The sequence below is a fragment of the Sphingobacterium sp. UBA5996 genome, from assembly GCF_002429765.1.
Classification (GTDB): domain Bacteria; phylum Bacteroidota; class Bacteroidia; order Sphingobacteriales; family Sphingobacteriaceae; genus Sphingobacterium.
On record NZ_DJAS01000023.1, the window covers coordinates 115,344 to 173,014 of the forward strand.

A 57,671-nucleotide genomic window follows, 5' to 3' on the forward strand; every position below is an offset into this window, starting at 1 on the left:
AATGTATCGCGAAAGAAATAATGAATCCAGCTCAAAAGAGATCCAATATCACCGGCCATCAGATCGACCACTGCTGTGCGCTCTTGCGGCAACGACCGTTTGCTGGACTGAAAGGCACCAAGGTGGGCTGAGAGAGACCATGTTGCCATTTCTGTCAGTTGCCAACTGCCGTTCAGGATTTGATCCACATACCGTCCTTTTCCCTCAGCAAGTTCTGCTAGCAGCAGATTGGTCAACGCGGTGCAATTTTCATTCAGTGGTTTTTCCATTATACTGCGGTTGCCTGAGCGCTCGTATTCAAGATAGTCGGTTGCTTTGACTACCTGCCATTGATAGGACAGAGCCTCGTTCCCCTTTTTTATGATGCGGTCTCTAAAAGGAGCCGTCAGCTTATTCCAGGCTACCCGATCGGAATAAGACGGATAGGGCACCCATGATTTGTCATTCCCTATATTGGCTTTCAGGTGCTCTAGCTTAAAAGCTCCTGTCAATAGGTTCAGATCTTTTCCTTGTAGCGTTTGGAAAAACACGCTGAAAAGAGAGCATAATAGAATGAAATGAATTTTCATGATTACAAGTCTTAATTTGGTGGTATTAGCGGCCAGTAGATTTTAGTTTTAATTGGATTTGAAAAAATGAATTTCTATAGCGTGAATTTACAGTATTACCAAACATCCTCAATAACATTTTCCCGAAATCGTTTTCGTGTGCGCTGTCCTGAACAGGCAGTGCTTAGGATGTCTTTACGTTGTGGCCGATGAAAGCAATGGAAAGACCAAATGTAAAATGAACTGGATCTTTTGCTGACAATGAGCTGGATGATAGCTTCTGATCTCGGCCAATTGACCGAATTTTAAGTATTTTTCACTATAACGTAGTTATTAACAAAAAGTCTGTTCATTATAAGTAAATTAACAAGCTTATTAACATTTTTTTTGTATTGCCTTCCATAACGTTGACTACCTTGGTAAAATAAGATAGAATAAATGTTTTTAACAAAAAGGCCATTCTATATGAGTGTATTAACATGTTTATTAACAATTATTAGGATGTTTTTTTACAACGTTCATTGCAGATTAGATCCAAGTAAAAGTTTCCCGATAAATTAACATTTTGATAATCTACGGGGGCTATCTTTGTCAAGTGAACACTACCGAAGCCAAATTTGATAACCACCATGTGCTGCGCTTTAAAGAAGGTGACCCCATGGCCTTTGCCTATTTCTTTGAGCAGTATTGGGAGGGGCTATACATCGTCGCTTATCGGCATCTTCAAGAGGAGGCTCAGGCTAAAGATCTTGTGCAGGAAGTTTTTATTCATATTTGGGAAAAACGATTGCTCATCAATAGTGAATACGATTCCATAAAATTCTATCTCCATAAAGCACTCAAAAACAAAATTCTAAATTACTACGCTACTGAACGTGTTCGAAAACAAGCATTGGAAAAATCCATGGAGAAAATGGATATATTTTCCAATTTAGACAGTCACGCTTTTGCTAGGTATCAAGCCTTGGAAGCAATTGTGGATGATTCGATTGAAAAACTACCTAAATTGATGAAGGCCGTTTACTTGATGCGGGCTGACAATTATTCAATCACTCAAATTGCCGTTGAGCTCAATCTCGCAGAACAGACTGTTAAAAACTATCTGTCGGAAGCCAAAAAGATCATGCGCCGTGAATTAACGCGAAGATTTGCAGACCACGATCCTATATTTTTATTGCTTATCGGTAGTTGTTTTCTTCATCATTATTTAATATAAACAACATATTTAATTAAAGTACTTTCGATGTTCTGACCTGTATTAGTATAAAATTATTGCAGGTGGATTTAGAACGCTTTAAACTTATCATAACGGATTACCTTGGCGGAAAGTTGACCGACCAGGAGAAGCAACATGTGGACGACTGGTATGAGTCCATCTCAAATGAAGACAGTAAGCCCTTTGCTGATGATAGTCACAGGGATAGGATCAAACGTGAATTATTGCTGCGTATGGAGGGAGTTGCTCCATCGCTCAAGGCCAAAAAGAAGACGGTCAGAAAATTCACCTGGCTATCTTCAGCAGCGGCGGCTTTGATACTGTTTAGCTGCAGCCTGCTATTGCTACAGCGTAACCCAGGGATCCTATCTCGAAAAGAAGTAGAAACAGCTGCATTGCTTACTGAAAAGGGGACAAGGGCAGGAGAATTGAGAGAAATTCAGCTACCAGATGGAACATCTATCTTTTTAAACGGAAATACACGTATCCGCTACGACCGTAAAAGCTTTGCGTCAAATAGAACATTGTTGTTAGATCAGGGGGAAGCATTCTTTCGGGTCAGAAGGGATACTTTGCATCCATTTAAGATCGAAACCGGCGGCGTTTCTGTTGCCGTTCTTGGAACATCGTTCAATGTCAATAAATCAATGTATACCAAACATGTCACTATAGAGGTTAAAACCGGGCGTGTGCGTGTTTCAAGTGAAAAAAATGGGGAAAACCATATTCTTACGCGCGGTAAGGCCATCAGGTATAGCCTTACTAAAAATCATTTTGAAACTTTCGATAAAGATCCGGCATTGATCAATCTTTGGACACAGGGCAGCATAGTCGTGAATGACGTTGGCTTTGAGGAGCTTAAAGAGTTGATATATCGTCGATTTGGAGCTGTTCTACTTACCGACAATCTGAATACCGATTCATTCAACTATTCGCTGATGATACCTCAAGTACAATCATTGGATCAGGTGCTGACTATCGTTTGCAATATTCATCAAATCAAATTTAGGAGGGAGAAAAATGAAATAATCTTGTACAAATAAGCTGTAAGGAGCAGATCAGCATACGTTATCTGCTCAAGAAAAGTGCTCATCTGGCAAACCGCTAAATCAACCAGTGAGCACCTGAATATTCTTGTTTAAAACAATCATACAAATATATGTATAAAATAATTAAGCTTACCGGCCTTGCCACCAAGCTTGCGCTTTGCTCCTTGGTGTCTTGTGCTGTAGTCGACAGCCAGGCCAGGGTACTGGATAGGGGCAGCGCCGCACATTGGGATACGATCAATATCCATCTCTTGAATGGTAATGCCGCTCAGGCGATAGCACAGCTTTCAAAAGAAACAGGTCAAGCCATTGGCTATGATAGAAAAATGCTACAGCTAGAGCGAATTTCAATTGCACAAAAGACATTTCAGCATGCGAGTTTCGAGGAAGTTCTTGCGTATATCCTGAAAGGAACAAACATTCAATCAAAAAGAGTGTTAGGAGGTGTCGTACTTGTTAAAAATGGGAATAAACAAGAGCTGTATGACTTGAAGTTACAGTTGGTCGATCGCACCAAACAGCCAATTCGCGGAGCCTCTGTGCGTATCCCGCTCACGGGAGAAAGTGCTTTGTCTAATGCAGATGGTGAAGTAACCATCAAATTGGCTGCGGGCGTGTACAATGTACTGATATCCCACATTGGCTATGAACTGAAAGAATTGACTGGTCTGAAGCTCGATGCCGGTGCAGCAGCTGTACGTCAAGTGATCTTAAATGAAGATGACAACGAGCTGGATGAGGTCGTTGTGACGGCGTTGGGCATCAAACGTCAGGACCGCTCATTGGGTTATTCCGTTGGTAAAATCAAAGGTGAGGACATCAATCGCGTCAATAACGATAATTTTTTGGTTGGTATGGCAGGTAAAGTGCCCGGCGTATCGATTAGCGCGACAGGGCCCACTGGCTCAAGCGTGAATATGGTGATTCGTGGAGCGTCATCGCTGAGTACAGACAACCAGCCGCTGTTTGTAGTGGATGGTGTACCCTTGATGAACAGTTTAAATAATATCGGTCAGATCGGTGATGATAATAAAGTCGATTATGGTAATGCAATTGCCAATATCAATCCCGAAGATATCGACAATATTTCTATCTTGAAAGGACCTAGCGCAGCCGCGCTTTACGGCTCACGCGCAGGGAATGGCGTGGTGCTGATCACCACCAAAAGTGGCAAAAATGCAGAGAAGATGACAATTGCCGTTACAAGTAATACGGTATTTGATATTCCTTATAAATTTATTGAATTGCATAACAAATTTGCTAGTGGTACTTTACCGTGGAGACCCGGTGATCTACTAGGTAATTTGGTGATCGAGGAAGAATCGAGTGTAATGGTTGGACCAGCGCTGGATAAGGGCTATAAAGCTGTGCAATGGAATAGCCCCCTTGATGAAAATGGAAAGCCGATCCCGACCGAATTAAAAGCATACCCAGATAATATCAAAAACTTTGTTCAAACAGGGATTACGAGTACCAACGGGATTTCCTTGAGCAACAGAAGTGAAAAACTGGATTATCGTTTCTCTTATTCCAATATGGCCAATAAAGGAATTATCCCCAATTCGGACCTGTTCAGAAATACCTTGAATGTTAATTCAACCATGCGCCTTCGCAACAGCCTGACATTGGGACTAGCATTGGATGCCAGTAGAAATAACGCCAACAATAGGCCCGCAGGAAACCGAGGAACCAATCCGATGCAAGCGGCCTATGAAGTTGCTCCACATATCAATATACTAGACTTGCAGGATTATTGGCTGCCGGGACAGGAACAGATTCAACAGCGCTCGCAGTCTATCGGTAACCATAACAATCCCTATTTTCTTGCTTATGGGGTGAACAATGCATTTACGAGAGACCGGATCTTTGGCAACCTGAGGTTGGATTGGGCTATCAAAAAAGACTGGACTGCAATGCTTCGGTATGCAACAGATATTTATTGGGAAAATAGGGAGACGAAAATCCCTTACAGTTACACCAACGAACCGAGAGGGGCATACGGTATTGTCAATTTAATGAATATGGAGCAGAATATCGACTTTCTGACAACTTACACCAAAAAATTGGATGCTTTTCAGGTTACAGGCTCATTGGGTGGAAATCTGCGCTATAACCGAGGAAAATCGGTGCAAAACACGTCAAAAAATGGCGCTGGACTCATCACACCGGGGCTCTATACATTGGCTAATATCAGTCCACTCAATCTGGATTTTTACAGCACAATTTCTGAAAGAGCCATAAACAGTGTTTATGGACTGATCAATCTAAGTTATCGGGATATGGTTTACCTCGATGTAACCGGGCGCAACGACTGGTCTAGTACCTTACCTGTGAACAATCGGTCCTATTTCTATCCTTCGGCCTCCTTGAGTGTACTGGCCAACCAAGTGTTTTCTTTACCGAAAACAATCAATTTAGCAAAATTGAGAGCAGGTATTGCACGTGTTGGAAATGACACGTATCCCTACAATCTTTCCAACGTCTTGAGCAACCCTGGTAGCTGGGGTGACGTATTACGGCTAACACGTTCGGGTTCACTTCTGGTTCCCAATCTGAAGCCCGAAATTGCAACATCTTACGAGTTTGGCCTGGATCTGGGTATGTGGAATAATCGACTCAAGTTTGAGGGAACCTATTACAAACTGGAAAACAAAAACCAAATTATTTCGACAACGCTTCCGGGTTCAAGCGGCTTCAACTCCAAAAATATCAATGCCGGTTTGTTGAGTAGCCGAGGTATTGAACTGGCAGTATCTGGACGGCCTATTGCCAAGGAAAATTGGACATGGGATATTGGTGTCAATTGGCACCGCAATCGTACTCGTATCGACAAACTCTCTGAAGGAGTAGAATTTTATACGTTTTGGACCGACGGCCGCGGTGGCGCACGTGCCTACGTGGGGGAAGAGATCGGGGATCTATACGATTCTAAGTTAGTGACTGTGGAGGATCAGTCATCACCTTATTATGGTTTTCCTATTCTTAATAAAAATGGTTCGTGGCAGGCGGTAAGGATAAACAATAGCCGCAATAAAATCGGGAATTTCAATCCAGATTTCACCATGGGTCTGCAGTCAAGTCTTCGCTATAAAAAATGGACGATGAATATCGCCGCAGATATGCGTTTTGGAGGAAAGTTCATGTCCCAGACCTATCGCTATTTCGAATCTAACTTGACGACGCAACGCTTTCTTGACCAGATGATCAATCCTAATGGAATGACCGGCGAAACGTTACGGAACTACTTGGTTGATAATGATCTTGTCCGTGTGCAAGGAAACCGCTATCCCATTGTTGGTGGACCTGGTGAAGAGTATGGCGGTTATCCTATCAGCGTAGGAGGCCTAGTTGGAAATTTTGGGGTGTTTAATCCCGGTGTTATCGCGCAATATGATACGAAAGGCAATGTAACAGGGTATACAGAAAATCTAGGCGCCGAGGGAACAAAATATATCGCTTATTCGGACAATTATCCTTGGGATTTTATGAACGCTGCAACATTTGATGCCTCTTTTATTAAGCTTCGGGAACTGTCCTTTAGCTATGATTTATCGGGAAAATGGCTGAAACGTGTTGGGATCGAAAATGGTAGTGTTGGCGTTTATACCCGTAACCTGATTTTATGGACTAAAGCGAAAGTGGGTATAGATCCGGAAATGGCCTTTCAGCCGGAAACTGGTATTGGATTCAAGCAGGGGATTGAACGCTATAACGTTACCCCTTGGTCCATGCCTATTGGATTTAAAGTAAATGTGACATTTTAATACACGACATAAATGAAAAATCAGTTGAAGCGCTTTACCATGGCGTTAGTGGGCCTTGGAATCGTATGGAATATTTCAGCTTGTAAAGATCTGACCGAACTTAATATTAATCCGAATGGGGTAAGTGAAGAGGATGCAAATCCCAATCTTTTATTGCCAACAATATTAACAGGGGCGGCAAAGAAATATAATGAACTAAGTTTCTCAGATCTTGGCGGAGTGATGCAGCATACGCAATTAGATGCCTGGTTCAATTCACATAATGATTATGAATGGACTGGGGGAATTTTGAGCTGGGATGCTTATTATGGCTTTTTACGGGACAATGAGCTTATGCGCAGACGAGCGGAGAAATTAGGACTGGATTTCCATAAAGGAGTTTCGTTGGTGATGCGCGCCTATTTATTTGGACTGGTGAGTGATCTTTGGGGGGATGCGCCTTATACCGACGCGTTAAAGGCGGAACTCGGAGATGCAGTATATAATTTTCCGAAATATGACGGCCAGGAAGTTATTTACAGCGGTATAATCGACGAATTGTTACAGGCTAATGAAATCCTATCGCGGCCTGATGCCTCTTATGAGGTGCTAGCCAATGCGGATGTGTATTTTGGAGGTAAGGCTTCTAAATGGCGGCGATTTGCCAACTCGTTAGCTTTGCGGTATTACATGCGTCTTTCGGAAAAGTCTCCGGCTTTTGCCAAACAGGGTATTGAAAGTATGCTTGCCAATACAGACAAATTTCCATTAATTACTAGTTCGACGGATGATGTACTCATGGATTTTGTTGGAAATAATGCGAATGATTCCTGGCCTTCCAATACGTTGTATGATGCCAGCGGCAGTAATTTTAGACGAATGAAAATGTGTGCAACATTGGTCGATCGACTACAGGAGCTTGGCGACCCTCGTCTAATGGTTTGGGCAAGAAAAATTGATATCCCCATTGAGATCCGCAGTAGTGAACCCTCAGGGACAGATAAGATCGTCAACGGTGTTCGTATTGTGTCGCCTGACATAGTCAAAGGGGTACCTGTTGATACAGACAAAGAATATGTTGGATTGCCGCCAAGTGTTTCTAAAAATCCCTCGGCTTACAACCTTAATCCGACGCCGGGGCAGACTTCAATCAATCCACATGTTTCTTACCTAAATGATAGCTATCGCTCGGCAAAAGGAGGTTTATTGAAGGCGAGACTACTTTCGGCTTCAGAAGTAAATTTCATTTTAGCGGAGGCCGCCTGGAAAGGATGGAAGATGCCTGAGGCAGCTAAAACCTATTATGAGCGTGCCATTCAAGAATCTTTGACCAGTTGGGGTAAGGCAACAGAATATTCCAATTATATCCGTCAGAAAGGGGTAATTTTTGAAAATAGCCAAGCGCAAATTATTGAACAAAAATGGATCGCAAGCTGGTCTACTGCCGCACAATCGTGGTTTGATTATAGAAGGACGGGATATCCTGCACTCAAAGCAGGGCCCGCAGCTATTCGTACACAACTTCCTGTGCGTGTGCCTTATATGCAAACCGAAATGAGTGTGAATCAAAAAAATGCAGAAGAGGCCTTAAAGCGTATTGAAAAGACAGCATATTCACAGGCAGATAATGAAAATAGTGCATGGTCAAAAACTTGGTTACTACAAGGAACTAATAAGCCATGGTAAGTACTGATCGTAAAATGGAAAGTCAGTAAAACAAGCGGTTCAATCGCTTATAAAATCAATATAAAAATGAAAATAAAACATATTCTACTTGTCATCGGCGTTTGCTGTACTTTATTTGAAGCAAAAAGCCAGACCGCCAACGCGTATAAACAGCCAGACCGGATTACATTGACCTGGTCCGATGATCCCAGCCACACGCAGTCTGTTTCGTGGCGTGTCAATGCCGATAAGACTAAAATTATTGGTCAGGTTGTTGAAGAACAGCGTAATCCTGAACTTGAAGCAAAAGCGATTTCAGTACAGGGAATAGGAGTGTCTCTCGAGCAAGGGCAACAAGCCGATACCTATGGACAGGTAACCTTCCGTGACCTGAAACCCGGAACCGTCTATGCCTATCGGGTAGGAGATGGCACCATTTGGAGTTCCTGGAATCAATTCAGAACTGCGGAGAATTCTGGCGCCTTTTCGTTTATCTATTTGGGCGATGCGCAGAATGACCTACGGTCACGATGGGCACGTGCCATCCGTCGTGCTTTTCAACAGGAAGCGAATGCTCGCTTTATTGTTCATGCCGGCGACCTGATCAATCGCTCGAATGCCGACGAAGAGTGGGCAGAATGGCATGAGGCCGCAGGATTTATACATCAGCTAATTCCGGCTATCCCAACACCTGGGAATCACGAGTACCGCCGCGACTCGCTTGGCAAACTGGTATTGGATCCGCATTGGAAAGTACAGTTCAACTTGCCTAAGAATGGCCCTGAGAACATGCAGGATGCTGTTTATTATTTGGATTATCAGGATCTGCGAATCATTTCCCTAAATTCTCAATTGATAATGCTAGACTCCACCGCAGCAGCAGTGCAGGAAAAATGGCTGGAGAATGTGTTGTCATCATCACCAAAAAAATGGAACATTGTTGTCATGCACCATCCCGTATACTCTACGGCTAAAAATCGTGACAATACCATCTTGAGAGAACGCTTTAAACCTATTTTTGAGAAATATGGAGTGGATTTGGTCCTTCAGGGACATGATCATACCTATGCACGTGGAGGGCTTGGTAAAAAGCGTCCTATTTACGTTTTATCCGTCGCCGGACCGAAAATGTATGCGTCAGATTCCGAACGCTGGATGGATCGCGCAACCTCACAGACGCAACTATATCAGGTCATTAAACTGAACAACAATAAGCTGTATTTTTCAAGCTACATGCTGAATGGTCAGCTGTTTGATTCTTTTGAAATGACAAAAAAATAGAAGTTTTGAAAAAAGAGCTATATAGCAATGAAAAAGATTTTATTTTCTGCTATCTTACTGAGTATGATAGTGAGTTTGACAACAGCGGTATATGGTCAGTCGGCTGATTTGATTAAAAAGTTAAATCAACAAAGTGTTCACATTGCAGCGCACCGGGGCGCTCATTTGAAACAGCCAGAAAACTCAATTGCTGCGATTGAAGAGGCCATTCGACAAGGAGCTTCCGTCGTAGAGGTCGATGTACGGGCCAGCAAAGACGGTGTACTGGTGCTGATGCATGATAAAACAGTGAACCGTACGACAACGGGACAAGGAGAGGTCGCCAAACATACCTATGCTGAGCTTCAAAAGCTCCACTTACGCACCCAGGCCCATGGAGGAGAATCGGAACATGTGATTCCGACCTTATCAGAAGCTTTGCGTGTAGCAAAGGGTAAAATCCTTGTTGATCTGGATTTTAAGGAGGATCGGAAAGAATTTGTGAAGACAACTTATACGCTTATTGAACAGGAGGGGATGGAAGACCAAGTACTGTTTTTCCTTTACGATTACAAAGACATGCCGAAGACTTACAAACTCAATCCCACGATTACGCTGTTCCCCAGAGCACGTAGCATAGCTGACCTAGCGGCTATACTCAAGATGAAATTAACGACGGTTGTCCATCTTGATGAGTCGTTTATAGAAACCGAAGAACTCGACCAGCTGCGCAAACAGGGTATTTATTTTTGGATGAATAGTTTGGGGGAATATGACGATCAAGCGGCAAAGAGTGGAAGCATGGCTTATCGGTCTTTCTTGGAAAAATATCCGTTTGTGCGTCTCATTCAGACCGACCAGCCAGGTCTGTGGCGTGAAGTGCTCTAAGGGGAATCAAAATTTAACTTGATTATTGATGCTAAATCGTTAATTTAGTGTTTTGGAAACCGGTTGCATAGCCTAGTGATGTGCTAATCCGGGCCATGATAAAGCATAGAAATAGAAAAATAACAATCCACTTATGAAAGTCCGTATATTACTTTTGGCCGCAATGGGAACATTGCTCTGTCCACAACTTCAAGCCCAACAATTTCCGTATAAAAACCGTACTTTACCTACCGAAAAGAGGGTAAGTGATCTATTGGGAAGAATGACTGTGGAGGAGAAGGTCGGGCAGTTGAGTAAATTACTTGGCTGGGAAATGTATACGAAAGATGGAAAGCAGGTAACGATTAGCAATAAACTACGGAAAGCAGCAAAAGAGCAGCATATTGGGTTATTGTGGGCGACATTGCGAGCCGATCCTTGGACACAGAAAACCTTATTGAATGGTTTGAGCCCGGTAGAAGCTGCGCGTGCTACAAATGCGATCCAACGTTATATGGTGGATAGTACACGACTGGGGATTCCGTTATTATTGTCTGAGGAGGCGCCACACGGACATATGGCCATTGGTGCAACCGTTTTCCCTACTGCTATTGGGCAAGCGAGTACCTGGAATCCACAGTTGATTCAGGATATGGCATCGACGATTGCTAAGGAGACCTATGCAGTGGGCGGTAAAAACGGATACGGTCCTGTGCTTGATTTAGCGCGAGATCCCCGTTGGTCACGTACGGAAGAAACTTATGGTGAGGATCCCTACCTAATTGGACAAATGGGAACTGCAATGATCCGTGGTTTTCAGGGCGAGAAGTTAGGGCAACGCGATAAAATAATAGGTACATTAAAGCATTTTGTCGCCTACGCTGCTCCAGATGGAGGACACAATGGCGAGTCCGTATCATTTGGCGAGCGTAGCCTCAGGCAATATTTCCTTCCGCCTTTTGAGCGTGCTGTAAAGTCAGGCGCTGGGTCGGTCATGACTGCATATAACAGTATTGACGGTATTCCTTGTTCAGCCAATCCTTGGTTGTTAAAAGACGTTCTACGTAAAGACTGGGGATTTACCGGTTTTGTTGTGTCGGATTTATTGAGCATATCGGGTCTCAACGGCGGTCACGCTACTGCTGCTACTGGCGAAGATGCTGCTTCGCAAAGTATTCATGCGGGATTGGATGTTGATTTAAGCGGGACTGGCTATGGTTCAAATTTGCTTAAGGCTGTGCGGCAAGGGCTTGTTGAATCTGCTGTTCTCGATACGGCAGTTGCCCGTGTATTGCGGATGAAGTTCAATCTTGGCCTTTTTGATCAACCTTATGTGGATGAGAAATTAGTTGCTCAAAAAGTCGCTACACCACAGCATAAAATGCTTGCGAGGCAAGTAGCCCGCGAGTCGATTGTTTTGCTAAAAAATGATCAGCAACTTCTACCGTTGAGTAAATCGTTGAATCGAATAGCCGTTATAGGTCCTAATGCTGACAATGCTTATAATCAGTTGGGCGATTATACCGCGCCACAGGCCGACGGTAAAATTCAGACCCTCTTAATGGGAATCCGGTCTGCAGTTGGTAAAAGTACCAAAATTGATTATGTTAAAGGCTGTGCAATACGGGATACAAGTCATTCGGATATCGCTGGAGCCGTAGCAGCTGCTAAAGAGGCTGATGCGGTGATTTTAGTTTTAGGAGGTTCAAGCGCACGTGATTTTAAAACCTCCTATCAGGCAACCGGAGCAGCCAATGTGGACCCCAATACCGTGAGTGATATGGAGAGTGGAGAGGGCTTTGACCGCGTTTCGCTAGATATGATGGGCGATCAGATCAAGTTGATGCAGGCAATACAGGCAACAGGAAAACCCGTTGTACTTGTAACAATTATGGGGAGACCGTTAAACCTGAATTGGGCAGCAGAGCATGTGCCTGCGATAGTGAATGCTTGGTATCCAGGACAGGAAGGAGGCTTGGCTATTGCAGATGTCTTGTTTGGCGACTACAATCCCGCAGGAAGATTACCGATTTCAGTACCTCGGTCTGTTGGGCAGCTACCAGTACATTACAATCATACAAAACCGAAACATCACGACTATGTAGAAATGTCGGCCAGTCCATTATATCCGTTTGGCTATGGATTGAGCTACAGCAGTTTTGAGTACTCTAATTTACAGATTTCTTTGAATGAGTCTGCGCATGATTTTACATGTACGGTGTCGTTTGATATTGCTAATACGGGAAAATTGGCTGGCGATGAAGTTGCTCAGTTATATGTGGTGGATGAGGTGAGTTCGGTTGTGACGCCAGTCATGCAATTGAAGCGTTTTGAGCGTCGAAATATTACAGCAGGGAAGAAAGAGAGCTATTCTTTTCAATTGACCAAAGAAGATCTGAAACTCTGGAATGCAAGCAACGAATGGAAGACAGAAAAAGGTAAGTTTAAACTCTTGGTTGGTGCATCTTCGAATGATATACGACTTAAAGGAGAAACGGTTTTAACAAAGGATTATTAAATTCGAAACACGAAATATGACATGGGGCGGTCCAATTTTTTTGGACCGCCCCATTTTTTTTTAATGTTGGTCGTTGAAACTACCTACTGTGTCATTTCAAACTCCTGTACTATTTCGAATATCCGATCTACAGCGATTTAGATTAAATGTTAGACAGTCTCTTTTTGCTGTATCGATAGCTTGGCTTCCTGGTCGGATCTACTGCTGCTGTTTCTGATCAAGAAAGTTACCTCAGTACAATATGCTTAATATTTTTCCTGTTCCACGTATACGTAATATGGATTAGACCATTGGCGTCCTGAATGATTGTTGGATAAGAATACTCGTCGTTCTTTACCCCATCTTCGAGGGTTAAGACATCTTTCCACAGTAAACCATCCTTCGATATGGCGACATGGAGTTTTGTGCGTCCTTCCCACCAGTCGTTGCCAGCGATTGACGGGTTGAAGACGATCATAAAGAGGCCATTTTTCAGACGAATAGCATCAGTGGCTGAATTTGGATTGAGTAAATTGGTTGCTTCCCAAGGGCTCCATGTAAGGCCCTGATCTCTTGAAAAAGCCGCCATTACCTTATTTTCTTTACTTCGACAGAGCACCTGAATACGGCCATCGGCATGTTGGATGATACTGGGTTGAATCACCTGGACACTTGTATCAGGGCGAATCGGACTGACGGACCACGAGCGGCCATGATCCCGGCTAATTTCGACGTGTGCTTTCCAAATTTCTTCCTTGGATTCCGTGCTGGAAGGGGAGAGAAGCAGACCGTTATTCAAGGTGATAGGCTTGTTTTTGATAGGTCCTAATATACCTTCAGGCAATTGTTGCGCCTCCGACCAGCTAGTACCCTTATCTAGCGAATGTTTAACGTACCCCTTCCATTCTCTCGGGTTGGGCCCTATTTTATAATATAAAGAGAGGGTGTCGCTGTGTGGGTATTGATAGAAGACCGGGTTCCATGTTGGAAAGCGGGTATCGCCAAAGATGCCGTCTGCAATCTGTACAGGAGGCTGCCATTGCCCATGGTGATATAGGGAGCTCCAGATAACCACGTCGGTGTTAGATTCGTGTGTGCCGCCAAACCAGGCTGCCAATAAACTGTCTTTTCCGATGACTTGAATGGTGGATGCATGGCATTGCTTGAATGGAACCTCACCTGCCTGGAAAATTTGTTCTGAACGGAGAATTTGTGGTTTGTAGGTGGCGCAAGAAGATAGGAGCAGCGCGAATAGTGTCGAAAGTACGGTGATTTTTTTCATTGGAATTGAAGGTTTAAAAACCTGACTCGTTGGTTTAAGTATCATTTTCTTTTGCCTGTGCAGAAGCTTTTGGGGTTCAAAATGTACAGGCGGTCACTCCTAACTGGTGACTTTATAAAATGTTAAAATTGCGCTGCTTTTAATGCAGCGCAATTTTATTCTATTTGCTTTGCAATTGGATTGCGGTAGCATAGTTAAATCGTGTGCCGGGGCTTCTCAATGTAATTTGGTTACCACGCTGAGACCAGTCTAATTTACCTTTATGACCTAAAATAGCAATTTTTTTTACATTAAAATTATCAGGTACTTCGAAAACGTATTCATTCGGCTGTTGGTAAGCATCACCTTCAGAAAGATGGAATACATTGACCACTTTACTGTCCTTGCTTCGGGTGTAGTAATAGTCACCTTGGTGATATGGGGCAATGGTCCGTGTTGCAAACACGGCAGTTTGATTGATTTTCATCCAGGCTGCCAGTTCGTTCAAGCGATCGTAAGCCGCTTGGTCGTAGTCTCCATTAGGGCCAGGCGCTATGTTTAATAGGTAGTTTCCGCCACGGGAAATGATTTTCACCAATGTTTCTACAAGCTTCTTGGTTGGTTTGTAGTTGTCGTTGGGAACATAGCTGAACGAATCACCCATTGTAATGCAGCTTTCCCATGGAATATCCAAAGGATGTTCAGGAATCGCTTGTTCGGGGGTAACATAATTTTCCCAATTTCCGGGTACAGTACGATCTACGACAATAATTCCGGGTTGATTTTTTCTCGCCATATTACCGATGCGGTCCATGTCGATATCTTGTTCCACTTTGATTGTTCTTTGCCAATCGACAGACTGATCAATTGTTTTAAAAGGGCGTACCCAGCCTCCATCTAACCAAAGGATATCAACTTTTCCATATTCTGAGGTTAATTCGTTGATCTGGTTATAGGTATAGTTTTTGAATTTTTCCCAGCGATCCGGGTGTTTTTGAGGATCATAGTTTACATTACGGTCTTTTGGAGGAAAGTAACTCCACCAGTAAAAATCTGTGTGCCAATCAGGTTTTGAAAAATATGCACCGATTTTAAAACCGTCGTTGCGAAATGTATTAAAAATTTCTTTGGTCACATTTGCTTTCGGATTAGTCGAAAACGGTGTTTTAGAAGACGTGATCTTATAATCGGACTCCTTGGTGTCGAACATCGCAAACCCATCGTGATGTTTTGTGGTGAAGACCACGTATTTCATTCCGGCGCCTTTAGCGGCATCAGCCCACTTTTGTGGGTTGAAATCGGTAGGATTGAAGGTAGTCTGTAGATTGTTGTAATTTTTTACATACTCGTTGTAGGTCGCTCCATGCTCTGGTTTTCGTTGTGTCCAGCCTTCGTCTTCTGGGCACAAGCTCCAGCTTTCAACAATACCCCATTGGCTATACGTTCCCCAGTGCATGAAAAGTCCAAACTTCATATCTTGCCATTGTTCGAGATTTTCAATCACTAATGGATCTGTCGGTTTTTGGTAGCCGGCAGATACGTTATGTGCCTGGCCGAACGCTAGGGTTGCGCTTGAAGCGATAAACGCAGTGGATATAATGGTTTTTAGTTTTTGCATGTATAAATATAGTGAAAGTGATAAAAAGAAAGCCACCTAAGGTGGCTTTCTATAATTAAGCGTGAAATGGAGTTAGTTAACGTCCCAGAATAGTTTTACATTTGGGCTATCCTGATCTTTGACTTCATTATAATTTGCCGTATTGTAAGTTGCCTCAGTTTGCGGCAACGTTAATTTGAATGGTACAGTTTTTTGTCTATCTGAAGTGAAAGTAGGAATGACAAATTTTGGATAATCTAAACGTCTTTGTTCCGACCAATTTTCGACAGCTTGGAACATATTTAGATGGAGCCATTTTTGTGTTGCTATCAATTGGATTTTATTGTTAGCAGCATCCCAATTAACGGTGTTTACAAAGGTGTTTATTTCGTCCGCTGTAGGGATTGCGGCAGCGGCTACAGTCGGGTCATCACTTTTTTTACTGATGCTAGTGTAAAGTTCCACAGACTGCCTCAGTGCATTTTCAAATGCAGATTTAGCAGCACTATTGTTTGAATTTCTGCTGTAATACTCGGCCAATAACAAATTAACCTCAGAAGCGGTGAATAACAAACCAGGTAAAAATTTATTACGCGAAATAGTATGTCTATGAACAAAACTTGTTACCGAATCTCTAGCAATAGCATTTTGTTCGGCTGATGTCAAGCTTTGATCAAGTCCAATATAAGCGTTTTTTGCTCTTACACCGGTTTCAAACAACAATTGGCGACGTGGATCTTTAATTCGATTCATCTCATCAATCATATATTTGCTTGCTAGATTTGCAGTCCATCCATCAGCTTCAAAAGCTCCCTTAATATCTTCTGATTTGATATCAGAACTTAAGTTAAAGATATCTATTTGAGCATTATCACTATTGGTCAGAATCAGTGGATAAGTTGTCTGATTATTGATGATTTCAGCAAGTTCGGTATTTGATCTTGTTGCAAATTGCGAATTACCTGACAATCGAGTTAGCATTCTCAAACGGAGGGAATTACAATATTTTTTCCATAGTTCAAGATCTCCGTTATTAATTAAATCTTGTGTTTTGAAGGTATTACTAAAACTTTTCGGTATGCTTAGCTTACTTAATTCCGTACTGATTGATTTTAGATCGTCTAACATGGTTGTATATATATCTATAGCCTTATCATATTTAGGATAGGAAATCGTATAATTACCGCCATTGCCCATTAATTTGCCAGCTTCGGACCAAGGTATATCGCCAACGAGATCAACCATTTGCTGCGTTTGGTCATAAAAAAGAACTTTAGCTGCGAGAGCCATTACCTTTTTTTGTTCTTTGTCCTCTTCACTTAGTGCATCGTAAAGGCGTACAAATTCTTTATATTGTGCGAGTCCAGCATAATATTTATTCCAACGTTCTTCAACTGCAGCAGAACCTGGTACTAATTGGTTTGCTTGGTTAATAGAACCTAGGTTTTGAATATAGAGATTAATTGTTGGCCTTAGTGTAATGAAATAATTTCCATATGATGGGATAATGAGTGCTCTAAAGTCATAGGTCATCCCTGTAAATTGTTTTTCCGGCGTTGATTCAGATACTTTGCCTGGATTTTTATAATCGTCTGCAAAAGAATCTTTTTTACACGATGTTATAGTTGTTAATGAAGCTGCAATAAGCCCCACAAATAAAAAGTACTTTTTCATAGTCATAAAATTAGAAGCTAGCGCGTAGCATTAAACCATATGTTCTAGTAGCAGGAGATGTACCCGCATTTGAAACACTGTTAACCCAATTTGACCCCCCGGTCATTTGTTCAGGGTCCAAATCTTTAATTGATCGGTAAATAAAGAATAGATTTCTTCCAAATGCAGATATTTGTACATTTTTTGCTTTTAATTTTGATGCTACAGAAGCGGGAAGACGATAACCTAATGATATTTCCCTCATTTTTAAGTAATTATTTTTTTGAACATAAAGTTCGTATCTCGATTGAGAATATTGTGGTCCTCCCCAGTTATATGTATTGACATAGTATGTGGATTGCGAGATAATATTATTATTATCGGATCCATCTGCCAACTTACCGTCCATTAGCATACCATCATGGTAGACTGTTTCACCATTCGGACCAGTATTTCCGGTTGTGGCTATTCCTTGACCGTTTGCAATGTAATAACTTAATCCTCCGTGAGCGGCATCCATAAAGTTCAAGCTTTCTTCAGTCAATCCTCTGCTAGTCATCCAATTTATGCCGGTTGGCATAACACTTCCTCCTAGTCTAAAATCCATCAAAAGATCCAAACTAAAGTTTTTATAGTTGAAATTGTTTATAAATCCACCGACAGCTTTTGGCATTGCATTTCCTGCTTTAATCCAACGATCACCATCTATTTCATATAAACCATTTGATGAAACAATTTTATTGCCGTTTTCATCAGTTTTGATAGGTCTAACCATAATATCACCCATAGACTGACCAACATTAGCAACCAGTTGCGCAGCATTGCCATCATAATCTCTTAATAGTAATGTTCCAGTATTACCAGGTAATTCTTTAACAACATTTTTATTCATAGAAAAATTCAAGGTAGTAGACCATTTGAAATTTTCTTTTTGAATAGGTGTTCCATTGATTGCAAATTCCCATCCTGTATTCCGAAGGGTACCAACATTCGCTAATATTGAGTTAGAACCAGAACTAATTGGTAAAGTATAATTTAAAATTTGATCTTTAATCAATCCGTTGTAATAGGTAACATCTAAACCTAATCGTCCATTTAACATTCTTGTTTCTAGACCAAATTCAATCTCATTTTTTGTTTCTGGTTTAATATTTTCGTTTCCGAAAGCAGTGGTTGGTACTGTTGTATAGATTACTGATGCACCGCCATCTGCTTGTGTTCCCAATGTTTTTTGGGTATAGGATAAAGCACTTTGATAAATGCTTGGGTAATTACCAACTATCCCCCAAGATCCACGTAATTTAGCGTAGTTGAAAAACTCAGGTAGCTTAAATGCATCGGATAGGATAAAGCTTGAATTTACAGAAGGGTAATAAAGCACATTGTCCTTTGGATGCATAGTAGAAATACGTTCACGACGCAACGTTCCTTCTACATTCCAAAATTCCTTTAGATTAAAATTTAAAGTACCAAATACAGCATCTCGCAGCATATAGTTTCTGTAGTTATATCTATCTTCACGCTTTGGTTGATTCAGCGAAGCATTGACATCGAACCAATTTCTTACAGTCAAACCGCCGTCAGTTTGATTTTGGACATAAACGTCTTCTGATCTCGTCGCAGTATAACCTCCAATCACTCCGATTTTTATATCCTTATTTAGCTGTTTGTTATAAGTAGCTAGTAAATCGGTGTAATAGATGTTTGCATTTTGGTTCCCTAAAGAGAAAAAACCCGAATTTCCAAATACGAGTGGAACTTCGTTTGGTTGTTTGTCTTCAGTTTTCATAGAAGTTACGTCGGCAGAAACACGGGCACGTAGAGATAAATCATTTGTTACGTTCCACGTTGCTGTATAAGATCCGATGAGGCGATTAGAATATTCATCATATTGTTTGGCTTTTGAATTCCAAATATATTCTAATACATCACCACGGTATCCATTATAACGTATATTTTCTGATGGTGTTAAACTTTGAGCAGTTGCTGATTCGATCACATATTTATATCCTAAACTAGTTTGATATTTATCCAAATACCATTCTGGATTATCAAACGTAGAAATCATGCCCGTAAAATTGTTGATTAACCGATCTGTTAGAAAAGGTCTATTATGAGTATGTTGATTTACAAAATTTACAACTACGTCGTTCTTAAAGTTTTTCCAAAGCGTGAAACTTGCATTTAAATTGGCAATATTTTTCTTGTTATAAGATTCTAAAGCAGTCATTTGGTTATCTTGACGTGTTAGTGAGAATCTGATATTCGAATTTTCAGTTGTATTACCAATAGCTAAATTAAATATGCTATTGTTAGGATTGTTGAAAAACTTGTTGTAAGAGTTTTGAGCAGAATATGGTCGAACTTTACCATCCCAAGAAATAATATCTTTTCCATCAAATAATGGACCAAAATTGAGACCAGTGCTCATGACACCTCTTGTTACTCCACCTACTGCTTGGTTATTGTTATAGTAAAAAAACATATCGTCAGATTGTTTGTCATTTTGATATGCTTTTGAATATCCCGGGCCTCTCACGTCTTGAAATCTAGGTAAGTAAGCAATTTGGTCATGTGTATACGTAGCATTGAAATCAACAGAGAATCCTTTGCCAGCTTTTCCAGATTTTGTCGTTACCAATACAACACCGTTCATAGCTTCGGAACCATACAATGCAGCTGCAGAAGCACCTTTCAGAATACTAATGTTTTCAATATCCTCAGGGTTGAGATCTTCCAGACCATTCCCTCTTGCTCGTTGGTCTCCCCAATAATCGGAATTGTTGAAAGACGATTGCCTCATGGGGACTCCATCAATAATTACCAAGGGCTGTGAATTTCCTGTGATTGAGTTAGTACCGCGGATATTAATGTTAATTCCTGATGTTGCGCCCCCAGGTGCGGCAGAAATACGTACTCCTGGCGCTTTTCCATATAATGCTCCAGCAAAATTTGGAGAACCGGTTTTTGTTAGTTCTTTAGAATCAACTGTGCTCATTGCATAACCTAGTTCTTTTGGAGCGCGTTTTATTCCCATTGCTGTTACCACAACTTCGTCCAAAGCGGAAGCATCTTCAGTTAATTTAATATTAAGTGTTTTTGAAGAACCAGCAGTTATTTCTTGTGATTTGTATCCAACAATAGATACCCGTAAGACTTCGCCCGGCGATGCTTGGATCGTAAATGACCCATTACTTCCGGTTTGCGTACCGCGAGTTGTTCCTTTTACAGAAACTGTTGCCCCGGATACAGGTCCCTTCGCATCTGAAACTATTCCAGAAATGCTTTGCTGCGCATAAAGCGATGTCGCACTAAAAAGTGTACATAACGCTAATCCTGCAGTTTTTTTGTAAAATAGACTCATATTCTACTGATTAATTTGTGTGTAATTAGATTTAAATATTCGGTGTATTAGGTTTTCTACAACGAGGCACATTGTACCTTTTATTTGCGCATCTTTATGAAGTTCAGAGATTGCCAAATGTGTTGTTTTGGCAATCTCAGGTATGCAAAATTCATTTAGCGCAATTTGAATATGCGGTTCTAATATATGACCAACTTCAGCGCCACGGCCGCTGATCAATATCTGTTTCGGATTTAAAATATGAATTAAGGTCGAAATACCTTTTCCAAGCATATAGCCAATTTTTCCTATATTATTTATAGCAACTTGATCACCTACTCTGATCGAATCAAACAATGCTTCAAGTTTATTGTCGTTACTATTTATAAAAGTGCTATAAATTGAGTATTGCTCATTCTCAATATCATTCTCGACATATTTTATCGCAGCATTGAGTGATGCTACAACCTCTAGGCATCCCCTTTTGCCGCAAGAGCAGAGCATTTGGTTATCTGCTAAGGGGATGTGGCTAAATTCCCCCGCGTACCCAGCGGTTCCTTTAAATATAGTGTTATTGATGATTATCCCCAGTCCAACACCCCAGTTAAGGTTAATAATTAAAGAGCTGGTAAGGTCTTTGGCTATTCCCAATTGTTTTTCTGCCAACGCAATACATCGAGAATCATTCTCTATCACAGTTGGTATATTAAATCTTTTCTCAATATTGTGCTTAAGATTAAATAGACCATGAGCTTTGGGGTAAGATTCATTTATGCCTAATTCGCTGTTGACAAATCCAGGTATACTGACGCCAATACCTATAAAGTTTTCAAGTGATATCGTAGATTTTTGGATTAATTCCTCTGCACGATTTAGTATGGTATCTAGCGAAGATTTTTCTTTTAATTCTACTGCTATATCTCGATATTCTGCAATCACCTTATTATGCAAATCAGAAATCGAGATTGTTGTAAAATACTGATCGCATGCTATTGAAAGAATATAGTTGTCTGAGTTTTCATTTATTGTATATTGAATCGGTCGGCGTCCACCAGTTGACTCTGCAAATCCACATTCAACTATTATATTTTGCTCAATTAAGTGATTAACAACCTTAGTTACAGAGGGAGTGCTTTTCGCTATCTTTTTAGCAAGATCAGCAATTGATAGCATCGATTCAACATAAAGGTTTATTAATATCTCGTTTTCCATTGTAAATGAATGGTTAGTAGAAGTCGGTTAAACTTTCGTTAAAGATATGTTAAAAAAAAAGTAAGTTCCAAAAACTTTTTGTTTTTTTTTAAAAAGTTTTGATTTCTTTATTTTTTACGGAATGAAGGGTGCTAACGATTGTAACAAGCTTGTCACCAAAGAACTCCTGTTTATGCCTCTTAATTATAGATTAGGCATAAAAGTGAATATCAAATACCTTATATTTACCTCTTAATTATAGTATCTAATTATGAAACAACGCTATTACTCCTTGGATGTCTTTCGTGGAGCTACTGTGGCACTGATGATTATGGTAAATAATCCGGGGACATGGGCTTATACGTTTGCGCCGCTAAAACATGCAGCCTGGCATGGATGCACACCTACAGATCTGGTTTTTCCTTTTTTTCTTTTCGCAGTTGGTAATGCCATGTCTTTTGTGATACCTCGATTACAGGAAGCTGGCCCCGCCGTATTTTGGAAAAAAGTAATTAAAAGGACGATTTTGATTTTTGCCATCGGACTTTTTATCAACTGGTGGCCTTTTATCAAATGGGAGGGAGCTGAGCTGGTATTTAAACAGTGGGTAGATCCAAATGATGCAAGTCGGGGCATACGTATTCTTGGGGTATTGCAGCGTATTGCCATTGCTTATTGTTTTGCTTCTTTATTAGCCTACTATTTTAAAGAGAAAGCGATTATTTGGATCTCTGCAGCTATTTTGCTTCTATACTGGGCTGTTTGCGCATTCGCGGGCGGATCGGATCCCTATAGCTTAGCGGGCTGGTTCGGCACAAAGTATGATATTGCTATTTTAGGTTTACCGCATGTTTACAGAGGCGAGGGCGTGCCGTTTGATCCTGAGGGGCTAATGAGTACGCTGCCAGCAGTAGTTCAGGTTGTATTTGGCTATTTGGTCGGTGTATTTATTAAAAAACAAGGTCAGGTGGATTGGCTGTGGACCAGAGTTCCAGCTTCCAACGAACCGCATTTTAAATTATTGGCGGGCATGTTTGTGACTGGATTTATTTTGGTCGTGTTGGCGTGGATATGGGCATTAGGTTTTCCGATCAATAAAAAAATATGGACGAGTTCATATGTGCTCTATACAACTGGTTTAGCAACCATGACAATAGGTGGCATGATCTGGTTTATTGAGGTGCAGGGTGTAAAAAATAAATTGACACAATTTTTTGATGTTTTTGGTAAAAATCCACTGTTCATCTTTGTGTTGAGCGGTATTCTTCCACGCTTTTTAGGACTATTTCGTATCCCTGACGGCTTAAAAGAGGACGGCTCGCAACAATACATCGAAGCTTTCGCCTGGTTCTATAAATACGTCTGTGCGAAAATACCTGGAATCCCCGAAGTTGGCTCCTTCGTTTATTCGTTGTGTTTTCTGACCTTGATGTGGGTAATCTGCTATTGGTTGGATAAGAAAAAAATCTATGTAAAGGTATAATAGCATCTGAAACTTTGCTTGTTAAATATTTTGGCAACCAAATACTTTTGCTATCTTTGCAGCCAATTAATAAAATTTTTAACGCTTTAATATTATTCAGGAAATGTATTTAAGTAAAGAGTACAAAGCTGACATCTTCGCAGAATTCGCTGGATCAGCTACAAACACAGGATCTACTGAAGGTCAAGTTGCTTTATTCACTAAGAGAATTGCTCACTTAACTGAGCACTTGAAAAAAAACAGAAAAGATTTCGGTACACAACGTTCCCTACAAATGTTAGTAGGTAAACGTCGTTCATTATTAGCTTATCTTTACAAAAAGGATATCAACCGTTACCGTGCGATCATTAAAGGTCTAGGTTTACGTGATATTATCAAATAAGCTTTTATACAAAGGTGTTAAGAAAGCCATCCAATTTTTGGATGGCTTTTTTTGTATTTATACAAAAATGAGGTACGCTTATTTTTAGCAAAATTCGGCACAGATTTCTTAGCGAAGTATTGTAATAAATGTATACATTTTATACGCGGGTTGCTTCGCTAACAATGCGATCAGCTGAGTTCAAAAGTTCGCTTAGGCGATGTACACCTAAAGAAAGTGGGCGAGCATTTAAAACTGCCGTTTAACCTGCACTTTCATCTGAGCCGACATACATTTGCTACCAATGCACTGAACAACGGTATGAGGATAGAGTATGTATGTAAGTTGCTTGACCACGCTACCGTACAGCAAACACAGGTATATCCAAAAATTGTAAAATTTACTTTTTCTATGGGTTTTAATAAATCTTAAATTCTAGTATTTCTATAAGTTGATAATTGATAAAAAGCTTTAAAATCATTAAAACTTGTAAGTAATGAAAGTTTTAATGATTTATTGGATGCCTTTGCACTATGAGAAATTACACAAACCGCAAAGAATACCTGTCTAAATTATTAGCCTATAAAGATAAAGATCTTATCAAAGTAGTTAGTGGATTACGCAGAAGCGGGAAAAGCACCTTATTTGAATTTTATCGTCAAACCTTGGTGGAAATGGGTGTACCTGCAAGTCAAATTGTATTTCTGAACTTTGAAGATTTTGAACTGCATAAATTTCTCAACGATTTAGATGGTTTGTACACACACATTATCGGAAATTTAGATTTGTCAAAACCAAGCTATGTTTTTTTGGATGAAATCCAAAACGTCAACGAGTTTGAGCGTTTGGTGGATGGATTATTTGTAAAGCCAAATATAGACGTTTACATTACAGGGTCAAATGCTTTTTTGTTGTCAGGAGAACTAGCAACTTTATTGAGTGGACGATACATAGAAATTTCTATTTTGCCCTTTTCGTTCAAAGAATATTTAATAGCAAGAGATATTGATACATCGAATAAATACCTCAACTATGAAGCTCTTTTCTTTGATTACATCAATGAAACGTTTTTGCCCAAAGGCGTTGAATTGCGTGAAGGTGGTTACGATATTATCCAAGAATATCTCGAAGCCATTTACACCACCATTGTTGAAAAGGACATTACCCAACGTCATCAGATTAACGATAAACGCGCTTTTGGTAATATTGTGAAATTCGTAGCTTCCAATATTGGAAATCCGCTTTCGCCTGGTAATATTGCTAAAACCTTAAAACAGCACGGACAAACCACCCATAACACAACCGTAGAAAGGTATCTAGCATATCTAACAGCAAGTTTTGTGTTTTATAAAGTAAACCGTTTTGATTTTAAAGGAAGGAAGCAATTAGCTACTCAGGAAAAATACTATTTGGTCGATGCAGGTTTGCTCAACGTCTTAACAGGTAAGGAGCGCACTACAGACAGAGGACACATTTTGGAAAATATTGTTTATCTGGAACTGTTACGTAGAGGCAATAAAATTTGGACAGGTACAGCCCGAAATGCAGAAGTAGATTTTGTGTGCAGAACACCCAGAGGCGATATAGCATATTATCAGGTAGCTTGGGAAATGTCCAATGAAAAGACCGTAGAACGTGAATTTGGCTCATTGGAGAAAATTAATGACAACTACCCGAAATATTTACTAACTACAGACTCATTTACACAAGACCGGAATGGAGTTAAACATCTGAATGTGTTTAACTGGTTGCTTGAATTGTAAAGACAGAATATAGACGATAAAGAATTAAAGCGAATTTCAAGGCTTACAGCAATTTTAACTCAGTTACAAACCAAGCGTTTAATAACGGCTTCCGAATTAGTAGACAGATTTTCTATAAGTAAGAGAACTATTTATAGGGACATTAAAGCATTGGAACAAGCAGGGATTCCTATACTTACTGAAGAAGGAAAAGGGATGGTCAGCTTCTCTCCCGAGGCTAAGCGTGATAGCGTAGCCATGCAAATATTAGTCGAAAAAGACAGAGAATTGAATTAAGAAATGGAGTATAGTGGGATGGGTTACGCTAACTTCGGGCTTCGGCTGGGGAGCCCTTTGATAGGGGGCAAGTTAAGACCAAGTTATTGCCAAGTTCGCCCTGTAAGCAGTTTGAGTGTACAGTGAGTCCACGTTGAGTCCACCTTTTAAGCTGCTCTCACTGTGCCTGTATGTTTTTTACAAGTCGGGAGGGGGGCGGACTTGGGGCGAATTTGTCCATAAGCAATTTACAGCAAAGTCGCTTTTTATCGATCCTGTAGTTTCCATGAACAAGAAGAAAGATCTTAAAATATCATTCCCCGAGTTTGATATCAAAAGAGCGCTGGTCCTTCCTGACAAATGCAATGCCGTGGTATTCAAATTTCATGCCTTCTCATTTGATTTTGATGAGTTTGAGCCCACAGAGATAAAAGAGGTAGAATGGGAATACGATGTTAAGTATAAAGAGGATGTGATACCGGCAAAAAACTTGACCGTTAAATGTGGCGATTTTGTCGGTAGTTCAATATTTGTGGGATTTACTATGCTGTATCTGGAAAAGGGAAGCTATCGGTCAAATGTGCTCAATGAGATAGATTTTAATCCAGCTTCGATTCTAGCAGCTTTTCAGCTTGTGTAAGGTATAAGGCACATTTTTGGGAAACGAAAATTAAAATTGAATTGATATATAGTATTTGCGTATTTAGCCTGCTGTTAATTGCACTAATCTTAATATTTTAATTTACCTTTGTGCTGAAATCTAATGTATTTAAAATATTGGCATGCTGCCAACAAGACGAAAAGCATGTCGCAAACAAGATTAAATGAATTACAACGAAATTAAAACAACCATCGATATGGGTAATGGCACCCAGATCGAATTGTCTACAGGAAAATTGGCAAAGCAAGCTGATGGTGCTGTAGTATTAAAACAAGGCAATACGATGTTGCTTGCGACAGTCGTTTCTGCTAAAGAAGCTAAATCTGGTGTCGATTTTTTACCTTTATCTGTAGATTATCAAGAAAAATATGCGGCAACTGGCCGTATTCCAGGTGGTTTCTTACGTCGTGAAGCTAGATTGTCAGACTATGAGGTGTTGATCTCACGTTTGGTAGACCGTGCATTGCGTCCTTTGTTCCCTGAAAATTATCATGCAGATACTCAAGTGGCAATTAGCTTAATTTCTGCAGATAAAGATATTATGCCTGACGCTTTAGCAGGCTTGGCTGCTTCTGCGGCAATCGCAGTATCTGATATTCCTTTTAATGGCCCTATCTCAGAAGTTCGTGTAGCAAAAATTAACGGTGAGTTGGTGATCAACCCAAAATTATCTGACCTGGAAAATGCAACATTAGAATTTATCGTTGCTGGTTCTGCGCAAGATATTGGCATGGTAGAAGGTGAAGCGAAAGAAATTTCTGAAGCTGAAATGGTAGAAGCGATTGCTTTTGCGCACGAGGCAATCAAAAAGCAAGTTGCAGCTCAGGTAGAATTGGCCAATCTGGTTGGTAAAACTGTTAAACGGGAATACAACCACGAACCAGAAAATTTAGAATTGAGAGATTCAATCTTTGCAGCTACTTACGATAAAGTGTATGCTATTGCAAAATCAGCATCTACCAAACATGACCGTTCTGAAAGTTTTGCGAAGATTGCAGAAGAATATAGAGCAACAATGCCTGAGGAATTGGATGATGATACAGCATTCTTGTTTAAGAAATATTTCCACGATGTGCAGTATGATGCTGTTCGTAATCTTGTATTGGACGAAGGAATTCGTTTAGATGGTCGTGACGTACGTACAGTTCGTCCAATCTGGTCTGAAGTAGATTACTTGCCTGCTGCGCACGGTTCCGCTGTATTCACACGTGGTGAAACACAATCATTGACTTCGGTTACTTTGGGTGCTAAAGATGATGAGCAAATGATCGATGGTGCTTTTATCAACGGTTATAATAAATTTATTCTTCACTATAACTTCCCTGCATTCTCTACAGGTGAGGTCAGACCTAACAGAGGTCCGGGTCGTCGTGAAGTTGGTCACGGTAACTTGGCTATGCGCTCATTGAAACAGGTTCTTCCGGCAGACAATGAAAATCCATATACTATCCGTGTAGTTTCTGATATCCTAGAATCCAATGGTTCGTCTTCTATGGCAACGGTATGTGCCGGTACATTAGCGCTTTTAGATGCTGGTGTGAAGTTAAAAGCTCCAGTTTCGGGTATTGCCATGGGATTAATTTCTGATGAGACAACTGGTAAATATGCGATCTTATCGGATATCTTAGGTGATGAAGATCATTTGGGAGATATGGACTTTAAAGTAACGGGAACTGAAAAGGGTATCGTTGCCTGTCAAATGGACTTAAAAATCAATGGTTTGAAATGGGAAGTCTTGACGCAAGCGTTGGATCAAGCAAAAGAAGCGCGTTTGCACATCTTAGGCGAGATGAAGAAAACCATTGATGCTCCTCGTGAAGATTACAAACCTCATGCACCACGTATCGTTCAATTGTTGATCGACAAAGAATTTATTGGCGCTGTAATCGGACCTGGTGGTAAAATTATCCAAGAAATGCAACGTGAAACTGGTGCTACGATTTCAATCGAAGAAGTTGATAACAAAGGTGTTGTTCAGGTCTTTGCTGATAATAAAGCTGCTATAGATGATGCCGTAGGCCGTATCAAAGCGATTGCTTCTAAACCTGAGATTGGAGAAACTTACGAAGGTAAGGTGAAATCCATTATGGCATTTGGTGCGTTCGTTGAAATCATGCCAGGTAAAGATGGTTTATTGCATATCTCTGAAATCGACTGGAAGCGTCTTGAAACCATGGACGGTATCTTCAAAGAAGGGGATAAAGTCACTGTAAAATTGTTGGACATTGACAAACAAGGTAAGATGAAGCTTTCACGTAAAGCATTATTACCGCGCCCGCCAAGAGAAGACAAGCCAAAACAGGATAAACCTGCTGGCGAAGCTCCTGTAGCTGGTGCTGGTCAGGAATAAACCTGTTACGCAATAGATAAGAAAAGCCCGCTTTACGCGGGCTTTTTTATGTTCTACTCGTTTCAAGAAAATTCCCGCTGAATCGGGACCTTATTCAAGCGAATACTATTTGTCCAATAAGGTGAAATTATCTTTATGTGTCACAGATTGTCCAGCTGTAACGACGGTTAATTTCATTGCGCCCGGAGACACGTTGGAAGGTACCGTTACCAATATGGTATTGGAAGAAACGCTATTGGGAGATACTGCTATTGAACCGAATTTGACAACGGTATCGTAGTTTTGGACAAATCCCGATCCTTTGATCGTTAAAACTGTTCCAGGTACGGCGGATGTCGGATTGAAGGAAGTAAAGGAGGGACCCACGATCTCGAATTCACCAGGAACAGTGACTCGTTTGTTTGGAAATTCAATGCTAATCTTTACATTACCTTCGGGCATCCCATAAGGAACAGTTACCTGCAGATTTGTAGCAGAAGTGGCTGTACCACCCGCTTGTATTGAACCAAAATATACCGTATACCAAGTTCCTGAAATAAAATTCCCAGTAATATTGATCAGCTGCAAAGAACTTCCTGACTTAGGAGCAAAGCTCGTGGCCGCATAACCCATAATTTTTAATTTTCTTGGAGCTTGTACTTCATGGGGGCCGACCTTCAAATAAAGGGAATGATCGCCTTCTGAAGCATTGTCTGGTATAGTGTAATGGTAGGTATTTCTGTCGTAGAACGAAACGTCCGTGTAACTTCCTGTCCCTAATTTCACTAAAGGGCGTCCTTCGCCACCATCGCTCATTGGCGGAAAATTAGTGCCACGGATTAGGATAGCCTGTCCTGGATAAACCGACTCGGGCGACAGTTCACTGATCACTGGCGGAGTGACGGTGAAGGTTCCTAATACTTTTTTCTTTCCATTAATGGTTATCGCAAGATCTGAGCTTTCCTTGGCAGTGAAGGGTACATTGACTGTTGAGTAATAATATGTGGGATTAAGAAGTTGATTTCCCATTTCAACCTGAATGTTTGAACTGCCATAATAATCGGGTAGATTATCTCCGGTAAATTTCAATTCTGACCCCACTGGACCAGATTTGGGCGAGAAATCTTTATAATTTGCTAACATTTGTAAGGAGCTATTGCCGGCTGGAGTGGATCCAATCTTTATGGAAACGTTGACAGAATTACCATGGTTGGCTTGTATACCGCTAGGTACCTCCGCACTTATTTCGGTTGAGCTTACTGATACAGTCTTCGCCCTGACATTGCCGATCGTAACAGCGGTATTATTGATGGTCGCATCGAAAAATGTTCCCACAACTTTGATAATGTCGCCCGACATGGCCATTTTTGGTGTAATATCTCCCATTGAAGAACTGGGTAGATTGATATTCAGCATTGCGCCAAAAACAGTACCCTTGGAATCCCGTAAATAGGATCTCACCCAGATGGTATTGTAGTAGTTAGATAACGCACTGTCCACTCTAATCTGTTTACGAAACTCTCCCTCTTTAGCATCTTTGCCCAATGAAACTTTTATGCCCTTATTTTCCCCAACTTCCTGCGTTGAATTATAAATAAAGCCGTATTCTACAGTCTCCTCACTGCCTGTTTTCGCAATGTTTCCAACAACCTCAAATGAGGTGGATGATAGTGCTGTAATGGATAAGGTCTGCACAGCAGGAGGCGTAAAATCATCCTTTTTGCAGGAAAAAATCACCCCAGATAACAAGATAAAAACAATACAAAGTATTTTAGTCCCTTTCATAATAATCAATTAGCTGCCGTTTTTAAAATGAATATCCTACTCTGACACCGTTCACCAAAGCGCTCTTAAATGTCTTGGTTTTGTTTTCTGAAATATAAGAGCCATAACCAGGGTCAGTGCCGGTCACTGTAACATCAGGTTTTTTATACTTTGTGTGTAAATAACCTAAATTAAACTCATATCCAACAAACAGTCCTTTTGATACGTAGAAATCAAATCCCGCAACTGCGTAGCCTCCAAATCTTGTATAACCATTTGGAACCAGCTGCATCGACGTATAATATCCATTGTTGGTCTGTTGATAGATTACCTCCATCGAGGCATTCTTTATATTCATTGTATAGGCGCTGGTCGATAGTTCCTGTTTGCTAGTTTTTGAACCTATGGAGACATCAAAGCCAATATAGGGCGATAGCCTGGAGCTGCCTTTAAAATGCTTTTCTATACCAAAATTGATATCAAGCGCTGTACTTTTTCTGTTATTGGAATTAAAATAGCCGTTTGTACCATAAGGGTTACCATAATTTGCAGCGGAATCGAGTATGTCAATCCCAATTCCCAAACGCAAAGCAAGATCGTCCTGGACAAAATATCTTCCTTTTATCTGATTTAGTGCATTGTTTAAGCTCAGATTTCCTTTAAAAGGGTTGAAATTCAGTTCGGTAACAAAACTGCCTTTTTTTGATTTAATGCCTTCGTTTTGGTTGTCAACCGGGGTTTGCGCATAGGCAACACGGGCCACTCCTAATAATAGGATAGCCGATAAGATTCTTTTCATAAAATATATTAAACTAACGGGATAAATATAGCGCTTTATAGGCTGTTTTCAAACCTTTTGTTAAAGTTTTAATTGCTAGATAGGGTAGATGATCAACGTAAATCTTTAGGTGTGGATTGAATACCTTATGTTGCATACTTTGCAATAGCAAGAAATTTATGTGTAAATACTTAGTTGTTAATTGATTATTAATAGCAGTGCGAGGAGCGCCAACTTTATTGAGGGTATGTATTTTTTAGGTAAATAAAGATAAACAAATCAGGCTGTCGATCCGACAGCCTGATTTGTTTATTTTATAACATGATAACACCTTTGATCTTCGCTACTTCTTTGTAGAAGTAGATCACCTGGTCGGCGTCTTTTACGTTCAAGTTTACAGTAATTGAAGTATACTTACCTGTTTTGGAATCCTTAAAATCAAACTGAGCACCTGTGTCATCAAATACACGTTGGATTTGATTGAAGTGATCCTGATCTTTTGGTAAGATAAACTTGTACGTATAATCCTTTGGAAATGTTTCTAAGTCTTCTAAGCGCTCTTTAAAAGTTTCATAGAAGTCTTTTGGATTATCACCTCCATCCGGGATATCTTGTATATTGATGTTTTTGTAATCTGCCATTTTTTGTTTCTCCTTAAATATGTTATTAAGGTGTTAACAACTATTAATCCAGTAATGTTTTACTGACAATTTTTCAGTTAATTATTGTCAGTGCTTGAAGGCCAATCGGCTTTGTTTTTACCAAAATTTTTGTTCGGTGTTGCACTCATTTCGATTTCCATCTTTCCGCCCTCCAAAAGCTGTGCATGTGTAATGAACGTTTTAGTATATGGTTTGCCATTCAATTTGATCGACTTGATGTATGGATTGGATTTACCTTGATTTTTAACATCAATTGCCATTGTTTTGCCATTCGGTAAATTAATGTTAGCATGCTGCATCATAGGGGAGCCAAAGACATAAACACCACTCATGGCATTTAGCGGATAGAAACCCATTGCTGAAAATACATACCAGGCACTCATTTGTCCGACGTCATCATTGCCACATAGACCAGCTGGAGTGTTTGTGTAAAACTCAGTCATCGCTTTACGGACTAAAGCTGCACCTTTCCAGGGTTGTCCAGCGTAAGCATATAAGTAAGGGATATGGTGATTTGGTTCGTTCCCCTGTGCATATTGGCCAATCAGTCCTGAAATATCCGGTGAGGCTTCACCTCCAAGATCGGATGACATGGTTGTAAAATAATCCAGTTTTTTCAAAAATTTATCTTCACCACCGAAAAGATTGATCAGACCTTTAACATCTTGAGGTACTAACCAGGTATATTGCCATGCATTTCCTTCGCAGTAATCATTTTCGCGGTGTTTGGCCATCAAAGGATCGAACGGCCTACGAAATTCACCATTGGCTTTTTTACCGACAAAATGACCTACTTCCTTGTCAAAATACTGCTCGTATAGTTTGTAGCGTTTTTTGAAGTAAGCGGCATCTTCGGTTTTTCCAAGTTTCTCCGCAATCTTGTAAGCACCAAAGTCTGCGATGGCATATTCAAGGGCCCAGGCAACGGATTCGTTAGGCATGCTATCAATAGGAATGTAGGTCAGTTCGCGCGCATATTTCAATCCGTGGTCATTACCCATGGCTGTTGTCTTAACTGCTTCCCAGACCAATGGATAGTCTTTCTCGTCAATGATCCCTTTTAAGAAGGCGTCGGCAATGACTGGAATCGCAGGCAATCCGACCATGGTATTGGTTTCATTGCCCTGTAAGTGCCACATCGGTAATTTACCTTGTTGCTGATAGATCGCCAACATGGTTTTGATAAAGTCCTGGTTGATTTTGCGGTCTTCCAAGATGGTCATCAGCGGGTGAAGGCCACGGTAGGTGTCCCAAAGGGAAAATACGGTATGATTGACAAAATCTTGTTTTTCATAAACCTGTTTATCGGTGCCCATATAGTCTCCATTTGCATCATTAAAAATGGTAGGTGCAAAGTAGGTATGATATAGCGCGGTGTAGAAGATGGTCTTTGTGTCTTTATCTGCTTCGAATTGGATTTTATTTAATGTTTTGTTCCAACGTTGATCTGCGTCTTGCTTTACTTTTTCAAAATTCCAGCCTGGAATCTCTGCGTTGATATTATTCAGCGCATTGGTCGAGCTAACAGGAGATATACCAACTTTGAGTTCAATGGTTTTGTTTTTAACAGCATCGAAGAATAAAGCCGCTTTGATTGCCTGCCCTTTAAATGTCGTTTGGCCTAACTTTTCTTCTTTTCCGTCGAAAAATCTTACTTTTTGTATCGGTTGGGAAGTTCTGATCGCAAAATATAACTTTTGGTCGGTGGCCCATCCTGTTGAAAAGCGGTAACCAACGAAAGTCGAGTCGTTCACCTGTTTGAGGTAGGTGTCTGTTGGTTTATCCCAATTGATGTGGTATCCTAAATCGACCAAAATATGGGCATTCTCCGTTTTTTCGTAACGATATTGATGATAGCCCACTCGTTCCGTTGCCGTCAAATTGGCCTGCACCTGATAGTCATCCAAATAGGCACTATAGAAACCAGGTTTGGCGACTTCATTTTCCTTTTTAAAAGAAGATCCATAACCGGTACTCATTTTGTTGAATTCCGCTGGTGTTAATTGTAATTTTCCATTGGCTGGAACAATCATCAGGTCGTTGAGGTCGCCGATACCTGTTCCGCTCAGGTGGGTATGGGTAAAGCCCAAAATTTCCTGGCTTTTGTAATTGTAGCCACTGCACCAATCCCATCCGTTGAACTTGTCCCAAATCTGTGGAATTTGAGTTGGGCCTAGTTGCACTGCACCTAAAGGTACATTGGCACCGACAAAGACGTGGCCATGGTCTGCAGACCCAATAAAGGGATTGACATATTGTGTGAGATTTTGCTGGGCTTGTGCGCAAAATGGCAAAATTAGTGTGCCCAACACTGTTTTGAATAGTTTATTTCCTGTCATAGGTTTTGTTCGGGTATTTGAAAACTGCTTAAAATTAGTAAATAAAACCTTTTAGCGCAATTTTATTATTATTTTTAGTAAATTGTCGTTAAATTTTTTACTTTAGTAATCTTCGAAATAAAAAACTTAACAAACCTACTACTACTACATGAAGAAACGTATTCTGATCAGTGATATCGCAAAGGCGTTGGGGATTTCTGTCACTACTGTGTCCTTTATTTTAAATGATAAGGCCAAAGAAAAGCGTATTAGTGAGGCTTTGACTAAACGGGTGCTGGACTATGTCAAAAAAGTGGGTTATAAACCCAATGAATTGGCCAAAAGTCTCCGCACAGGCAAGACGAAGATTCTGGGTTTGATTATCGAAGATATTTCCAATCCCTTTTTTGGGAATATCGCGCGTCTGATCGAAAGTAAGGTTTATGAGCAGGGGTATCGTATTATTTATTGTAGTACGAACAATGATGTGGAGAAAGCGAAAGAATTAATCCAGATGTTTTACGATCGACAGGTAGATGGTTTTATTATTACCCCATCCGATGGACTGGAAGATACGGTAAAGCAGTTGCAGCAGAATAATATTCCAGTGGTACTTTTTGACCGGTATTTTCCGGGGCTTGAAACGGACTATGTTGGGGCCGACAATTTTCAAGGGGCTTTTGATGCGAGTGACCATTTGTGTCAACAGGGGTATAGACGTATTGGATTTGTGTCGCTCTATTCCGATCAGACCCAGATGAAGGAACGCTCTGAGGGATATCTGAAAGCGATGGACAACAATAAGCAGCAGAGTTTTATTCAAAAGATCCAGATGGATGCATCGGACGAAGAGGCCATGGAAGCGTTGCGGGAGTTTATCTGTGAAAATAGACTGGATGCTGTATTGTTCTCAACAAACTATTTGGCTATTTCTGGTCTGAAAGCTTCTAAAAAGTATAACTTTCCGATGCCTGCGGTGATTGCATTTGACGATCACACAGCCTTTAAATTGGTCGAACCCTCTATAACGGTGGTTTCGCAGCCGATCAAGGATATTGCAGAGAACCTGATCAATATTTTGTTGCTTCGTCTTCAAGGCAAAATAAAAGCAACACGTAAAATGGTGTTGCCTTGTGAACTGAAAGTTCGGGAGTCGACCAAAGTGAAAGTTACGCTGTAGGATCGGCTACAAATTTCATTGAAATAGAATTGACGCAGTGACGCGTGTTTTTTGTCGTAAAGCCTTCTCCGAGGAATACATGGCCTAAATGCGCGCCACAATTACTACAAAGGATTTCAGTGCGGCGACCATCGGCATCGGTAATCCTTGTAATTGCCCCGGGAATTTCATCATCAAAACTTGGCCAACCACAGCCAGATTCAAATTTTGACTCTGAACGGTATAATGGGCTGTCACAACGGCGGCAGATATAAGTTCCTTTGTGCTTATTGTCTAACAATTCGCCTGTAAATGGGCGCTCGGTTCCTTTATGTACAATAACATATTCCTCTTCTTTACTTAACGGATTGTATTTTTTGTTTTCTTCCATCTCTGTGGTGTTCTTTGTTATAAGTTTAGTGATATGCAGAGCTGGCATGTGTTGGACAGCTCTATTTTCGCGTAGTTACTACCTAATATGATATAACTGCAGCAGGAATCTTTACCAAAGTCTTTATAAACAATTAAAGTGTGGTTTTTTTTAAGCTTGCAACCCTATCCTGAAAGGCTATCGATTCCTGTTTTTAAAGTTACGCAATTCAAGCTAAAAAAACACCTTTTGTATAAATGACAGTGCTGGCTTTTTACACATTTTAAACTGTCATGGAATTGTCTTATATTTGATTGGCTATCCAAATGAAAAGTTGTAGCGATGGAACTACTTTAATAGCGAAATGTTATTTTATCCTTGTTTAAACGCATTTGTTTAGAATGATTATAAATTGATATTAAAGGTCACAAAATTGTCAGCGATTTATTAATAAATCATACTTTTGTGGCATTGTTAGGGGGGTAGTGGCTCCTTTAACCATGGGAGTTAATTTTTTACATTCACAAATAAATAGTATAAAGTGCTAAATATGAGAACTATCTCATCCGTTTTGGGAAGCCTTGCGAGGGTGGTGTCAACGAGTTTGATGCTATTATTTGCCGTTACGACGTTGCATGCGCAAGATGTCAAGGAAGGTGAAAAAATCTTCAAATCTAAGTGTACATCCTGTCACGCCATTGACAGAAAAGTGGTCGGTCCTGCTTTGAAAGGGATTCCAGAGACGAAAGACGAAGCTTGGTTAATCAAGTGGATCAAGAACTCTCAGGCGTTAATTGCTTCTGGTGATGCTGAGGCGATTAAAATCTTCGAAGAGAACAACAAGCTTGTGATGACTTCTTTTACTGATTTATCTGATGATCAGGTTAGATCGGTATTAGCGTATATCACGGATGCTTCTAAGGAGAAACCGAAAGATGCAAACAGTGGTGGTGCTGGTGCTAAAGATGATAACGCGTCGATGTTCATGATTTTGGGCTTGATCGCAGTTGTTGTTTTGGCTGTGGTGGTTATTGTGGTGTTGAATCGTGTGATTCGTACGCTGGAAAATGTAATTGCTAAAAACCAGGAAGCTATTGCTGCACAACAGGAACCAGAAGATAATCAGCGTTTTGTGAAGTTTGCGAAAGCATTCGTTAAAAACAAAAAACTGGTTGGTTTTACGGTATTGATGTTGGTTGCTTTATTAGCTGTAGGCGGTTGGAAAACGATGTGGAATGTTGGTGTTCACCAAGGCTATCAGCCGGTTCAACCCATTAAGTTCTCACACCAAATCCACGCGGGTGTTAACAAAATTGAGTGTCAATACTGTCACGGTGGTGCATTTAAATCAAAAAATGCGTCTATTCCATCGGCCAACGTATGTATGAACTGTCACAATACAGTCACTGCTTCTGAGCATTATGATGGTGAAATTTCTCCGGAAATTGCTAAAATCTACCGTGCTTTGGATTGGGATCCTGATACGCGTACTTACGGTAACAATCCGAAACCAATTCAATGGGTTCGTATCCACAACTTGCCTGATTTTGCTTACTTCAATCACTCACAACACGTTGTAGTGGCTGGTGTGGAATGTCAGACTTGTCATGGTCCAATTCAGAATATGGAAGAGGTGTACCAATACTCTCCATTGACGATGAAATGGTGTGTTGATTGTCACAAAAAGACAGATATCAAGTCGGATAATAAATACTATGAAGATTTGATTAAAGCACACGAAAGAATTAAGAAGGGTGAAAAAATGACTGCAGCCATGATCGGTGGTCTTGAGTGTGGTAAATGTCACTATTAATAATTATTTGAAATACGCAATCTTATATACAGCTTAAATGGATAGCAATAAAAAATATTGGAAAGGTTTGGAAGAGTTAAATCAAACTCCTGCTTTCGTTGAAGGAAGCAAGGGTGAGTTTGCCGAATCTATTCCTGTAGAAGATGTATTAAATGAAGCTGGCTTGAGCACAAAAACTCCTCGCCGTGACTTCTTGAAAGCATTAGGATTTGGTTTGGGTGCTGTTTCTTTAGCGGCTTGTAACCGTACTCCTGTGCATAAGGCAGTTCCTTATTTGATTAAACCTGAAGAGGTAACTCCAGGTATCCCTAACTATTATGCTTCGACGTTCAACGGTCAAAGTATCTTGGTTAAAACACGCGAAGGTCGTCCGATCAATGTTGAGCCTAATCCGAATGCAATTGGTTTGAACCAAGGTTTGGATTCAACAACAGCTGCTTCTGTATTGGATTTATATGATGAGTCCAAATTGAAACAGGCACAATTGAAAGGTCAAGATGTGGAGTGGTCCAAATTGGATGGGGAAGTTGTTAAAGCGTTAAATGCTGCGGCGTCTTCTGGTAAACAAATTACGATCGTTTCTAATACGGTAAACAGTCCTTCAACCTTGGCAGCTATTGCCGCTTTCGGAACGAAATTCCCTACGGTTAACCATGTACAATACGATGCTGTATCTTACAGCGGTATTATTGAAGCGAATAAGGCTTCTTTTGGTAGAGCAGTAGTTCCGTCCTATAATTTTGAAAATGCAAATGTGATTGTTTCTGTTGCGGCTGATTTCTTAGGAACTTGGTTGGCAGGTGAGGAGCATACACAACAATACGCTAAAAATCGTGACTATAAATCGTTGAAAAACGGAAAAATGTCACGTCACGTGCAATTTGAATCTGGTCTTTCCATGACGGGTACAAATGCTGATGCTCGTATCGCTATCAAACCTTCGGAAGAGGGGGCTACCTTAATCGCTTTGTATAATGCAATTACTGGTCAATCATTGGCTGGAGCAACTGCAAACAAAAAAGCGCAAAAAGGTGTAGCATTAGCGGCCAAAGAATTGGTGAATAGCAAAGGCGCGGCTGTTGTTGTTGCAGGGTCTAACGATGTCAATGTACAGGTATTGGTTAATGCAATCAACGTTGCATTGGGCGCTTATGGTACTATCATCGACTTGGATAACTATTCTAAACAATACCAAGGTTCGGATTCTTCGTTCCAAGCGTTCTTAGCTGCTGCGAAATCTGGGCAAGTTGGCGTTGCGTTCTTCTTGAACAGCAACCCTGTTTATGATTACTTCAAAGCAGAGGATGTAAAAGCTGCGTTGAAGCAGATTCCTTTCACGTTGTCATTCGCGCAGCGTGCAGATGAAACTGCGTCTGAATTGACTGCTATCGCTCCAGCAAGTACTTTCTTAGAGTCTTGGGGTGATTCCAATCCAAAAGAAGGGTTGTATTCAATTATCCAACCAACGATTAATCCTGTTTTCAAAACACGTCAAGTTGAGCAAAGCTTGTTGACTTGGGCTGGAAATAATACAGATATGTACAACTTTGTTAAGAATCTGTGGTCTACACAAATTTTAGCGGGTTCTACGAAAAACTGGGATGCTGTATTGCAGACTGGTTTTGAATATAAAGGTGCCAAAGCGGCAACAGCTCCTGCTTTTACAGGAAATGCTGCAGCAGCGGCTTCGGCAATTGAGGCATCAAGCAAGGCGATTGCAGGGGAGTTTGAATTGAAACTTTATGAGCCTGCTGGTCTTCGTGACGGTCGCTACGCAAACAATGCTTACTTACAAGAGTTACCTGACCCAGTTTCTAAAGTAACTTGGGATAACTATGCTGCTCTTAATCCGAAAGATGCTGAGAAATTAGGTTTGGGTGAAGACGGTAAAGTAACTGTCAAAGCAAATGGTGTTGAATTGGAATTGCCCGTTGTACAACAACCAGGACAAGCACAAGGAACAGTTTCCGTTGCTGTAGGTTACGGTCGTACAAAAGTGGGTAAAGCAGGTAATGAAGTTGGTAAAAACGCGTTCCCTTTTGCTTCGATCATCAATGGTACAGTACAAGGTGTTGCTAAGGCAACTGTAGCGAAAGCGTCTGGAACTTACCAATTGGCACAAACACAAACACACCATACCATCGAAGGTCGTAACGTTATCCGTGAGACGACATTTGCGAAATATTTGAAAGATCCTAACTCGGAGGCAGGACGCTTTACGGATAATCACAAAACATACGATTTGTGGAACAAGTATGAGCAACCAGGTCACAAATGGGTGATGGCGATCGACTTGAACGCATGTACAGGTTGTGGTGCTTGTATCGTAGCTTGTAACGTTGAAAATAATATTCCTGTTGTAGGTCGTGATGAGGTTCGCCGTCGTCGTGAGATGCACTGGTTACGTATTGACCGTTATTATACGATCGAAGGAAAAGATCAAGATCTTACAAAAGAGAAGGAAATTGCGAAAGCTTCGGCTGATTTAGATTTCGAAGATGTCACTGTTGTTCACCAACCGATGTTGTGTCAGCACTGTGGTCACGCACCTTGTGAGACGGTTTGTCCGGTATTGGCAACAGTACACTCTTCAGAAGGTTTGAACCACATGGCTTACAACCGTTGCTTTGGTACACGTTACTGTGCAAATAACTGTCCTTTCAAAGTGCGTCGTTTCAACTGGTTTGCTTACTGGAATGATTCCCGCTTTGACAATTACTTGAACAATGAATTTACACAGTTGGTATTAAACCCAGATGTCGTAACGCGTTCACGTGGGGTAATGGAGAAATGCTCAATGTGTATCCAACGTATCCAAGCAGGTAAATTACAAGCTAAGATTGAAAATCGCAAAGTGAAAGATGGCGATATCCAAATGGCTTGTCAACAAGCATGTTCTGCAAATGCAATCATCTTTGGAGATGCCAATGATCCAGCATCAGAAGTATCTAAAGCATTACGCAACGAGCGTGTTTATTACGTACTTGAGGAAATCAATGTTCAACCGGGTATCGGTTATATGACAAAAGTTAGAAACACTTTTGAGGCGTAATCTTGTACAATATTTGAAATAAAAATACTATGTCATCGCATAACGAATCAATATTAAGAGAACCATTAATGACCGGTAAGGACATTACGTATGCAAAAATTACGGATGATATCTTACTACCGGTTGAAAATAAACCAAATAAAGCATGGTGGATTGGTTTTACCGTAGCTGTATTGGGTGCTTTATTATGGGTAGTTAGCGTTAGTTATACCTTTTGGACAGGTATCGGCGCTTGGGGTCTGAATAAAACTGTAGGCTGGGCTTGGGATATCACCGACTTCGTATGGTGGGTAGGTATCGGTCACGCGGGTACGTTGATTTCAGCTGTATTATTAATCTTCCGCCAGAACTGGCGTAATTCAATCAACCGTTCTGCAGAGGCGATGACGATCTTTGCGGTAATCTGTGCGGCTACATACGTTGTGGCTCACATGGGTCGTCCTTGGTTGGCCTATTGGATTTTCCCACTTCCAAATCAATTTGGGTCACTTTGGGTAAACTTTAACTCTCCTTTAGTATGGGATGCGTTCGCGATCTCGACATACTTTACAGTATCCTTGGTATTTTGGTACTGTGGTTTGTTGCCGGATATCGCAACCATTCGTGACCGTGCGACAGGTTTGAAACAAAAGATCTATTCTGTATTATCATTTGGATGGAATGGTTCTGTTAAGACTTGGCAACGTTTTGAAATCGTGTCCTTGATCTTGGCTGGTATTTCTACTCCACTCGTACTTTCTGTACACACGATCGTATCCATGGACTTTGCAACTTCGGTTATTCCTGGATGGCACACGACGATCTTCCCTCCATATTTCGTGGCGGGTGCGATCTTCTCTGGTTTTGCCATGGTACAGACCTTATTGTTGATCTTACGTAAAGTAATGAATTTTGAGAACTACATTACGATGTTCCATATTGAATCGATGAATATCATCATCATGACAACAGGTTCTATCGTGGGTGTAGCTTATTTGACAGAGTTATTTATCGCGATGTACTCTCGCTCAGAATACGAAATGTATGCGTTCGAGAATCGTATGTTAGGTCCATACGCTTGGGCTTACTGGTCGATGATGACGTGTAACGTAATTTCTCCACAGTTATTCTGGTTCAAGAAAATCCGTACAAGTATTCCTATCTCTTGGATCTTATCTATTGTTGTTAACATCGGTATGTGGTTTGAGCGTTTTGTAATTATCGTGACTTCATTGCACCGTGATTACTTGCCTTCATCTTGGGCAATGTTCTACCCAACTTGGACAGACGTAGGAATCTTTGTAGGTTCGATTGGACTGTTCTTTACATTATTCTTGTTGTTCTTACGTTTCTTACCGGGTATCGCTATCGCCGAAGTGAAATTGTTGTTGAAATCATCTTCATTACAACATAAAACCAAGTTGGCTCAAGAAGGTGCATTCCCTGACGAACAAGTGAAGTACTTCCAAGAATCATTGGAGAAATATGATTCAGTGACAGAAGAAGAGATTAAAGAATTATCAGTTAGAAAATAATCAGCAATGAGCAATACAAAATATATATTAGGTAGTTTTGCGGATCCCGATGATATGATGCATGGGATCGACAAATTGCAAGCAAACAATATAAGTATTTACGACTGCTTTACTCCGATGCCTATTCACGGTATCGAGGCAAAGCTGGGTGTAAAACCTTCTCGCTTGCCTATCGCAGCATTTTGCTTTGGAGCATTAGGAACGACATTAGGTTTTAGTTTGTTGTATTATACAATGGCGTACGATTGGCCGATGAATATCGGTGGTAAGCCATCTTTTGGTATGCCGAACTTTGTTCCGGTTACATTTGAGGTTACCATCTTATTGTGTGCTTTGGGTATGGTTGCTACATTCTTCTTCCGTAACCACTTATTCCCAGGACGTACACCTCGTGTAATGGACTTGAGAGCAACAGATGATCGTTTCATCCTTGCAGTAGATGCCAAAGAAAATACAGATCACGCTTTGATCGATAGCTTATTGAAAGAAGCTGGTGCTGTTGAAGTTAAGTACAATGATAGAAAATATGTTAGCTATGAATAAGAAGAATTTACTTGGAACGCTATGCGCCGCTGTGGCATTGACAGCACTTGTTTCTTCTTGTGGTGACAAAACAACTCGTAGTACAGGTTTAGAGTTTTCTCGTAACATGTACGATCCGCTTGCTTTCAATCCGGATCAACCTAATGCGAATTTTGCTGATGGAAAAACAGCGCAAACACCTCCTAAAGGTACGGATCCTATCGGTTTTACTCGTTTTGAGTATGCCAATACATTAGAGGATTATGAGCGTGCAGGAAGAGAAGTAAAAAGTCCTTTAGTCGTAAATGCCGAAAATCTTGAAAAAGGTAAAGCTTTGTTCACAACTTATTGCTCTGTATGCCATGGTGTAGAGGGTAAAGGTGATGGTCCTATCACCAAAGACCGTAGCGTGACAGATTCAAGAGGTACCCGTCAATTGGAGAACTTTCCTCCGCCACCATCTTATCATAGAACAGATGCGGCGAACTCTTCACGAGGTGGTTTGATGGCTGACTTGACTGATGGTAAAATTTACCATACAATTTATTACGGACACAACTCCATGGGATCACATGCGTCTCAATTATCTCCAGAGGAGAGATGGAAAGTTGTTATGTATGTTCACGAATTACAAAAGAAATAATCTAACATCAGATATATAAATGGGAACTCACAGTCATCATCACGATTATAATTTCAACGAGCGATACGAGTTTGCTGGCAAAGCTAAAATGTTCAGTATTATCGCTGTTGTACTAGGTATAGCTGCTGTAGCTATCGGGTTGCTTTCGGGCGATCACGTTACTGTAGAGCGTACTTATGCCAACTTGTTATTGATGGGTTATTACTTTACATGTGTATGCGCAGCTGGAACATTCTTTGTTGCCTTGCAATATGTGACCCAATCTGCATGGTCTGCAGGTTTGGTACGTATACCTCAGGCTATGGCGAGTGTTTTACCAATTGCTTCATTGATTTTATTAGTTATTGTAGGTTTAGGTTTAACTACACATAATTTATACCATCACTGGAATGCAGACGGTATCACTGATCCGCATAGTACAAATTATGACCCTATCATCGCAGGGAAATCTGCTTATTTAAATGTTCCATTCTTCTTGATCCGTCAAGTGGTATTTATGGGTACATATAGCATTTTTGCAGTTATTTTTGCGAAACTTTCTTATAAAGAGGATTTGGAAGGCGGATTGACTTCTTATAAAAAGTCATTCAAATTGTCAGCAATCTTCTTGGTTATTTTCGGTTTTACCACTCCTATCTGGTCTTTCGATACCGTGATGTCTTTGGAAGCTCACTGGTTTTCGACGATGTTCGGTTGGTATAACTTTGCAGCAATGTGGGTAAGTGGTATTTCATGTATTACCATCATTGTTGTTGTGTTGAAGAAAGCGGGTTATATGAACTGGGTAAACGAAAATCATTTACACGATTTGGGTAAATTGATGTTCGGTTTCTCGATCTTCTGGACTTACGTTTGGTTTGCACAATTCATGCTGATTTGGTATTCAAACATCCCAGAGGAAACAGTTTATTTCTACAAACGTTGGGAACCGGAATACAAACCTTGGTTTTGGTTAAGTATTATCATTAACTTTGTGGCACCTTTGTTATTATTGGTAGACCGCGATTCAAAACGTAAACAAAACGTTATGTTGTTCGTTGGTATTCTATTGTTGGCTGGTCACTGGCTTGACTATTACATCATGATTATGCCAGGTACCGTAGCGGAGCACAGAGGATTTGGTGTCATTGAAATCGGAACTGCGCTTGGTTTCTTAGGTTTGTTCACTTTCTTAGTGTTTAGCAAATTAAGCAAACAGGCATTGGTGCCTAAAAATCATCCGTTGTTGGATGAGAGTTTGCATCACCAAATATAGTTTCACTTTTAAAGGAAGGTTACGTAAAAAACGTTATAAAAGAAATGAGCTTTAAATTAAATAATAGATTCAAATCCATCTCGGGTTTTGTGCTTGCTCTAGGGTTGCTTTTTGCAAATCCTATCCTGGCGAGTCAACAAGATACAGTAGCATCTGATTCTGCAAAAGTGGCAACTACAGCGATAGCGGCCCCTGCAGCGACGGATTCGGTTGCAAAAGATACAACAGCGGCAGCAGGTACTGCTGCTGTTGCATCTGCTAGTTCTTCTACTGAAGCTAGCGCGGCTGCTCCTGCTGTTGAAGAAGTGAAGCAGATAGACCCTCAGGTTTATAAAAACTTCACATATTATGTGTTGTTATTCTTAGTTGTGTGTACAGTCGTTGCCGTTATTGGCAAAGTACTTTCGATCTATGAATTGACAAGAAAAATGAACGGTAAATACAATCCGTTTGCGAATAACACATTTCAATCGTCATTGTTATTCATTTTCTTGGTCGTATTTCTTTATGGTGTGTATTGGTCCTATGTACATTGGGGAGCAGCTTATTGGCGCTCAGCAGTGACGGAGCATGGCGAGCGTATTGATACCATGTTTATCATTACGACAGCGATCACAACATTTGTATTGGTTATCACACACATTCTGTTGCTAACGTTTACATTTTTGTACCGTATGCGGGCAAAACGTCAAGCTTATTATTACCCACATAACAATGCAATCGAGAAATTGTGGACAATTGTTCCTGCTGTCGTATTGACAGTATTGGTATTGTTCGGTTTCTTTACGTGGAGATCGATTACAAATATTCCTGAAGATCTTCAGAAATCAGCATTACAGGTTGAGGTTCTCGGTGAGCAGTTTCAATGGAATGTTCGTTATGCTGGTTCAGATGGCGTTATTGGTAAGCGTAATTATAAAATGACGACGCCAACTAATCCATACGGTATTGACTTTAATGATAAAAATTCTTGGGATGATATTCAAGGATCTGAAATTTGGTTGCCTGTCAATAAACCTGTACGTTTCCATATCATTTCAAAAGATATTATTCACTCTTTCTACATTCCGGATTTCCGTGTTCAGATTAATGCGGTACCAGGGATGACCAACTATTTCCAATTCACACCTACTGTAACGACAGAAGAGATGCGCGATCGTTTGGGTGATTATAACTATGACTTCGTGATGTTGTGTAATAAGATCTGTGGATCTGGTCACTACAATATGCAGAAGAAAGTTGTTGTCGTAACAGAGGAGAAATATAAAGAATGGTTAGCTAAACAAAATAAATATTTTACTGAGGATTTGCAAAAAGAGTTCAGTGGTAAAACAGCTAACGTGAAAAAGGATAGTGTACAAGTTACAGCATCTTTGAACTAATTAAGAATTTTTGAATATAAAATCGAATATGTCAAGTACAGTAATATCGCATAGCGCTGAACATCACGATTCGCACGGCCATCATCACGAGGAGTCGTTCATCAGAAAGTATATCTTTTCGGGTGACCACAAGATGATTGCCAAGCAATTCTTGATCACTGGTATCATCATGGCAGTTTTTGCGATGCTTTTATCAGTATTATTCCGTATCCAATTAGCATGGCCGGATAAAGAGTTCCCTATATTAGAAGTATTCTTAGGTAAGTGGGCTGAAGGTGGACGTATCAAACCGGAGTTTTTCCTTTCCTTGGTAACCATTCACGGTACCGTAATGGTATTCTTCGTGTTGACGGCTGGTCTGTCAGGTACTTTTAGTAATTTATTGATTCCATATCAAATCGGAGCACGCGATATGGCATCTCCTTTTATGAACATGTTGTCCTACTGGTTGTTCTTTGTAGCATCGGTGATTATGGTGGCATCGTTCTTCGTAGAGAGTGGACCTGCTTCTGCTGGTTGGACAATCTACCCGCCATTATCGGCTGTTCCTACCGCTATCGCAGGATCTGCAACTGGTATGACCTTGTGGTTAGTGAGTATGGTTCTATTTGTTGCTTCACAGTTGATCGGTGGTATTAACTATGTAAGTACAATTTTGAACATGCGTACAAAAGGTATGGACTTATGGAAAATGCCTTTAACAATTTGGGCATTCTTCTTGACTGCAATCGTAGGTATGTTGTCATTCCCGGTATTGGTTTCAGCGGTTGTTCTTTTGATTTTTGACCGTGCAGCTGGTACGTCATTCTATTTATCTGATCTTGTTGTTCAAGGACAGATTTTGCCGAATGAAGGTGGTTCTCCAATTTTGTTCCAGCACTTGTTCTGGTTCTTAGGTCACCCTGAGGTATATATCGTTGTTATGCCCGCTTTGGGGCTAACATCTGAGGTTATTGCTACAAACTCTCGTAAACCAATCTTTGGTTACCATGCCATGGTTTATTCGTTAATCGGTATTACTGTATTATCGTTTATCGTATGGGGTCACCATATGTTTGTAACGGGTATGAATCCGTTCTTGGGTGGTGTATTTATGATTACAACACTGATTATCGCAGTTCCTTCTGCTGTAAAAGCATTTAACTACCTTGCAACCTTGTGGAAAGGTAATATCCGTTTCACTCCTGCAATGATGTTTGCTATCGGTTTGGTATCATTCTTTATCTCTGGTGGTTTGACAGGGTTATTCTTGGGTAATGCGGCTTTAGATATCAACTTGCATGATACGTATTTTGTTGTTGCTCACTTTCACTTGGTGATGGGATCTGCATCAATTTTCGGTATGCTTTGTGGTGTTTACCATTGGTATCCTAAGATGTTTGGCCGTATGATGAACGCCAAATTAGGTTATTTACACTTCTGGTTGACTTTCATAGGTGCTTATCTGGTATTTTTCCCAATGCACTTTATGGGTATTGATGGTGTTCCCCGCCGATACTATGCATTTACAGAATTTGCTTTCATGGCTAAGTGGGTTTCTGTAAACAAATTGGTTACTTGGGCTGCGATTATCGCTGCCTTAGGTCAGGTAGCATTCTTATGGAATTTCTTCACATCGATTTTCTTCGGTAAGAAAGCGCCTCAAAACCCTTGGCAGTCGAATACATTGGAATGGACTACTCCGGTAGAGCATATTCATGGTAACTGGCCAGGTGAGATTCCAACTGTGCACCGTTGGCCTTATGATTATAGTAAGCCGGGTCATGGTGAGGATTTTATTCCTCAAGATGTTCCTTTCTCTGAAACGATGAGTTCTAACTTACCTCATGATTTTGAAGGAGATGAGGAAGCTGAGCGCATCCAATCAGAATGGAATGCTCAAAATGGTAGAAAAGACTAATAGAATCTTATCAATAGAGTGGGAGCAATCCTACTCTATTTTATAGAAGTTTGTATTTTTTTAAGAGGTAGGGGTAGTATTATGTTTCCAGCAGCTGAGAAGCGATTTATAAAGACCAATTTTATAACAATCATTGTGTTGTTTTTGGTCATTGTTGCTGGAGGAGTGGTTCGGAGTACAGGGTCAGGTATGGGATGCCCAGATTGGCCAAAATGTTTTAACCGTATTATTCCTCCCACAGATATTTCTCAATTACCTCAAGGATATGAACAGCATTATATTGAAGGAAGAGCAAAGAAGAACGAACGTTTCGCGAAGATTGTAGAATTTTTCGGGGATAAGGAAATGGCTTACAAACTCCGTACCGATAAGAGTATTTTGCAGCATGAAGAGTTTAATGTCGCAAAGACCTGGACGGAATATATTAATCGGTTGGTTGGTGTTGTTTCTGGATTCTGTTTGTTATTAACAGCGATTTATTCTTTCACCTATTTAAAATTACGAAGTTCGATCGTTGTATGGTCAGTGATCAATCTTTTTGTTGTAGTCCTTCAGGCGTGGTTAGGATCGATTGTAGTATCGACTAATCTGATGCCATGGATTATTACAGTGCATATGCTTTTGGCGATTGTAATTGTTTGTATTAGTATTTATACTTATTTCAAAGCGGTTACTTTACGAAACAAAAGCCTACTGGTCAATCGTTCGTTGGGTATATTAAAAGGGCTTGCTATAGCTTCTATTTTACTGATGCTAACACAAGTGGTTGTCGGAACGGGTGTCCGGGAAGAGGTTGATTTGTTAACCGGTTCTACAATAGCCCGAACTGATTTTATAACGACTATCGGCCAACAGTTTGAATTACATCGCTGGTTGGCATATTGTTCTTTGATTTTAGTAATCGTATTATTCTTTTTGGTCCGCACAAGTTTTAATTCGGGGTCTAAGCAGTATAAATTTGCTTTGATTGCACTAATTCTAGTGGGTATCCAAATGCTATCAGGAATTATTTTAGCTCGATTTGCAATACCTGCCTTTGCACAGACAACACATTTGGTAGTGGCTACGCTCTTATTTGGAGCGCAGTTTTACTTGTTGTTATTGTTAAATAAGCAACGGCACTAATACCGCACTCGAGATGTTTATGTTTAAAAGGACGTGTTTAATTACACTGATAGTAGGAGGTCTCTTTTAGTTATGAAAGAATTTATTTCAGATTTCAAAAAGCTTGTTAAGTTGCGACTTACGTTGACGGTGGTATTTTCTGCCTCAATTGCTTTTTTGATCGGATCAAAACAACAGGGTGATATCGTCTGGATCAACTGGTTATTGTTGACTTTGGGTGGTTTTCTGGTAACAGGGTCTGCCAATGGTTTTAACGAGATCATTGAAAAAGATTTGGATAAACTGATGAAGCGTACGGAAGACAGACCCTTGCCTTCTGGCCGAATGACAACTGGACAGGCTTTGGTATTGAGTGTCTTTATGGGCATATTAGGAACCTTGGTACTTGTTCGATTGAATTTCGTAGCGGGCTTGCTATCGGTATTCTGTATTCTGCTCTATGCGTTTATCTATACACCTTTAAAAAGAAAATCGCCAATAGCAGTGTTTGTCGGTGCGTTTCCGGGTGCATTTCCTCCGTTAATAGGATATTATGCAGCCTTTTCGCAAGATGATTTAGCCTACTATAGTGGACATAACGAAGAGGCCATTATTATTATACCTTTTGTATTGTTTGCTATTCAGTTTTTATGGCAGTTTCCGCATTTTTGGGCAATTGCCTGGGTGGTGGATGACGACTATAAACTGGCGGGCTTTCGCTTATTACCGACGACAAAACGTGATAAGATATCGGCCTTTATGGTGTTTTTAACAGGGTTGTTTATGATACCTGCAGGTTTTATACCTTATTATTTTGGCTTTGGTGGGATTTGGTTTACGGTTGTTTCCGTGATTGGTGGATTGATGTTTGGTTATTATGGTTATTTGCTGTTTAAGAATTGTGATATTCCCTCAGCAAAGAAAGTGATGTTTACCTCATTTATCTATCTGCCTGTTACGCAACTCGTATTATTGCTTAACTTTATTCCATTGAAATAATGTTAGATATACAAACACAAACTGACGAGAAGTTAGTACAGAGAAAAGCCCAGAAGTTCAACCTATGGTTGGGCATGTTGGGTATGTTTATGATGTTTGCCGCGTTATCCAGTGGTTTCATAGTATATACGGCGAGTGGTGTTGACAAAGGAATTAAGACCTTATTACCCAACGCACTTTTGTATAGTACACTGGTGATTGTGGTTAGCAGTCTGACCATGTTTTTAGCGCATAGATCGGCTAAAAATGGTGAGCCTTCCAAACAGCGGTTGTTTTTGATAGCAACTTTTATTTTGGGAGTCGTATTTTTTGCCTTGCAAGTTCATGCTTGGAATGTATTGATCGATAGGGGTGTTTATTTTGTGAATAACAATGCATCACAATCGTTTGTATATGTTTTTATATGGATGCACTTGGCACATATTATTGCGGGTTTGATCGTTTTGATTGGCGCGATTATAGGAATTAACAAACTTCCTAAAGACGGCAATCTTTTCCGCATGGATCTTGCCAGTATTTTTTGGCATTTTCTCGATCTTTTATGGATTTATATATATGTTTTCTTACTTTTGAATCAATAATAGTAAACAATGAGTACAACAGTATCGCAATTGGATAAGGTAAAAACTGGTCCATGGAATGGTGGAAAATCACCTTGGAACTTAGAGTATGGAAAAATCATGATGTGGTTTTTCTTGGTAGGGGATGCCTTCACATTTTCTGCATTTTTGGTTTATTATGGCGCACAACGCTTTTCTCATCCAACCTGGCCTGATCCAGATAAGATCTTCCAATCTATCCCTGGAATTGCGGAGCATGGTCAGCCATTGGTATTCGTCGGTTTGATGACATTTATTTTGATTATGTCTTCGGTAACGATGGTATTGGCTGTAGAGGCAGGCCACCGTAACCAAAAGAATGAAGTAGTCAAATGGATGTTGTGGACTATTTTGGGCGGTATCTGTTTCGTTGGTTGTCAGGCTATTGAGTGGACCCACTTACACCACATGGGTTTCTGGTTTGGTAAAAATCCAGCAACTGGATTGGAAGGTGATGCTATCAAAACAGCATTATTACCTTATTTCACACACGACATTTCCTATACTTCCGCGTTACAATTTGCTAACTTGTTCTTTACAATTACTGGTTTTCACGGATTTCACGTTACAGTAGGTATTATTTTAAATATCATCGTTTTATGTATGACATTAAATAATACATTTGAAAACCGTGGTTCTTACCTAATGATCGAAAAAGTAGGTTTATATTGGCACTTTGTGGATTTAGTATGGGTATTTGTTTTTACATTCTTCTACTTAATCTAATTACGCAATAAATAATTTTAGATAGCTATGTCACAATATCAAGATAATATCGCTCATGGAGAGCATGCTCACGAAGGTGGGATGGATAAAAAAGCCATTTGGAGAGTATTTGGCGTGCTTTTAGCGCTTACTTGTCTAGAGTTCTTAATTGCATTGGGCTTTGTGCACCATTGGCAAATTTTAGCGAAGGGTGCATTGGTAAATACCATTTATATTGTACTTACTTTGGTTAAAGCTTATTATATCGTTGCATTCTTTATGCACTTGAAATTCGAAAAATCGAGCTTTATCGTTACCGTTGGAATTGTCTTTATTTTTATTATTTATTTTATTGTTTTGATGCTTGTCGAAGGGGGGCATTTAGCTTCTGTTTTTCAAGAACATCAATTATTTCCCAATAAATAGATAAAGTGAATGGATAATAATACTGGACAAAAGAAAGGTATTAAAACTATATTGATCCTGGCCGTAATTCTTTTACTGCCAGGATTTTTATATTTTATACTGAATAAAAGCGGTTCGAACAGCTATGCTTCTTTGCCAATTTTTGGAAAGAAGGAAGTGCCTGGCACTACCCATCGAAAATGGGGGCGGGACATTGTTGACACAATTTATCATACCGTACCCTCGGTTGATTTTGTTAATTACGATGGTAAAGAGGTGCATCTATTGGATAATGATACGACGCTTTCTGTAGTGCATCTGATGTATTCTAGGGATGCTTCGTTATCTCGAACGATGATTAAGCGACTTGATCAAATTGCTAATCGATTTATTCAGAATAAGAAGGTTAAGTTGTATTCGATTACCGTTGATACTACTTATGATACACCGGATGTATTGGCAAAATATGCAAAAGTTTACAAGCCCTGGACCAAATCTTGGTTTTTTGTGACGAATCCTTCGGTGGATATCTTTAAATTTGCGAAAGAAAGTCTTTTACAGGATGCGCTTGTCAACCCTGATGGTAGCAAGCCATTTATTATCGGATCAAATTATCTGTTGCTCGATACCAAAGGTAGGATAAGAGGAATATACGATATCAATGTGAAGACTGACGTTGATCGTCTTGAGGATGAAATTAAATTATTATTGGTCGAGGAAATCCGGAACCATCCAGCTACTATAGAACAAAAAAGGTAATTATATCATGAGAGAGAGTCTCAACACAGAGAAAAAGTATAGTAAGTGGATTTGGCTACTATCTATTGTGATTCCAATAGTAGTCGCTATCCTTTTTACAGTGAATTTGCAGAAATTGGGTTATAATGTGAAGCCGCTTACATTTTTACCTCCGATCTACGCTACGATAAATGGCATTACTGCTGTATTGCTTTTTTGGGCTGTAGCTGCAATAAAAAGGGGTAATAAGTCCTTGCATGAACGTCTGATCAAATGTTGTATCGCTTGCTCTTTGGCATTTTTGGCGATGTATGTTGCCTATCACATGACTTCGATTGAAACAAAGTATGGTGGTGAGGGCATTTGGAGACCGATCTATTTTTTCATCCTGATCACACATATCCTGCTTTCTATTATCATTATTCCTTTTGTACTATTTACATTTGTACGCGGTATATCGGGATCTTACGAACGACATAAGAAATTAGCTCGAATTACTTATCCGATGTGGTTATATGTTGCTGTTACAGGAGTAATTGTTTATTGGATGATTTCTCCTTATTATATTGGTTAATTTAAGCAAGGAAGGGAGTTTATTTATGAAACGTATTTGGATTTATCAGGCTGATCGCATATTGTCTCAAGAGGAAAGCGCGCAGATTTCGGCCGAATTGATGACTTTTGCCGAACAGTGGAAAGTGCATGGAAAGCCACTTTCGGCTTCTGCGGAATTGCGTGATGGGCTTTTTATTATCCTTAAAGTGGACGAAGAAATCGCCGCTGCCTCTGGTTGCTCGATTGACAGCTCGGTACGCTTTTTAAAAGGCATTGAATCTAAATATAATATTCAATTATTTGACCGTATGCAGTTCGCATACAAGTCCGAGGATGGGATCGCCGTAGTTAGCCGTGATGGATTTGAAAAGTTATTGGCTGATGGTATCATCAATGACGATACTTTAGTATTTGATAATACGATTACACAGGAGCATCAAATGGAAAATGCTTGGGCCATACCTTTCCACAGCAGTTGGCATAAGCGACTTTTCAAATAATTCTATTATAATGACAACTAAAGGCCATAGTACTGAACTATGGCCTTTAGTTGTTTAATACACTGCCTCGTTTTTGCCACTTTCAGGGCCTTCGCCAGAGGCATGATTCTCCGCTTACTCAGGAATGGTATAATGGTGCATGTATTTTGCAATTGCATTTGCGCGTCTATTGACATACGTGGAAGGGTTGCGTGCATCCCATTCTCTGGGATTTGGCAATATAGCTATGATTAGGGCAGCTTGCTTTTTGGAAAGATTGCTCCCTGTCTTGCTGAAGTAATATGCTGCCGCGGCGTCAGCACCATAAACCCCTTGTCCCATTTCAATCACATTCAGATAAACTTCAAGAATTCTTTTTTTACTCCAAAAGGTCTCAATAAGTACGGTGAAGTAGGTTTCAAATCCTTTTCTCAACCAGGATCTTCCAGGCCATAGAAATACATTTTTCGCTACCTGCTGGCTAATGGTACTTCCTCCGCGCAGTTTTTTGCCTTGTGCATTTTTTTTGATGGCATTTTGAATTCCCTTTAAGTCAAAACCCCAGTGGGTCATAAAATGGGCATCTTCTCCTGCAATAGCGGCTAACTTGAGGTTATCGGACAGCTCATCGTAATCCAGCCAATTTTTTTCCAATTTGAAGCCTTTTCCTTGTTCTTTCAGTTCAAATCCGCGTTGAATCATCAGCCAAGTGATTGGGGGATTGATAAAACGTAAGCTAATGACCCAAAATAATGTAACACCTATAAAATAGAGAATGACTCGTGTGACAATACGGAGGATGGGCGACTTTATTGACTTCAACGGGTTGAATGAATTCTTTTTGAAGGTGTTTTTTTGTGTGCTGGACGTATTTTGTTTACCAGTTCTTTTGATGGCCATGACTAATTTTTTTCGCTTACAAACTTAGCTTATATTCTTGTTTAATGGAAATGATTTTATTGAGAAGTTGAGTGTATCGTTTGCCAAAGCGATGTTATTATCCTATTTTTACGCTTCATAAAAATTGATTTTAAAAGTTGGCAAAAGAAAAGAAAGTAACCCCATTGATGCAACAGTACAATGCGATCAAGATTAAGTATCCTGGAGCGTTGTTGTTGTTCCGTGTTGGCGATTTTTACGAGACATTTGGTGAGGATGCAATTAAGGCTGCTCAGATTTTGGGTATTGTTTTGACGAAGCGTGGAAATGGCTCGGAATCGGAAACGGCATTGGCTGGTTTTCCGCATCATTCGCTGGAAACTTATCTTCCGAAGCTGGTACGTGCTGGTCAAAGGGTGGCGATTTGTGATCAACTGGAGGATCCGAAGACTACGAAAACAATTGTTAAGCGTGGTGTGACAGAGCTGGTTACTCCTGGTGTTTCTTACAATGACAATATTGTTCAACAGAAGTCCAATAATTATTTGGCATCAATTTTTATCGAAAAAGAGCGGATTGGGATTTCTTTTCTCGATATTTCAACAGGTGAATTTTTAGTTGCTCAGGGAAGCGTTGCGTATATCGATAAATTGCTTCAAGGGTTTAAACCGACGGAAATTATTCTATCCAAAAAACAGAGCAAGGAATTTATCGAGCAATTTGGGGCACAGTATTACACGTATTTTCTTGATGAATGGCCTTACACGGGCGACTATGCTACTGAAACATTATTGAAACATTTTGAGGTTTCATCAATGAAAGGATTTGGAGTTGACCGTATGTCTGCGGGTATTGTTGCTGCTGGCGTGGCTTTACATTACCTCAATGAAACCGAACACCGTAACTTACAGCATATCTCTACGCTTTCCCGGATCGAAGAAGACCGTTACATGTGGCTGGACCGTTTTACGATTCGCAATCTGGAACTAATTGGCTCGATGAATGAAAATGCAGTCACGTTATCGGATGTATTGGATCATACATCTAGTCCAATGGGGGCGCGCTTGCTTAAGCGCTGGATTGTAATGCCCTTGAAAGATAAAAAGAGTATTCAGGAGCGATTGAATGTTGTGGATTTCTTTTTCGCTAATCGCGATTTAAGAGATGAATTGATTGGCCAGATCAAGCAAGTGGGCGATCTTGAACGCTTAATCTCGAAGATCGGGCTTCAGAAAGCGAATCCCAGGGAAATCGTGCAACTGAAGCGTGCGTTATTTGCTATAGAGAGGTTGAAGGAACTTACAGATCGCAAAGATGCAAATGCACTGCGTACGATTTCGGAACAATTGGATGCCTGTACGGCTATCCGTGAGCGAATTGAGCTACAGGTTCAGGCAGAACCACCTGTGGCAATCAATAAAGGGAGTGTAATTGCGGATGGGGTTGATGTGGAACTGGATCGCTTGCGTAAAATTGCCTTTGGAGGGAAGGATTATTTGCTGGAAATCCAAAAAAGGGAAGCAGAGATCACGGGTATTCCTTCCTTAAAAATTGCGTTTAACAATGTGTTCGGCTACTACCTGGAGGTTACTAATACACATAAGGACAAAGTTCCAACTACTTGGATACGTAAGCAGACCTTGGTAAATGCCGAGCGTTATATTACCGAGGAACTTAAAGAATATGAAGAACAGATTCTTGGAGCCGAAGAAAAGATTCAGGCTTTAGAGAGTAGGTTGTATGCTGAGCTGTTGATTTCGATCGCCGAATACATTAAACCTATTCAGCTGGATGCACAGTTGATTGCTAAGCTGGATGTACTCCTCAACTTTGCTGTTGTGGCGGAGAAGAATTATTATGTCAAACCAGAAGTCAGTGAGAGCAAGATTTTAGATATAAAAGGTGGAAGACACCCTGTCATCGAAAGAAACCTACCGGTGGGTGAGGATTATATCACTAATGATACCTTTTTAGATCCGAAGACACAACAGATTATTATCATTACCGGGCCTAATATGGCGGGTAAATCGGCACTGCTCCGTCAGACTGGATTGATTGTATTAATGGCACAAATAGGCTGTTTTGTTCCTGCAAAAGAGGCTAAAATTGGCTTAGTTGACAAAATATTTACTCGTGTTGGCGCATCGGATAATCTTTCTTCTGGAGAATCTACCTTCATGGTCGAGATGAATGAAACTGCGAGCATTATGAACAATCTGTCAGACCGCAGTCTTATTCTCTTGGACGAAATTGGCCGTGGTACAAGTACATATGACGGGATTTCTATTGCTTGGGCCATTGCGGAATTTTTGCATAATCACCCGGCTGCCAAAGCAAAAACACTATTTGCGACCCATTACCATGAATTGAATGAACTGACAACTTCTTTGGATCGTATCAAGAACTATAACGTTACTGTAAAGGAGGTCAATAATAAAGTCATTTTCTTGCGGAAACTTGTTCCGGGAGGTTCGGAACATAGTTTTGGTATACATGTAGCCAAGCTGGCAGGGATGCCCCAAAAACTACTCAATCGCGCTAATCAGATTTTAAAAAGGTTGGAGCAGGAGCGTACTGGTGGAGAGCAGATTAAGGATAGTATGCGTAAGATCCAGAAACAGGCGTATCAGCTACAGATGTTTTCGATTGATGATCCTGTCCTAAACAAGATTAGGGATATGTTGAATAATTTGGATGTTAACTCGTTGACTCCCGTCGAAGCGTTGATGAAACTGGATGAAATTCAGCGGTTGCTAAAGCATTAATCTTTAAAATAGGGCTTATTTTTCGATTGGAATAGCGCAGTAGCGCGCTATTTTGGGTGTACAGGCATAAACTGACTTATTCATTTTGGATTACCTATATTTTTAAAATCTAAAGAATAGTGCTAAGCTTCCATAGTTCGCCTGGATGGGGCTCAGTACTTTGCTGCTTGCGTCATACGGTGCGTAATGATAGCCTAGTTCGAAGCCGATGTACTTTTGGTTTTTCATCCGGAATAGTGAGGAAAGACCAAGTCCGAGGTGAATATTGTTGATGGTAACCATATTCTCTGTATATCCACCGTCATAATAATAACCATCCGGATCATAATAACCTGAAGAATACGTATTCTCCGTGATGCCGGTATCTGTGATGTCAATACCTAGTATGGCTTTTGGAATTAGGATGAATTTGTCATTGTCAAAAACTTTATAGCCCACCGCACCTCCTATAAAAGCGGTCGCTGATGAATTGACTGATACTTCTGATCCATCATAATTATAGTCGATATTGCGATCGTTTGCGTTGATGCGTACCTTTAAACCTCCTTCGAAGATCAATTTCCTTTCCA

45 protein-coding genes and 1 other annotated feature (2 of these 46 cut by a window edge) are annotated in these 57,671 nt (G+C 40.4%); of the genes, 32 read left to right on the forward strand and 13 right to left on the reverse strand.

The window, feature by feature from the left end:
- Positions 1-569 carry the start of a heparinase II/III domain-containing protein gene (locus B3E00_RS17435; RefSeq protein WP_209578682.1) on the reverse strand. Its footprint begins 1,357 nt before the window's first position, so the window shows 569 of its 1,926 coding nt (coding positions 1-569); it begins with the start codon at positions 567-569; its stop codon lies off the left edge, out of view.
- A gap of 574 nt (positions 570-1,143) precedes the next feature.
- Between B3E00_RS17435 and B3E00_RS17440 the strand changes: the two genes are divergently transcribed.
- The 7 genes from B3E00_RS17440 to B3E00_RS17470 all read left to right on the forward strand — a co-directional run bounded on the left by B3E00_RS17440 (position 1,144) and on the right by B3E00_RS17470 (position 12,866).
- Positions 1,144-1,764: an RNA polymerase sigma factor gene (locus B3E00_RS17440; protein WP_209578681.1), complete on the forward strand. Its 621-nt coding sequence runs from the start codon at positions 1,144-1,146 to the stop codon at positions 1,762-1,764.
- A gap of 62 nt (positions 1,765-1,826) precedes the next feature.
- Positions 1,827-2,807: a FecR family protein gene (locus B3E00_RS17445; protein ID WP_209578680.1), complete on the forward strand. Its 981-nt coding sequence runs from the start codon at positions 1,827-1,829 to the stop codon at positions 2,805-2,807.
- 116 nt (positions 2,808-2,923) lie between these two features.
- A complete protein-coding gene (locus tag B3E00_RS17450; RefSeq protein ID WP_293939508.1) occupies positions 2,924-6,577 on the forward strand; it encodes a SusC/RagA family TonB-linked outer membrane protein in 3,654 nt (1,217 codons plus the stop codon).
- A 12-nt stretch (positions 6,578-6,589) separates the two neighbouring features.
- Positions 6,590-8,242 carry a SusD/RagB family nutrient-binding outer membrane lipoprotein gene (locus tag B3E00_RS17455; protein ID WP_209578678.1) on the forward strand — a complete coding sequence of 551 codons (1,653 nt, stop codon included), beginning with the start codon at positions 6,590-6,592 and terminating at the stop codon, positions 8,240-8,242.
- Between the two features lie 66 nt (positions 8,243-8,308).
- On the forward strand, positions 8,309-9,502 hold the full coding sequence (locus B3E00_RS17460) for a purple acid phosphatase family protein (protein ID WP_209578677.1): 1,194 nt from the start codon (positions 8,309-8,311) through the stop codon (positions 9,500-9,502).
- A gap of 27 nt (positions 9,503-9,529) precedes the next feature.
- Positions 9,530-10,369, forward strand: a complete 840-nt coding sequence (locus B3E00_RS17465; RefSeq protein WP_209578676.1) for a glycerophosphodiester phosphodiesterase family protein — start codon at positions 9,530-9,532, stop codon at positions 10,367-10,369.
- 133 nt (positions 10,370-10,502) lie between these two features.
- On the forward strand, positions 10,503-12,866 hold the full coding sequence (locus tag B3E00_RS17470; RefSeq protein ID WP_209578675.1) for a glycoside hydrolase family 3 N-terminal domain-containing protein: 2,364 nt from the start codon (positions 10,503-10,505) through the stop codon (positions 12,864-12,866).
- A 226-nt stretch (positions 12,867-13,092) separates the two neighbouring features.
- On the opposite strand, the gene B3E00_RS17475 is transcribed toward B3E00_RS17470, so the two are convergent.
- The 5 genes from B3E00_RS17475 to B3E00_RS17495 form a co-directional block, all read right to left on the reverse strand.
- The gene (locus B3E00_RS17475; RefSeq protein WP_209578674.1) at positions 13,093-14,127 is read right to left on the reverse strand and encodes a sialidase family protein; all 1,035 of its coding nucleotides are present in this window, start codon (positions 14,125-14,127) and stop codon (positions 13,093-13,095) included.
- Between the two features lie 160 nt (positions 14,128-14,287).
- Positions 14,288-15,724, reverse strand: coding sequence for an alpha-L-fucosidase (locus B3E00_RS17480; protein WP_293939512.1), 1,437 nt, complete (start codon positions 15,722-15,724; stop codon positions 14,288-14,290).
- A gap of 72 nt (positions 15,725-15,796) precedes the next feature.
- The gene (locus tag B3E00_RS17485; RefSeq protein WP_293939514.1) at positions 15,797-17,377 is read right to left on the reverse strand and encodes a SusD/RagB family nutrient-binding outer membrane lipoprotein; all 1,581 of its coding nucleotides are present in this window, start codon (positions 17,375-17,377) and stop codon (positions 15,797-15,799) included.
- A 10-nt stretch (positions 17,378-17,387) separates the two neighbouring features.
- Positions 17,388-20,720, reverse strand: coding sequence for a SusC/RagA family TonB-linked outer membrane protein (locus tag B3E00_RS17490; RefSeq protein ID WP_293939516.1), 3,333 nt, complete (start codon positions 20,718-20,720; stop codon positions 17,388-17,390).
- 3 nt (positions 20,721-20,723) lie between these two features.
- Complete coding sequence (locus tag B3E00_RS17495; RefSeq protein ID WP_293939518.1) at positions 20,724-21,911, reverse strand: ROK family protein; 1,188 nt, start codon at positions 21,909-21,911, stop codon at positions 20,724-20,726.
- A 250-nt stretch (positions 21,912-22,161) separates the two neighbouring features.
- Here B3E00_RS17495 and B3E00_RS17500 point away from each other — a divergent pair, with 250 nt between their 5' ends.
- The 7 genes from B3E00_RS17500 to pnp all read left to right on the forward strand — a co-directional run bounded on the left by B3E00_RS17500 (position 22,162) and on the right by pnp (position 28,763).
- Positions 22,162-23,373, forward strand: coding sequence for an acyltransferase family protein (locus B3E00_RS17500; protein WP_209578669.1), 1,212 nt, complete (start codon positions 22,162-22,164; stop codon positions 23,371-23,373).
- 103 nt (positions 23,374-23,476) lie between these two features.
- A complete protein-coding gene (rpsO, locus tag B3E00_RS17505; protein ID WP_293879553.1) occupies positions 23,477-23,755 on the forward strand; it encodes a 30S ribosomal protein S15 in 279 nt (92 codons plus the stop codon).
- Positions 23,756-23,971: 216 nt separating this feature from the next.
- Complete coding sequence (locus B3E00_RS17510; protein ID WP_293879554.1) at positions 23,972-24,166, forward strand: tyrosine-type recombinase/integrase; 195 nt, start codon at positions 23,972-23,974, stop codon at positions 24,164-24,166.
- Between the two features lie 101 nt (positions 24,167-24,267).
- Entirely contained in the window at positions 24,268-25,497 is a 1,230-nt protein-coding gene (locus B3E00_RS17515) for an ATP-binding protein (protein WP_293939521.1), read from the forward strand.
- A gap of 51 nt (positions 25,498-25,548) precedes the next feature.
- On the forward strand, positions 25,549-25,773 hold the full coding sequence (locus B3E00_RS17520; protein ID WP_293939630.1) for a helix-turn-helix transcriptional regulator: 225 nt from the start codon (positions 25,549-25,551) through the stop codon (positions 25,771-25,773).
- A 133-nt stretch (positions 25,774-25,906) separates the two neighbouring features.
- On the forward strand, positions 25,907-26,392 hold the full coding sequence (locus B3E00_RS17525) for a hypothetical protein (protein WP_293879556.1): 486 nt from the start codon (positions 25,907-25,909) through the stop codon (positions 26,390-26,392).
- 184 nt (positions 26,393-26,576) lie between these two features.
- A complete protein-coding gene (gene pnp, locus B3E00_RS17530; RefSeq protein WP_209578667.1) occupies positions 26,577-28,763 on the forward strand; it encodes a polyribonucleotide nucleotidyltransferase in 2,187 nt (728 codons plus the stop codon).
- Positions 28,718-28,813, forward strand: a sequence feature (Trp leader region). It overlaps the preceding gene by 46 nt.
- A 55-nt stretch (positions 28,814-28,868) precedes the next feature.
- Here the strand turns inward: pnp and B3E00_RS17535 are convergent.
- The 4 genes from B3E00_RS17535 to B3E00_RS17550 form a co-directional block, all read right to left on the reverse strand.
- Positions 28,869-30,527: an IPT/TIG domain-containing protein gene (locus tag B3E00_RS17535; RefSeq protein ID WP_293939523.1), complete on the reverse strand. Its 1,659-nt coding sequence runs from the start codon at positions 30,525-30,527 to the stop codon at positions 28,869-28,871.
- 22 nt (positions 30,528-30,549) lie between these two features.
- Positions 30,550-31,305, reverse strand: a complete 756-nt coding sequence (locus B3E00_RS17540; protein WP_293939525.1) for a hypothetical protein — start codon at positions 31,303-31,305, stop codon at positions 30,550-30,552.
- A gap of 293 nt (positions 31,306-31,598) precedes the next feature.
- Positions 31,599-31,925, reverse strand: a complete 327-nt coding sequence (locus B3E00_RS17545; protein WP_145327846.1) for a DUF493 domain-containing protein — start codon at positions 31,923-31,925, stop codon at positions 31,599-31,601.
- Between the two features lie 77 nt (positions 31,926-32,002).
- Positions 32,003-34,285 carry a GH92 family glycosyl hydrolase gene (locus B3E00_RS17550; protein ID WP_293886523.1) on the reverse strand — a complete coding sequence of 761 codons (2,283 nt, stop codon included), beginning with the start codon at positions 34,283-34,285 and terminating at the stop codon, positions 32,003-32,005.
- Between the two features lie 148 nt (positions 34,286-34,433).
- On the opposite strand from B3E00_RS17550, the gene B3E00_RS17555 reads away from it, so the two are divergent.
- Entirely contained in the window at positions 34,434-35,444 is a 1,011-nt protein-coding gene (locus B3E00_RS17555) for a LacI family DNA-binding transcriptional regulator (RefSeq protein ID WP_209578663.1), read from the forward strand.
- Here the strand turns inward: B3E00_RS17555 and B3E00_RS17560 are convergent.
- Positions 35,434-35,814 carry a methionine-R-sulfoxide reductase gene (locus tag B3E00_RS17560; RefSeq protein WP_293879559.1) on the reverse strand — a complete coding sequence of 127 codons (381 nt, stop codon included), beginning with the start codon at positions 35,812-35,814 and terminating at the stop codon, positions 35,434-35,436. The two genes, B3E00_RS17555 and B3E00_RS17560, sit on opposite strands and share 11 nt — an antisense overlap.
- 529 nt (positions 35,815-36,343) lie before the next feature.
- On the opposite strand from B3E00_RS17560, the gene B3E00_RS17565 reads away from it, so the two are divergent.
- The 16 genes from B3E00_RS17565 (at position 36,344) to B3E00_RS17640 (ending at position 53,479) form a co-directional block, all read left to right on the forward strand.
- The gene (locus B3E00_RS17565) at positions 36,344-37,606 is read left to right on the forward strand and encodes a cytochrome c3 family protein (RefSeq protein ID WP_293939527.1); all 1,263 of its coding nucleotides are present in this window, start codon (positions 36,344-36,346) and stop codon (positions 37,604-37,606) included.
- Positions 37,607-37,643: 37 nt separating this feature from the next.
- Positions 37,644-40,658 (forward strand): TAT-variant-translocated molybdopterin oxidoreductase, encoded by a 3,015-nt coding sequence (locus B3E00_RS17570; RefSeq protein WP_209578660.1) that lies wholly within the window; start codon positions 37,644-37,646, stop codon positions 40,656-40,658.
- A gap of 29 nt (positions 40,659-40,687) precedes the next feature.
- Positions 40,688-42,172, forward strand: coding sequence for an NrfD/PsrC family molybdoenzyme membrane anchor subunit (gene nrfD, locus B3E00_RS17575; protein ID WP_209578659.1), 1,485 nt, complete (start codon positions 40,688-40,690; stop codon positions 42,170-42,172).
- Positions 42,173-42,178: 6 nt separating this feature from the next.
- Complete coding sequence (locus B3E00_RS17580) at positions 42,179-42,715, forward strand: DUF3341 domain-containing protein (RefSeq protein WP_209578658.1); 537 nt, start codon at positions 42,179-42,181, stop codon at positions 42,713-42,715.
- Entirely contained in the window at positions 42,699-43,337 is a 639-nt protein-coding gene (locus tag B3E00_RS17585; RefSeq protein ID WP_370877905.1) for a c-type cytochrome, read from the forward strand. The genes B3E00_RS17580 and B3E00_RS17585 overlap by 17 nt, the downstream gene beginning before the upstream one ends.
- 19 nt (positions 43,338-43,356) lie before the next feature.
- Positions 43,357-44,592: a quinol:cytochrome C oxidoreductase gene (locus B3E00_RS17590; protein WP_293939529.1), complete on the forward strand. Its 1,236-nt coding sequence runs from the start codon at positions 43,357-43,359 to the stop codon at positions 44,590-44,592.
- A 44-nt stretch (positions 44,593-44,636) separates the two neighbouring features.
- Complete coding sequence (locus tag B3E00_RS17595; protein ID WP_293939531.1) at positions 44,637-45,974, forward strand: cytochrome c oxidase subunit II; 1,338 nt, start codon at positions 44,637-44,639, stop codon at positions 45,972-45,974.
- A 28-nt stretch (positions 45,975-46,002) separates the two neighbouring features.
- On the forward strand, positions 46,003-47,874 hold the full coding sequence (locus B3E00_RS17600) for a cytochrome c oxidase subunit I (protein ID WP_209578654.1): 1,872 nt from the start codon (positions 46,003-46,005) through the stop codon (positions 47,872-47,874).
- An 81-nt stretch (positions 47,875-47,955) separates the two neighbouring features.
- On the forward strand, positions 47,956-48,999 hold the full coding sequence (locus tag B3E00_RS17605; RefSeq protein ID WP_209578653.1) for a COX15/CtaA family protein: 1,044 nt from the start codon (positions 47,956-47,958) through the stop codon (positions 48,997-48,999).
- Between the two features lie 72 nt (positions 49,000-49,071).
- Entirely contained in the window at positions 49,072-49,977 is a 906-nt protein-coding gene (gene cyoE, locus B3E00_RS17610) for a heme o synthase (RefSeq protein ID WP_209578652.1), read from the forward strand.
- Complete coding sequence (locus B3E00_RS17615; protein ID WP_209578651.1) at positions 49,977-50,558, forward strand: cytochrome c oxidase subunit 3; 582 nt, start codon at positions 49,977-49,979, stop codon at positions 50,556-50,558. Before cyoE ends, B3E00_RS17615 begins: the two co-directional genes overlap by 1 nt.
- Positions 50,559-50,567: 9 nt before the next feature.
- Positions 50,568-51,302, forward strand: coding sequence for a cytochrome c oxidase subunit 3 (locus tag B3E00_RS17620; protein ID WP_121125511.1), 735 nt, complete (start codon positions 50,568-50,570; stop codon positions 51,300-51,302).
- Positions 51,303-51,329: 27 nt separating this feature from the next.
- Positions 51,330-51,707, forward strand: coding sequence for a cytochrome C oxidase subunit IV family protein (locus B3E00_RS17625; RefSeq protein ID WP_209578650.1), 378 nt, complete (start codon positions 51,330-51,332; stop codon positions 51,705-51,707).
- Positions 51,708-51,716: 9 nt separating this feature from the next.
- Complete coding sequence (locus B3E00_RS17630; protein WP_293879561.1) at positions 51,717-52,445, forward strand: SCO family protein; 729 nt, start codon at positions 51,717-51,719, stop codon at positions 52,443-52,445.
- Positions 52,446-52,452: 7 nt separating this feature from the next.
- Positions 52,453-52,998: a DUF420 domain-containing protein gene (locus B3E00_RS17635; protein ID WP_209578648.1), complete on the forward strand. Its 546-nt coding sequence runs from the start codon at positions 52,453-52,455 to the stop codon at positions 52,996-52,998.
- A gap of 25 nt (positions 52,999-53,023) precedes the next feature.
- Positions 53,024-53,479 (forward strand): ABC transporter ATPase, encoded by a 456-nt coding sequence (locus tag B3E00_RS17640; protein ID WP_293879562.1) that lies wholly within the window; start codon positions 53,024-53,026, stop codon positions 53,477-53,479.
- A gap of 114 nt (positions 53,480-53,593) precedes the next feature.
- Here the strand turns inward: B3E00_RS17640 and mtgA are convergent, their stop codons facing one another.
- Positions 53,594-54,358: a monofunctional biosynthetic peptidoglycan transglycosylase gene (gene mtgA, locus B3E00_RS17645; RefSeq protein WP_209578646.1), complete on the reverse strand. Its 765-nt coding sequence runs from the start codon at positions 54,356-54,358 to the stop codon at positions 53,594-53,596.
- Positions 54,359-54,495: 137 nt separating this feature from the next.
- On the opposite strand from mtgA, the gene mutS reads away from it, so the two are divergent.
- On the forward strand, positions 54,496-57,102 hold the full coding sequence (gene mutS / locus B3E00_RS17650; RefSeq protein WP_293939533.1) for a DNA mismatch repair protein MutS: 2,607 nt from the start codon (positions 54,496-54,498) through the stop codon (positions 57,100-57,102).
- A 102-nt stretch (positions 57,103-57,204) separates the two neighbouring features.
- On the opposite strand, the gene B3E00_RS17655 is transcribed toward mutS, so the two are convergent.
- A protein-coding gene (locus B3E00_RS17655; RefSeq protein WP_293939535.1) for a hypothetical protein crosses the window boundary here: on the reverse strand, positions 57,205-57,671 show its 3' end. It continues 691 nt past the right edge of the window; the window shows 467 of its 1,158 coding nt (coding positions 692-1,158); its start codon lies beyond the right edge, outside the window; the stop codon is at positions 57,205-57,207.

Excerpts from the sequence above, each read along its gene's own strand:
- B3E00_RS17570 (WP_209578660.1), top strand. The coding sequence starts at position 37,644 with ATGGATAGCAATAAAAAATATTGGAAAGGTTTGGAAGAGTTAAATCAA.
- B3E00_RS17535 (WP_293939523.1), bottom strand. The coding sequence starts at position 30,527 with ATGAAAGGGACTAAAATACTTTGTATTGTTTTTATCTTGTTATCTGGG.
- B3E00_RS17460 (WP_209578677.1), top strand. The coding sequence starts at position 8,309 with ATGAAAATAAAACATATTCTACTTGTCATCGGCGTTTGCTGTACTTTA.
- B3E00_RS17620 (WP_121125511.1), top strand. The coding sequence starts at position 50,568 with ATGAGTACAACAGTATCGCAATTGGATAAGGTAAAAACTGGTCCATGG.
- B3E00_RS17600 (WP_209578654.1), top strand. The coding sequence starts at position 46,003 with ATGTCAAGTACAGTAATATCGCATAGCGCTGAACATCACGATTCGCAC.
- B3E00_RS17585 (WP_370877905.1), top strand. The coding sequence starts at position 42,699 with ATGTTAGCTATGAATAAGAAGAATTTACTTGGAACGCTATGCGCCGCT.
- B3E00_RS17455 (WP_209578678.1), top strand. The coding sequence starts at position 6,590 with ATGAAAAATCAGTTGAAGCGCTTTACCATGGCGTTAGTGGGCCTTGGA.
- B3E00_RS17540 (WP_293939525.1), bottom strand. The coding sequence starts at position 31,305 with ATGAAAAGAATCTTATCGGCTATCCTATTATTAGGAGTGGCCCGTGTT.
- B3E00_RS17465 (WP_209578676.1), top strand. The coding sequence starts at position 9,530 with ATGAAAAAGATTTTATTTTCTGCTATCTTACTGAGTATGATAGTGAGT.
- B3E00_RS17495 (WP_293939518.1), bottom strand. The coding sequence starts at position 21,911 with ATGGAAAACGAGATATTAATAAACCTTTATGTTGAATCGATGCTATCA.
- B3E00_RS17560 (WP_293879559.1), bottom strand. The coding sequence starts at position 35,814 with ATGGAAGAAAACAAAAAATACAATCCGTTAAGTAAAGAAGAGGAATAT.
- B3E00_RS17490 (WP_293939516.1), bottom strand. The coding sequence starts at position 20,720 with ATGAGTCTATTTTACAAAAAAACTGCAGGATTAGCGTTATGTACACTT.
- cyoE (WP_209578652.1), top strand. The coding sequence starts at position 49,072 with ATGAAAGAATTTATTTCAGATTTCAAAAAGCTTGTTAAGTTGCGACTT.
- B3E00_RS17545 (WP_145327846.1), bottom strand. The coding sequence starts at position 31,925 with ATGGCAGATTACAAAAACATCAATATACAAGATATCCCGGATGGAGGT.
- B3E00_RS17630 (WP_293879561.1), top strand. The coding sequence starts at position 51,717 with ATGGATAATAATACTGGACAAAAGAAAGGTATTAAAACTATATTGATC.
- B3E00_RS17500 (WP_209578669.1), top strand. The coding sequence starts at position 22,162 with ATGAAACAACGCTATTACTCCTTGGATGTCTTTCGTGGAGCTACTGTG.
- B3E00_RS17480 (WP_293939512.1), bottom strand. The coding sequence starts at position 15,724 with ATGCAAAAACTAAAAACCATTATATCCACTGCGTTTATCGCTTCAAGC.
- B3E00_RS17470 (WP_209578675.1), top strand. The coding sequence starts at position 10,503 with ATGAAAGTCCGTATATTACTTTTGGCCGCAATGGGAACATTGCTCTGT.
- B3E00_RS17590 (WP_293939529.1), top strand. The coding sequence starts at position 43,357 with ATGGGAACTCACAGTCATCATCACGATTATAATTTCAACGAGCGATAC.
- mtgA (WP_209578646.1), bottom strand. The coding sequence starts at position 54,358 with ATGGCCATCAAAAGAACTGGTAAACAAAATACGTCCAGCACACAAAAA.
- B3E00_RS17635 (WP_209578648.1), top strand. The coding sequence starts at position 52,453 with ATGAGAGAGAGTCTCAACACAGAGAAAAAGTATAGTAAGTGGATTTGG.
- B3E00_RS17565 (WP_293939527.1), top strand. The coding sequence starts at position 36,344 with ATGAGAACTATCTCATCCGTTTTGGGAAGCCTTGCGAGGGTGGTGTCA.
- rpsO (WP_293879553.1), top strand. The coding sequence starts at position 23,477 with ATGTATTTAAGTAAAGAGTACAAAGCTGACATCTTCGCAGAATTCGCT.
- B3E00_RS17475 (WP_209578674.1), bottom strand. The coding sequence starts at position 14,127 with ATGAAAAAAATCACCGTACTTTCGACACTATTCGCGCTGCTCCTATCT.
- B3E00_RS17450 (WP_293939508.1), top strand. The coding sequence starts at position 2,924 with ATGTATAAAATAATTAAGCTTACCGGCCTTGCCACCAAGCTTGCGCTT.
- B3E00_RS17555 (WP_209578663.1), top strand. The coding sequence starts at position 34,434 with ATGAAGAAACGTATTCTGATCAGTGATATCGCAAAGGCGTTGGGGATT.
- nrfD (WP_209578659.1), top strand. The coding sequence starts at position 40,688 with ATGTCATCGCATAACGAATCAATATTAAGAGAACCATTAATGACCGGT.
- pnp (WP_209578667.1), top strand. The coding sequence starts at position 26,577 with ATGAATTACAACGAAATTAAAACAACCATCGATATGGGTAATGGCACC.
- B3E00_RS17515 (WP_293939521.1), top strand. The coding sequence starts at position 24,268 with ATGAGAAATTACACAAACCGCAAAGAATACCTGTCTAAATTATTAGCC.
- B3E00_RS17605 (WP_209578653.1), top strand. The coding sequence starts at position 47,956 with ATGTTTCCAGCAGCTGAGAAGCGATTTATAAAGACCAATTTTATAACA.
- B3E00_RS17485 (WP_293939514.1), bottom strand. The coding sequence starts at position 17,377 with ATGAAAAAGTACTTTTTATTTGTGGGGCTTATTGCAGCTTCATTAACA.
- B3E00_RS17640 (WP_293879562.1), top strand. The coding sequence starts at position 53,024 with ATGAAACGTATTTGGATTTATCAGGCTGATCGCATATTGTCTCAAGAG.
- B3E00_RS17550 (WP_293886523.1), bottom strand. The coding sequence starts at position 34,285 with ATGACAGGAAATAAACTATTCAAAACAGTGTTGGGCACACTAATTTTG.
- B3E00_RS17580 (WP_209578658.1), top strand. The coding sequence starts at position 42,179 with ATGAGCAATACAAAATATATATTAGGTAGTTTTGCGGATCCCGATGAT.
- B3E00_RS17615 (WP_209578651.1), top strand. The coding sequence starts at position 49,977 with ATGTTAGATATACAAACACAAACTGACGAGAAGTTAGTACAGAGAAAA.
- B3E00_RS17625 (WP_209578650.1), top strand. The coding sequence starts at position 51,330 with ATGTCACAATATCAAGATAATATCGCTCATGGAGAGCATGCTCACGAA.
- B3E00_RS17595 (WP_293939531.1), top strand. The coding sequence starts at position 44,637 with ATGAGCTTTAAATTAAATAATAGATTCAAATCCATCTCGGGTTTTGTG.